Source organism: Tahibacter harae (genome assembly GCF_024437735.1).
Lineage (GTDB): Bacteria > Pseudomonadota > Gammaproteobacteria > Xanthomonadales > Rhodanobacteraceae > Tahibacter > Tahibacter harae.
On sequence record NZ_JANFQO010000018.1, the window covers coordinates 1 to 57,671 of the forward strand.

At 67.9% G+C, this 57,671-nt stretch carries 42 protein-coding genes (1 of these 42 running past the window's edge); 17 read left to right on the top strand and 25 right to left on the bottom strand.

The window, feature by feature from the left end; genetic code table 11:
- Positions 1–188: 188 nt before the first annotated feature.
- Positions 189–2,804: a fibronectin type III domain-containing protein gene (locus tag NM961_RS17470; RefSeq protein ID WP_255915699.1), complete on the bottom strand. Its 2,616-nt coding sequence runs from the start codon at positions 2,802–2,804 to the stop codon at positions 189–191.
- Positions 2,805–3,502: 698 nt separating this feature from the next.
- Here NM961_RS17470 and NM961_RS17475 point away from each other — a divergent pair.
- The 5 genes from NM961_RS17475 (at position 3,503) to NM961_RS17495 (ending at position 10,775) form a co-directional block, all read left to right on the top strand.
- Positions 3,503–5,311: an assimilatory sulfite reductase (NADPH) flavoprotein subunit gene (locus NM961_RS17475; protein WP_439334227.1), complete on the top strand. Its 1,809-nt coding sequence runs from the start codon at positions 3,503–3,505 to the stop codon at positions 5,309–5,311.
- 1 nt (position 5,312) lies between these two features.
- Positions 5,313–7,001, top strand: coding sequence for an assimilatory sulfite reductase (NADPH) hemoprotein subunit (gene cysI, locus NM961_RS17480; RefSeq protein WP_255915701.1), 1,689 nt, complete (start codon positions 5,313–5,315; stop codon positions 6,999–7,001).
- Positions 6,998–7,720 (top strand): phosphoadenylyl-sulfate reductase, encoded by a 723-nt coding sequence (locus NM961_RS17485; RefSeq protein WP_255915702.1) that lies wholly within the window; start codon positions 6,998–7,000, stop codon positions 7,718–7,720. The genes cysI and NM961_RS17485 overlap by 4 nt, the downstream gene beginning before the upstream one ends.
- Before the next feature lie 173 nt (positions 7,721–7,893).
- Positions 7,894–9,648: a bifunctional sulfate adenylyltransferase/adenylylsulfate kinase gene (locus NM961_RS17490; protein ID WP_255915703.1), complete on the top strand. Its 1,755-nt coding sequence runs from the start codon at positions 7,894–7,896 to the stop codon at positions 9,646–9,648.
- Between the two features lie 527 nt (positions 9,649–10,175).
- On the top strand, positions 10,176–10,775 hold the full coding sequence (locus tag NM961_RS17495; RefSeq protein ID WP_255915704.1) for a DUF4124 domain-containing protein: 600 nt from the start codon (positions 10,176–10,178) through the stop codon (positions 10,773–10,775).
- Positions 10,776–10,828: 53 nt separating this feature from the next.
- Here NM961_RS17495 and NM961_RS17500 read toward each other — a convergent pair whose 3' ends face one another.
- Both NM961_RS17500 and NM961_RS17505 read right to left on the bottom strand, forming a co-directional pair.
- Positions 10,829–11,218 carry a hypothetical protein gene (locus tag NM961_RS17500; protein ID WP_255915705.1) on the bottom strand — a complete coding sequence of 130 codons (390 nt, stop codon included), beginning with the start codon at positions 11,216–11,218 and terminating at the stop codon, positions 10,829–10,831.
- Complete coding sequence (locus NM961_RS17505) at positions 11,211–14,549, bottom strand: nSTAND1 domain-containing NTPase (RefSeq protein WP_255915706.1); 3,339 nt, start codon at positions 14,547–14,549, stop codon at positions 11,211–11,213. The genes NM961_RS17500 and NM961_RS17505 overlap by 8 nt, the downstream gene beginning before the upstream one ends.
- 293 nt (positions 14,550–14,842) lie before the next feature.
- Here NM961_RS17505 and NM961_RS17510 point away from each other — a divergent pair, with 293 nt between their 5' ends.
- The 3 genes from NM961_RS17510 (at position 14,843) to NM961_RS17520 (ending at position 16,877) form a co-directional block, all read left to right on the top strand.
- Positions 14,843–15,538 (top strand): hypothetical protein, encoded by a 696-nt coding sequence (locus NM961_RS17510; protein WP_255915707.1) that lies wholly within the window; start codon positions 14,843–14,845, stop codon positions 15,536–15,538.
- A gap of 61 nt (positions 15,539–15,599) precedes the next feature.
- On the top strand, positions 15,600–16,112 hold the full coding sequence (locus NM961_RS17515; protein ID WP_255915708.1) for a hypothetical protein: 513 nt from the start codon (positions 15,600–15,602) through the stop codon (positions 16,110–16,112).
- A gap of 57 nt (positions 16,113–16,169) precedes the next feature.
- The gene (locus NM961_RS17520) at positions 16,170–16,877 is read left to right on the top strand and encodes a hypothetical protein (protein WP_255915709.1); all 708 of its coding nucleotides are present in this window, start codon (positions 16,170–16,172) and stop codon (positions 16,875–16,877) included.
- On the opposite strand, the gene NM961_RS17525 is transcribed toward NM961_RS17520, so the two are convergent.
- Positions 16,817–17,542, bottom strand: coding sequence for a winged helix-turn-helix domain-containing protein (locus NM961_RS17525; protein ID WP_255915710.1), 726 nt, complete (start codon positions 17,540–17,542; stop codon positions 16,817–16,819). The genes NM961_RS17520 and NM961_RS17525 overlap by 61 nt on opposite strands.
- Positions 17,543–17,952: 410 nt before the next feature.
- Here NM961_RS17525 and NM961_RS17530 point away from each other — a divergent pair, with 410 nt between their 5' ends.
- Together NM961_RS17530 and NM961_RS17535 are read left to right on the top strand one after the other, a co-directional pair.
- Positions 17,953–20,445 carry a TonB-dependent receptor plug domain-containing protein gene (locus tag NM961_RS17530; RefSeq protein WP_255915711.1) on the top strand — a complete coding sequence of 831 codons (2,493 nt, stop codon included), beginning with the start codon at positions 17,953–17,955 and terminating at the stop codon, positions 20,443–20,445.
- A 724-nt stretch (positions 20,446–21,169) separates the two neighbouring features.
- Positions 21,170–21,613: a hypothetical protein gene (locus NM961_RS17535; protein ID WP_255915712.1), complete on the top strand. Its 444-nt coding sequence runs from the start codon at positions 21,170–21,172 to the stop codon at positions 21,611–21,613.
- 160 nt (positions 21,614–21,773) lie between these two features.
- Here the strand turns inward: NM961_RS17535 and NM961_RS17540 are convergent, their stop codons facing one another.
- From NM961_RS17540 to NM961_RS17590, 11 genes are all read right to left on the bottom strand, one after another.
- The gene (locus tag NM961_RS17540; RefSeq protein WP_255915713.1) at positions 21,774–22,049 is read right to left on the bottom strand and encodes a hypothetical protein; all 276 of its coding nucleotides are present in this window, start codon (positions 22,047–22,049) and stop codon (positions 21,774–21,776) included.
- A 32-nt stretch (positions 22,050–22,081) separates the two neighbouring features.
- Positions 22,082–22,315 carry a hypothetical protein gene (locus NM961_RS17545; RefSeq protein WP_255915714.1) on the bottom strand — a complete coding sequence of 78 codons (234 nt, stop codon included), beginning with the start codon at positions 22,313–22,315 and terminating at the stop codon, positions 22,082–22,084.
- A gap of 60 nt (positions 22,316–22,375) precedes the next feature.
- Positions 22,376–22,879, bottom strand: a complete 504-nt coding sequence (locus tag NM961_RS17550; RefSeq protein WP_255915715.1) for a hypothetical protein — start codon at positions 22,877–22,879, stop codon at positions 22,376–22,378.
- Between the two features lie 276 nt (positions 22,880–23,155).
- A complete protein-coding gene (locus NM961_RS17555) occupies positions 23,156–23,767 on the bottom strand; it encodes a hypothetical protein (protein WP_255915716.1) in 612 nt (203 codons plus the stop codon).
- A 119-nt stretch (positions 23,768–23,886) separates the two neighbouring features.
- The gene (locus NM961_RS17560; RefSeq protein WP_255915717.1) at positions 23,887–24,450 is read right to left on the bottom strand and encodes a hypothetical protein; all 564 of its coding nucleotides are present in this window, start codon (positions 24,448–24,450) and stop codon (positions 23,887–23,889) included.
- Complete coding sequence (locus NM961_RS17565) at positions 24,441–28,526, bottom strand: RHS repeat-associated core domain-containing protein (protein ID WP_255915718.1); 4,086 nt, start codon at positions 28,524–28,526, stop codon at positions 24,441–24,443. Before NM961_RS17565 ends, NM961_RS17560 begins: the two co-directional genes overlap by 10 nt.
- 111 nt (positions 28,527–28,637) lie before the next feature.
- Entirely contained in the window at positions 28,638–29,378 is a 741-nt protein-coding gene (locus NM961_RS17570) for an ankyrin repeat domain-containing protein (protein ID WP_255915719.1), read from the bottom strand.
- Positions 29,379–29,463: 85 nt separating this feature from the next.
- Positions 29,464–30,759 (bottom strand): Tle-like phospholipase domain-containing protein, encoded by a 1,296-nt coding sequence (locus NM961_RS17575; protein WP_255915720.1) that lies wholly within the window; start codon positions 30,757–30,759, stop codon positions 29,464–29,466.
- Positions 30,752–31,915, bottom strand: a complete 1,164-nt coding sequence (locus tag NM961_RS17580; protein ID WP_255915721.1) for a DUF2169 family type VI secretion system accessory protein — start codon at positions 31,913–31,915, stop codon at positions 30,752–30,754. Before NM961_RS17580 ends, NM961_RS17575 begins: the two co-directional genes overlap by 8 nt.
- A gap of 4 nt (positions 31,916–31,919) precedes the next feature.
- Entirely contained in the window at positions 31,920–34,127 is a 2,208-nt protein-coding gene (locus tag NM961_RS17585; RefSeq protein ID WP_255915722.1) for a type VI secretion system Vgr family protein, read from the bottom strand.
- A 492-nt stretch (positions 34,128–34,619) separates the two neighbouring features.
- Positions 34,620–36,677 (bottom strand): endonuclease, encoded by a 2,058-nt coding sequence (locus tag NM961_RS17590; RefSeq protein WP_255915723.1) that lies wholly within the window; start codon positions 36,675–36,677, stop codon positions 34,620–34,622.
- 472 nt (positions 36,678–37,149) lie between these two features.
- Here NM961_RS17590 and yedA point away from each other — a divergent pair, with 472 nt between their 5' ends.
- A complete protein-coding gene (gene yedA / locus NM961_RS17595) occupies positions 37,150–38,049 on the top strand; it encodes a drug/metabolite exporter YedA (protein ID WP_255915724.1) in 900 nt (299 codons plus the stop codon).
- A 40-nt stretch (positions 38,050–38,089) separates the two neighbouring features.
- On the opposite strand, the gene NM961_RS17600 is transcribed toward yedA, so the two are convergent.
- The 6 genes from NM961_RS17600 to NM961_RS17625 all read right to left on the bottom strand — a co-directional run bounded on the left by NM961_RS17600 (position 38,090) and on the right by NM961_RS17625 (position 43,803).
- Complete coding sequence (locus NM961_RS17600; RefSeq protein ID WP_255915725.1) at positions 38,090–38,605, bottom strand: class I SAM-dependent methyltransferase; 516 nt, start codon at positions 38,603–38,605, stop codon at positions 38,090–38,092.
- 278 nt (positions 38,606–38,883) lie between these two features.
- On the bottom strand, positions 38,884–39,231 hold the full coding sequence (locus NM961_RS17605; protein ID WP_255915726.1) for a hypothetical protein: 348 nt from the start codon (positions 39,229–39,231) through the stop codon (positions 38,884–38,886).
- A gap of 151 nt (positions 39,232–39,382) precedes the next feature.
- Positions 39,383–40,585: an ABC transporter permease gene (locus NM961_RS17610; protein WP_255915727.1), complete on the bottom strand. Its 1,203-nt coding sequence runs from the start codon at positions 40,583–40,585 to the stop codon at positions 39,383–39,385.
- A 12-nt stretch (positions 40,586–40,597) separates the two neighbouring features.
- Complete coding sequence (locus NM961_RS17615; RefSeq protein ID WP_255915728.1) at positions 40,598–41,755, bottom strand: ABC transporter permease; 1,158 nt, start codon at positions 41,753–41,755, stop codon at positions 40,598–40,600.
- A 19-nt stretch (positions 41,756–41,774) separates the two neighbouring features.
- Complete coding sequence (locus NM961_RS17620; protein WP_255915729.1) at positions 41,775–42,461, bottom strand: ABC transporter ATP-binding protein; 687 nt, start codon at positions 42,459–42,461, stop codon at positions 41,775–41,777.
- A 100-nt stretch (positions 42,462–42,561) separates the two neighbouring features.
- Positions 42,562–43,803 (bottom strand): efflux RND transporter periplasmic adaptor subunit, encoded by a 1,242-nt coding sequence (locus NM961_RS17625; protein WP_255915782.1) that lies wholly within the window; start codon positions 43,801–43,803, stop codon positions 42,562–42,564.
- Between the two features lie 132 nt (positions 43,804–43,935).
- On the opposite strand from NM961_RS17625, the gene NM961_RS17630 reads away from it, so the two are divergent.
- A complete protein-coding gene (locus NM961_RS17630; RefSeq protein WP_255915730.1) occupies positions 43,936–44,361 on the top strand; it encodes a DUF3052 domain-containing protein in 426 nt (141 codons plus the stop codon).
- 188 nt (positions 44,362–44,549) lie between these two features.
- Here NM961_RS17630 and rsgA read toward each other — a convergent pair whose 3' ends face one another.
- Both rsgA and NM961_RS17640 read right to left on the bottom strand, forming a co-directional pair.
- Entirely contained in the window at positions 44,550–45,632 is a 1,083-nt protein-coding gene (gene rsgA, locus NM961_RS17635; RefSeq protein ID WP_255915731.1) for a ribosome small subunit-dependent GTPase A, read from the bottom strand.
- Positions 45,633–45,687: 55 nt separating this feature from the next.
- Positions 45,688–46,779, bottom strand: coding sequence for an efflux RND transporter periplasmic adaptor subunit (locus tag NM961_RS17640; protein ID WP_255915732.1), 1,092 nt, complete (start codon positions 46,777–46,779; stop codon positions 45,688–45,690).
- A 303-nt stretch (positions 46,780–47,082) separates the two neighbouring features.
- Between NM961_RS17640 and NM961_RS17645 the strand changes: the two genes are divergently transcribed.
- The 3 genes from NM961_RS17645 (at position 47,083) to NM961_RS17655 (ending at position 49,888) form a co-directional block, all read left to right on the top strand.
- Positions 47,083–48,327, top strand: a complete 1,245-nt coding sequence (locus NM961_RS17645) for an aminotransferase class I/II-fold pyridoxal phosphate-dependent enzyme (RefSeq protein ID WP_255915733.1) — start codon at positions 47,083–47,085, stop codon at positions 48,325–48,327.
- Positions 48,317–48,988: an SGNH/GDSL hydrolase family protein gene (locus NM961_RS17650; RefSeq protein ID WP_255915734.1), complete on the top strand. Its 672-nt coding sequence runs from the start codon at positions 48,317–48,319 to the stop codon at positions 48,986–48,988. Before NM961_RS17645 ends, NM961_RS17650 begins: the two co-directional genes overlap by 11 nt.
- A gap of 69 nt (positions 48,989–49,057) precedes the next feature.
- The gene (locus tag NM961_RS17655) at positions 49,058–49,888 is read left to right on the top strand and encodes a UDP-2,3-diacylglucosamine diphosphatase (protein ID WP_255915735.1); all 831 of its coding nucleotides are present in this window, start codon (positions 49,058–49,060) and stop codon (positions 49,886–49,888) included.
- A 111-nt stretch (positions 49,889–49,999) separates the two neighbouring features.
- Here the strand turns inward: NM961_RS17655 and NM961_RS17660 are convergent, their stop codons facing one another.
- Together NM961_RS17660 and NM961_RS17665 are read right to left on the bottom strand one after the other, a co-directional pair.
- Positions 50,000–53,377, bottom strand: coding sequence for a S8 family serine peptidase (locus tag NM961_RS17660; protein ID WP_255915736.1), 3,378 nt, complete (start codon positions 53,375–53,377; stop codon positions 50,000–50,002).
- Positions 53,378–53,807: 430 nt separating this feature from the next.
- Positions 53,808–56,135: an Ig-like domain-containing protein gene (locus NM961_RS17665; RefSeq protein WP_255915737.1), complete on the bottom strand. Its 2,328-nt coding sequence runs from the start codon at positions 56,133–56,135 to the stop codon at positions 53,808–53,810.
- Between the two features lie 287 nt (positions 56,136–56,422).
- On the opposite strand from NM961_RS17665, the gene grxD reads away from it, so the two are divergent.
- Together grxD and NM961_RS17675 are read left to right on the top strand one after the other, a co-directional pair.
- Complete coding sequence (gene grxD, locus NM961_RS17670; protein WP_255915738.1) at positions 56,423–57,343, top strand: Grx4 family monothiol glutaredoxin; 921 nt, start codon at positions 56,423–56,425, stop codon at positions 57,341–57,343.
- A 271-nt stretch (positions 57,344–57,614) separates the two neighbouring features.
- A protein-coding gene (locus NM961_RS17675) for a hypothetical protein (protein ID WP_255915739.1) crosses the window boundary here: on the top strand, positions 57,615–57,671 show its 5' portion. Its footprint extends 267 nt past the window's final position; the window shows 57 of its 324 coding nt (coding positions 1–57); its start codon is at positions 57,615–57,617; the stop codon falls past the right edge of the window.

Here is a 57,671-nt window from a genome sequence, read left to right on the forward strand (position 1 = left end):
CAGCTGAGTCATACAATCGCCACTGGCCACGGCCGGCCTCGATTTGTTGCCTAGACACCAGCAAGTCTGCCGGGTCGGCCGTGTGCCACCCACTCAGTTGGGCGAAGAACCAAAAAAAAGCCGCCCTGCCATTGCAGGGCGGCCCGGTCAAAGTGCAGGCCCGGCCGCGGAACGGCCGGGCCGCCGCGTCAGCGGACCACGGCCTCGAAGCCGTTCCTGAAGATCTGGTCCGGCAGGCCCGAGGTACAGGCCGTACCGTAGAACAGACGCACGTCATCCAGCCAGAAGCCGGTGCGCGCAAGCGAGGTATCGCTCTTGAAGCGGAAGCGGAACTTGGCGCTGGTGCCCGCGAAGGCGGACAGATCGACGCTGGAGCGGATCCAGGCCGTGTTGAAATCGCCGTGCCAGGCGGTGCGCGCACCGAACGCGCCGTTGGCGTTCATCGCGCCGTTGTAGCCGCCGCTGAGGAAGCGGTTGGCATTGGCCGGGACCGCGCCCTGGGCGTCGAGGATGTCGGTCCAGGTGGTGCCGCCGTCCAGCGAGTACTCCAGCAAGGTGCCGTCGTAGCCGGCCTCGGTGAAGTAGCGGATGTAGAACTCCAGCGTGGTGTCCGGCGCGTTCGGCACGGTGATCGCATTGTTCAAGGTCAGGAAGCGCTCGCTGACATTGTTCGGATCCGGCACGAAGAACGAGCTGGTCGGCGAATTCGCCTGGGTGGTCACCACCGCCCAGTTGGCGCCGACGCTGCCGGTGCCGGTCGCAGTCCAGTTGACCAGGCCGGCTTCGGCGTTGTCGCTGAACACGTTGCTGTCGGGACCGGACGGCGTAGCGCTCTTGCGTTCCGTATTGGCGTCTTCCAGGCCGGCCGCGCACAGGCCCGCGCCGCTGCCGTCGGAGCTTTCCGCGTGCACGATGTACTGGTACGCATTGCCGCCGCCGACCGTCGTGTCGGTGAAGCTGGTGCCTGTGACGCAGCTCTGCACCAGGGTGGCCGCCGACGGGGTGAAGCCCGGCGTGGTCGAGCGGTAGACGTTGTAGCGCACGGTGCCGCCGCCGCCGCAGTTGGGGGTGGCCGCCGACCAGCTCAGGTTGACCGAGCAGGCGGCAGCGCCGGCGTTGGTCGCACTGGCAAGGCCGGCGAACGTCGGCGGCAGCGTGCAGGCGCCGGTGGCGGTCGCGCTGGAACAGGTGCTCTGGGCCGAATCGCAGGGCTGTACGGTGTCGCGCGAGCTGACCTTGTAGCTATAGGTCGTACCGCCGGAAACCGTGCTGTCGACATAGCTGGTGCCCGAGGTCACTTCGGCGATCTGCGTATAGGCCGAGCCCGGGCAGGCGCCGATGGAGCGGAAGACGCGGTAGGTGGTGATGCCCGACACCGCGGTCCAGTTCACCGTGATGGCGTTGGGCGCGGTCGCCGTGGCGGTCACGTTGGTGGGTTCGGCCGGCGCGGTGCATTCGCCGCGGCCGTCGATGAAGTCCGGATTGGCGCCGCCCGGGTCGAGGTAGCTCTTGACCGCGGTCGTCGGCGTGCCCAGGCCGTCCCAGGCATGGGCGAGCTTGCCGTAGAAATCGGACAGGTCGGCACCGGTGGCGCCGCAGGCGGACGGACCGCCCGAGAGCACACCGATCAGGCGCTGGCTGGCGTTGTACAGCGGCGAGCCGGAGGAACCAGGCTCGGTCACGCTGGGCGGAACCGTAGAGCCGGCCGGGAAGTTCGGCAGCAGCGGCGGCGTCGGATCCCAGAACGGATGCCAGTGCACGCCCGCAGCGCCGGAGATATCGCCGGTCTGCATGGTGGCTTCGACGAAGGTGATGCGCTTTTCGTCGACGCCCGGGTGATGGATGGACGCGCACAAGCCTACGGTCGAGGCCGGATCCGACGGATTGGTGCAGACCGGATCGACATTGCGGCGGTCCCAGCCGGCCCAGTACAGATTGAAGGCCGGATTGGCCGGCTGCAGGAACTCCAGCAAGGTGAAGTCGGAACGGTTGCCGGCCGGCGCCGAGCCCGAGAACGGGTTCGCCGTCTGGGCGAGGAAGCGCACGCCGGTGCTGGTGGTGGACGGACGCGGCACGACCTGGCCGCTGGCGCTGGAACCCGGACGGCGGCAGGTGGCCGATTCATAGTTCCAGTACGCCACCAGGGTGGCGCCGATCGAGTCGCTGCTGACGCCGCAATGGGTCGCGGTGGCGAACAGCATGCGCTTGTCGTTGGCGGTGTTGTTCACCAGCGAACCGGTACAGGTATCCGTGCCGCCGACGGTATAGGCCGCGACCGCGCGGCGCGGGTTGTTCCAGGGGTCGCCGGCGCTGAGGCAGGCCACGTCGGTGTTGCAGGCGCCGGACTTGCAGTGCTTGGCGGTGGCGCCGAAACCGCGATAGCCGTGGCCGATGCGCACGATGCCGAACTTCAGCGCAGCCATCTGGGCGGCCGGTACGGTCAGCTTGATGATGGCCGAATCGCCCTTGAGCACCGGGGTCCAGAATGCATCGGCCGGGTTGTTTTCGCTGGCCGTGTACGGTCCCAGCTTGCCCAGCCCTTCCTGCCTGGACAGGATCAGCAGGCTGGCGCCGTCGGGCAGGTGGAAGGGCTGGAAGCCGAAGTTCAGGTGCGCCGCGTCCGGCGTATCCACTTCAAAGGTCCAGGTGTTATTGCCGTCGGCATCGACTTCCCAGGTGCCGTGGGCGGCGGTGTTGATGGATACATCGTGCGGTATGGCAAAACGGTATTTGCCGATGCCTTTCACATCGCCTAACTGGTCTTCCTGAGCGACCCTGTCCATGTCCAGGGCGTCGAAAGTCATCTTGGTTTTGTCCGCCGACAACCCGGCGGCGCCTGCGTGGCCCCACGCAATCGCCAGCACCAGGCCGGCACTCAATACTTTGCGCACAGTCTTTACTCCTTAGCGGTTGACTTGCGTCACCGTCCCCCTGAAGTAACTCGCACGGTGCGTCCAGCGGATGGGTCTGGACTTGCTTGCCGACGCGCTCGGCACCCCTGCAACGAGGCGTTCGGCCCGGGGATTATGGATAGGGAAACGCGCGGAGTATTTCCGGCTGGAGGCGTGTTTTTTCTACGCCCGCCGGCCTATCGCAAAGCACGGAAACTAGTCTTTCGGACGGGCGCAGCGGCCCAACGGGAAAACCACAAGGGGAAAAGTGAGCACAGTTTCACAAATAGGAAACGGCCGTGCCCGTTGCACGCATCCCAATCCCGGATCACCAATCCCGACAATAAAAAAACCCGCCGCAGCGGACTGCGGCGGGTTCCCTCCCGGCAGACTCTTGGGCCTGCGCCCGCGCATTGTCGCCGGCACGGCGCCGCGGTCACGCCGCGCTGCAGCAGGCTGGCGGGCCCGACAGGGTTTGCGGGCCGCCGCGGCGGGCACATATCCCCCCGGCATAACCGAATAACCCCCCATCCTTTCCTGGCCGCCATGGGCGCGCCTAGCATGCCTGATTACAGGGCGTTTAGACGTCCAAACGACTCAGGATGACGCCCATGTCCGCGACCCCCGCCCTGCCCCTGATCCCGCTGCCCGAAAGCAAGGCCGGCGAGCTTTCCCGCCTGGTGGAAGGCCTGGACGCCAGCGCCCTGTGGTGGTTGTCCGGCTATGCCGCCGGCCTCGCCAGCCAGCCCGGCGGCGTGGCCCGGGCCGTGTCCGCGGCGCTGGCCCGGGAACCGGTCAACCTGCCGCGCCTGAGCGTGGTCTACGGCAGCCAGACCGGCAATGCCAAGCGCCTGGCCGAGCAGTTCGCCAGGACGGCCGAGACCGCCGGCCTGCAGGTGCGCCTGCTGCGCGCCGACGCCTACCCCACCCGCGAACTCAAGAACGAGCGCCTGCTGGTCGTGGTCATCAGCACCCAGGGCGACGGCGATCCGCCGGACGACGCCCGCGGCTTCGTCGAATTCGTGCTCGGCAAGCGCGCGCCGCAGCTGGCCGAACTCAAGTTCGGCGTGCTCGGCCTGGGCGACAGCAGCTATCCCAAGTTCTGCGAGATCGGCCGCCTGCTGGACGAACGCCTGGCCGAGCTGGGCGCCAGCCGCCTGCTCGACCGCGCCGAGGCCGACGTGGATTTCGACCGCGTCGCCAGGCCCTGGGCCGAGCGCGCCCTGCAGGTCGCGCGCGAACAGCTCAAGGCGCATGCGCCCCTGGCCACGGTCACGCCGCTGCGCCCGGCCGCGGCCGCCGCCGGCTGGACCCGCGAGAAGCCGTTCAGCGCCGAAGTCATCGCCAACCAGCGCCTGACCGGCCGCGGCAGCGACAAGGACATCCGCCATATCGAGCTGTCGCTGGAAGGCGCCAGCCTGCACTACGAACCCGGCGATGCGCTGGGCCTGTGGCCGCGCAATCCGCCGGCCCTGGTCGACGCGGTGCTGGAGACCCTGCAGCTGGACGGCAATGCGCCGGTCAGCGTGGACGAACTCACCCAGCCGCTGCGCCTGTGGCTGAGCGAACACCGCGAACTGACCCGCCTCTCGCGCCCGCTGCTGGCCCAGCACGCCGCCCTGGCCGGCAGTGCGGATCTGAACCGCCTGCTGTCGCCCGAGCATTCCGCCCAGCTGCAGAAAATCCTCGCCGACTACCAGATCATCGACCTGCTGCGCAGCTGGCCGGCATCCTGGTCGGCCGAGGAACTCGTCGCCGCGCTGCGCCCGCTGACGCCGCGGCTGTATTCCATCGCCTCCAGCCGCAGCGTGGTCGGCGACGAAGCCCACCTCACCGTCGCCCATGTCGCCTACGAGGCTTTCGGCAGCACCCACTGGGGCGCAGCCTCGCACTACCTGGCCAGCCGCGAGGAAGCCGCGCGCGTGCCGGTGTTCATCGAGCACAACGAGCGTTTCCGCCTGCCGCGCGACAGCTCCCGCGACGTGATCATGATTGGCCCCGGCACCGGCGTGGCGCCGTTCCGCGGCTTCGTGCAGGAACGCGCCGCCACCGGCGCGGCCGGCCGCAACTGGCTGCTGTTCGGCAACCCGCATTTCCGCAGCGATTTCCTCTACCAGACCGAATGGCAGGAGGCGCTGAAGAAAGGCAGCCTGAATCGCCTCGATCTCGCCTTCTCGCGCGACCAGGCGGAAAAAATCTACGTGCAGCACCGCCTGGCCGAACACGGCGCTGAGCTGTATCGCTGGCTGGAGAACGGCGCCCACCTCTACGTCTGCGGCGACGCCACGCGCATGGCCAGGGATGTGCACGAAGCCCTGATCGAAGTTGCCGTCAGCCACGGCGGCAAGAGCCGCGAGGACGCGGTCGAGTATGTGAACCAGTTGCAGCAGCAGGGCCGCTACGCCCGGGACGTGTATTGAGATGAGTGCCACCCTTTCCGCCAACGAGAAGCTCAAGGCAGACAGCAATCTGCTGCGCGGCACGCTCAAGCAAAGCCTGGCCGACGCCCACACCGGCAGCCTGCGCGAAAACGACCAGGTACTGCTCAAGTTCCACGGCAGCTACCAGCAGGACGACCGCGACCTGCGCGAGGAACGCCGCCTGCAGAAGCTGGAGCCCGACTACAGTTTCATGATCCGCACGCGCACGCCCGGCGGCGTCGCCACGCCGCAGCAGTGGCTGCAGCTGGACGCCATCGCCACGCGCTACGCCACCGGCGGGCTGCGCCTCACCACGCGCCAGGCCTTCCAGTTCCACGGCGTGATAAAGCGCGAGCTGAAGGCCACGCTGGCAGCGATCAACGCCAGCCTGATCGACACCATCGCCGCCTGCGGCGACGTCAACCGCAACGTGCTGTCGGCGGCCAATCCGCTGCTGTCGCCGGTGCACGGCGTGGTCTACGAACAGGCCAAGGCACTGTCGGCGTATTTCCTGCCCAAGACCCGCGCCTATTACGAAATCTGGCTGGACGAGGAACAGGTCGCCGGCACGCCGGAGGAGGAAACCATCTACGGTGCGACCTACCTGCCGCGCAAGTTCAAGACCGCCTTCGCCGTGCCGCCGCTCAACGACGTGGACGTGTTCGCCAACGATCTGGGCTTCATCGCCATCATCGAGAACGGCGCCGTAGCCGGCTACAACGTCACGGCCGGCGGCGGCCTGGGCGCCACCCACGGCGATGCCAACACCTATCCGCGCCTGGCCGACGTGCTCGGCTTCGTCACGCCAGACGAAGTCATCGCCGTGGCCGAAGCGGTGCTGACCACCCAGCGCGACTGGGGCAACCGCAGCGACCGCAAGCGCTCGCGCCTGAAATACACCATCGACGACCGCGGCCTGGATGCGTTCAAGGCCGAAGTGGAACGCCGCCTGGGCCATGCCCTCGCGCCGGCACGGGAATTCCATTTCGACCACAACGGCGACCGCTTCGGCTGGGTGCAGGGCCAGGACGGCGACTGGCACCTGACTCTGCGCATCGAAGCCGGCCGCGTGCTGGACCGCGGCCCGCGCCGCCTGCTCAGCGGCCTGCGCGAGATCGCGCGCATCCATGTGGGCGATTTCCGCCTGACCGGCAACCAGAACCTCGTCATCGCGCGCGTACCGCCGGCGCTCAAGCCGCGCATCGACGCCCTGGTCGAGGAATACGGCCTGGATCTCTACCGCAGCGCCAGGCCGCTGCACCTGGCCGCGCTGGCCTGCGTCGCGCTGCCGACCTGCGCGCTGGCCATGGCCGAGGCCGAACGCTATCTGCCCGAACTGGTGGAAAAGCTGGAACAGCGCCTGGCCGCGCACGGCCTGCTGGATGCGCCCATCCACCTGCGCATCTCCGGCTGCCCCAACGGCTGCTCGCGGCCCTACCTGGGCGAGATCGCCCTGGTCGGCAAGGCGCCGGGCCGCTACAACCTGATGCTGGGCGCCGACCACCGCGGCCAGCGCCTGAACCGCCTGCACAAAGAAAACATTGCAGAAATGGAAATCCTGGAAACAGTGGACGCGCTGTTCGGCCGCTACGCCGCCGAGCGCGAGGCCGAGGAACGGTTCGGCGATTTCCTGGTGCGCAGCGGCATCGTCGCCGCCAAGCCGGGCATCGCCCTGGAGGTAAGGACATGAGCTTTCCCGATCTGCTGAGCGCCGCCGAAGACGCCCGCGCCCTGGCCGAACTCAATCAGAAACTGGAAGCGCTGCCGGCCGAGGAGCGCGTGGCCTGGGCCCTGGCCACGCTGCCGCAGAGCCGCGCCCTGTCCTCCTCCTTCGGCGCCCAGTCGGCGGCTTCGCTGCACCTCATCACGCGCCAGACGCCGGATATCCCGGTCATCCTGATCGACACCGGCTACCTGTTCCCGGAAACCTACCGCTTTGCGGACGAGCTGGCCCAGCGCCTGCAGCTCAACCTCAAGGTCTACCGCCCGAACATCAGCCGCGCCTGGATGGAGGCGCGCCACGGCAAGCTGTGGGAAAAGGGCGTGGAAGGCATCGACCAGTACAACGCCCTGCGCAAGGTCGAGCCCATGCGCCGCGCGCTGGACGACCTGGCCGTGCGCACCTGGTTCGCCGGCCTGCGCCGCGCCCAGGCGCGCACGCGCAGCGAGGCCCAGGTGCTGGAACTGCGCAACGGCCGCTGGAAGTTCCAGCCGCTGGTGGACTGGAGCGATCGCGATATCTACGTCTACCTGCAGCGCTACGACCTGCCCTACCACCCGCTGTGGGACGAAGGCTATGTCTCCATCGGCGACACCCACACCACCGCGCGCTGGGAAGCCGGCATGAACGAGGAAGACACGCGCTTTTTCGGCCTGAAGCGGGAGTGCGGCATCCATGTCGACATCTGAACGCGCCCGCCAGCTCGCGCTGGCGCGATGTTGCCGCAACGCCTGATTCACGGCGGCGCAACGCGCCGCCGCCCGCAGGTTCCAGCGGCCCCGCGCCGCCCATCTCCCCAGATCAGGCACCGGCCGCCGCCGGCGCCACGGGCGAACCCCGCGCCCGCACAAGGAAAACACCCATGTCCACCAATACCGCCACCGCCCTGGACAGCGTCTACCAGGACAGCCTCAATCCGCCGCACGGCGGCGAGCTGAAGGAACTCTACCTGCCCGCCGAACAGGCCGAGGCGCTCAAGCAGCACAGCGCCACCTTGCCCGGCTGGGACCTGAGCCAGCGCCAGCTGTGCGACCTGGAGCTGCTGCTCAACGGCGCGTTCTCGCCGCTGACCGGCTTCCTCACCCGCCGCGACTACGACCGCGTCGTGCGCGAGCTGCGCCTGGCCGACGGTACGCTGTGGCCCATCCCGATCACGCTGGACGTGAGCGAGGCCTTCGCCGCGTCCATCCAGGTCGGCAGCGACATCGCCCTGCGCGACGTGCAGGGCGTGCCGCTGGCCGTGCTCACGGTGGAAGACATCTACTTCCCGGACAAGCTGGTCGAGGCGCGCGAAGTCTTCGGCACCACCGACGTCACCCATCCCGGCGTGGCCGACCTGCTCCAGCGCAGCAACCCGGTCTACCTCGGCGGCACCCTGCGCGGCATACAGCCGCCGCAGCACTATGACTTCGCCGAGCTGCGCGACACGCCGCGCAGCCTGCGCGAAACCTTCGCGCGCCAGGGCTGGAGCACCATCGTCGCGTTCCAGACGCGCAATCCCATGCACCGCGCCCACCGCGAGCTGACCCTGCGCGCGGCCGAGCAGGTCGGCGCCAAGCTGCTGATCCAGCCGGTGGTCGGCCGCACCAAGCCCGGCGACGTGGATCACTTCACCCGCGTGCGCTGCTACCGCGCCCTGCTCAAGCACTATCCGAAGAACGATGCCGCGCTGTCGCTGCTGCCGCTGGCCATGCGCATGGGCGGCCCGCGCGAAGCCGTGTGGCACGCCATCATCCGCAAGAATTACGGCGCCTCGCATTTCATCATCGGCCGCGACCATGCCGGCCCGGGCAACGATGCCAGCGGCAAGCCGTTCTACGATCCCTTCGCTGCGCAGGAACTGCTCGCGCGCCACCAGCAGGAAATCGGCATCCGCGTAGTGCCGTTCCCGGCCATGGTCTACGTCGCCAACCGCGACACCTACGTACCTTCCACCGAAGTGCGCAAGGATGACGTAGTGCAGGATATCTCCGGCACCGAACTGCGCCGGCGCCTGGTCACCGGCGAGGAAATCCCGGCCTGGTTCACCTTCCCCGAAGTGGTCGACATCCTGCGCGAACGCTATCCGGCCGGCGCGCGCAAGGGCGTGGCCCTGCTGTTCACCGGACTTTCCGGCTCGGGCAAGTCGACCCTGGCCGAAGCGGTGATCGCCAAGCTGCTGGAGCGCTCCAGCCGTTCCATCACCCTGCTCGACGGCGACGAGGTGCGCAAGAACCTTTCCAAGGGCCTGGGCTTCTCGCGCGAGGACCGCATCGCCAATGTCACGCGCATAGGCTGGGTGGCCAGCGAGATCGTGCGCCACGGCGGCATCGCGATCTGCGCGCCGATTGCACCGTACGCGGAGACCCGCGCCGAAATCCGCCGCCTGGTCGAGCAGCACGGCGCCTTCGTGGAAATCCACGTATCCACGCCGATCGAAGTCTGCGAAAGCCGCGACCGCAAGGGCCTCTACGCCCAGGCCCGCGCCGGCAAGATCCCGCAGTTCACCGGCGTCAGCGATCCGTACGAGGCGCCGGTGTCGCCCGAACTCGCCTTCGACACCAGCAGCGCCGACGCGGGGCAGCTGGCGAATCAGGTGCTGGCATTCCTGCGCAATCGGGGACTGCTGGAGAATTGAGGCGTTGGCGGGCAGGCCGCGAGTCGCGGCCTGCGGCTTGAAGAATCGAGGCGCGAAGAGCGCGGATAAGCCGGATGGCTTGTCCGCGCTTTTTTGCTTGGGATGGCCTTGTAGGGCAGGCGCGGCAGCTGCGATTGACCTGGACGTGCGTGTCCCGCAGATCGCGACCTTTGCCTGCGATGCGCTGTGTATTGCATCGCACGGTTTCGCTCATGACAGCGTGTACTCGCCTGCCCAGTGGGCGCAGCTCGCCTGATGCCCGGTAAATCGGCTTGTGCGCGAACAGCGGCTGGCCACTCGCCTATCCGTTTTTCGGGCAGTGTCCGGCCCGTAGCGGGCGAATCCGTTCTGCGCGCCGACCAGGCTGACAACCGGAACACCGTGCTCGCAACCATCTGCTGCAGGCGAGCCTGCGCAAGCGCGCAGCCTCACGCCGGAAGATTCCCAGGCCGATCCCGGCCTGATACGCAGGCGCGGCTGCAGCGCCGGACCTAGCCTGGAGGCAACTCCCCTGCGGAATCGCCGCCATGCTTCGTCTGCTGCTTGTCACCGCCCTTGTCCTCGCCTTCGCTGGCCTCGCCGCGCCGGTCACCGCGGCAACCGTGTACAAATGCACGGATGGCGAAGGGAACATCGCCTACCAGAACACGTTCTGCGCCACCCACGAAAACGCGCGCGTGATGCGCTTCGCGCCTGCGCCCAAACCCGGCAGTGCGGCGCCTGTGGCCGAGAGCCGTACCGGCAAGAGCAAGGCCCGCGGCAAGCCAGCCGGCAACCGCGGCAGGGCCGCATCCCGCGCCTCCCGTTCCCGGGGCCAGCGCGCAACCGCCGCGGCCGCACCGGCCGAAGATCAATCCTGGGAATGCCGCCTGGGCAACGGCGAAGTGTTCTACCAGCACGCGCCCTGCCCCGGCGGCGCCTACGCCAGCCACGACGAAACCCATTCAGCCACCCGCGGCCGCCGCAAGAGCGGCCTGCAACTGACACCTGTCTCATCCAAACCCATCTCCCGCGCCGAAGCCTGCCGCCGCATACACGCCCCCAGCGCCAGCAGCCGTCCAGGGCACGAGCGCGACGAGGACGTCAGCACGTATGAACGGAATCTGGGGAGGGATCCGTGCCGGTAGGGCCGGGGTTGGGAGTCGGGAGTCCGCTCTGGACTTGAATCCCGACTCCCAGCTCAACCCCCGCCACCCGTGGCATGCGGCGGCGGCCTGCAGATCACCTGCGGATCACAGACGATCAGCTCGCCGGTCTTCTCGTCGCGCAGTATCAGTCCCACCTGGATGATGTAGGGCAGGCTGTTGTCCACCACGACTTCCACCGAGCGGGAGAAGTTAGTGATCGTCGGCGTGCCGAGCTGGCCGCGGGCGTCGCTGCTGACCAGGCTCTCGATGATGATTTCCTGCGGCGTGTCCGGCGACAGCGTGATCGTGAGCAGGGTCTTGGCTTCCTGCACCAGGATGGAATCTGTGGAGAAATCGAAGAAGTAGCGTCCGCGGCCGGCGTTGCCGCCGAAATTGACCCGGGCCAGGGTCAGGCTCACGGGCAGGTTGATCAGGTTAGTCATGCAAGTCTCCAGGGAAAGGATGCCGCTCGATGAAGCGCAGATAGTCCGGATGGCGATAGCCGGCCGTCTGCAAGGTCTGGCGCAGGATGAGCGCCGCCGGGGTGTCGCCTTCCAGGCGCGCGGCGCGCAGGCGCAGATCCAGCGCGACGGCATCGCCGGACTGCTGCGCGGCGTCCAGCAGCTGGCGCGCCTGGGCGGCGTAGCCGTCGCTGTCCGATCCCTGCCGCGCCGTGAGTTCGGCCCGCGCCAGCAGTGCCTGCAACAGCACCTGCGCGGCCAGCGCATCGGCCGGCGAGCGGCGCAGCTGCGCGATCATGGCCTCCAGCTGCCGCGCCGCAGTATCCGGCGGCGGCGGCGCCAGCCGCAGCAGGCGCAGCTGCACCAGCTGCTGCAACACGGGCAGGTCGGCCGCACCGGCTTCGTCGGCAAGCAGGGCGGCCAGGCGCGTGCCGGCGCTGCGCACACAGTCGGCAGCCTGTGCGGGATCGATCGATTCCAGCGCCAGTCCGGCCTGCAGCCCCGCCACCACCGTGTCGCGCGCCCATTCGCGGTTGGCCGGATCGGCCTCGGCCAGCCGGCGCAGCGCGTCGCGCGCATGCAGCAGCAGCTGGGTAGCCTGTAACGTTTCGCCGCGCGCCAGCAGCACGCGCGCCAGATGCTGGCGCGCCAGCGCCTCGCGATGCAGCCAGCGGCTGTCCTCGGGGCTGCGCGCGCGCAGTTCGCCCAGGGTCTGCAGCGCGTGCTGATAGTGCTGCTGGGCCGCGGCAAGCTGCAGCGCGGCTTCTTCTACGCGGCCCTGCCAGGTCAGGCTGTCGGCCAGATCGGCGGCAACGCCGTCGTCGGCCGGCTGCGCCGTGCGCACGCGCTGCTTGAGCGCGGCCGATTCGCCGAAGCGGCCGCGTGCGGCCTCCAGGCGCCGTGCGTCGAAATCCAGGGTGGCCAGGTTGTTCAGCGCGTAGGAAAGTTCCAATTGCGCTTTTGCATCGCCCAGGCGCAGTTCCACCAGGCGCTGGGCCGCGGCGTGATAGCGCAGCCAGTAGCGTTCAGCCGCCGCCGCGTCGCCCTGCTGGTAGGCCACCTGACCGCACCAGAACGCGGCATTGCCCAGCTCCAGCCAGGCGTCGGAATTGTCCGGCTCGCGCAGCAGCAGGCGTTCGGCCAGCTCCAGCGCATGGGCGAAGGCATCCAGCGCGGCGGCTTCACCGCGGGCGAAGCGGATCTCGCCAATCTGGCGCGAAGCGCGTATGCGCAGCAGTTGAGTCGAGGCGCTGCCGCTGTCCTCGGGCAGCTCCACCAGATAGCGCAGGGCCTCGTTGCCGACCGAATCGAGCACGTCCAGCTTGCCCAGTGCGCGCAGGCGCTCGGCCAAGTCGCCGAGCATGTAGCCGACCAGGCCCTCGGCCTGCACCCGGCGCCGGTCCGCCTCGACCTGGGCCAGCCTCGCCAGCACGCCCAGGATGCTGGCCGCGGCGGCAAGCAGCAGCACCATGGCCAGGCCGAACAGGTTGCGCCGGCGCTGGCGCCGCCAGCGCTGCGCGGATTCCTCGACAAACTGGTGCGTGGTCGCATCCAGCGGCGGCCGGGCCTGGGCCGACAGCTCGCGCGCGTCGTCGAGCTGGCTGCCGGCCGGCAGCAGGAAATCGCGCCGGCGGCCTTCCTCGTTCCAGCGCCGGCAGGCGTAGTCCAGCCGTGCGCGGGTCAGGAACAGGCGCCGGTTGCCGGCGATCCAGTCGCGCGCCCGCGGCCAGTTGCGGAACAGCGATTCATGCGCCGCAGCGATGCCCGCTACACCGGCCGCGCGCGCGGCGACGAACAGGCGCTGCTCGACGAAGGCCTGGGCCAGCTGGCGCAGCGGCGCCTCCTGCAGCTCGCTCCAGGCAACATGGCGCCCGACCGGCGCCAGATCGTCCCCGGCCAGCACCACCATGGCGCGCAGCAGTGCCGGCAGCTGTTGCTGCGCGGCCGCGGGCAGCGCGGCGAAGGTCTGCTCGGCGCGCTGCGCCAGCGCGCCTTCCAGCCCGCCGATGGCGCGGTAGGCGGCGAAGGTCAGCGTGCCGCCGCTGCGCTGCTGGTAGATCTCCTGCAGCGCGTGCTGCAGCAGCGGCAGCGGCTGCGGCTGGCGCACCGCGTCGTCGCGCAGCACATCGTCCAGGCGCGCCGACGTGGTCAGGTCTATGTCGAAGCGCAGTCCCGCCGCCAGCGCCGGCGCACGGATGATCTGCGCGATCTCGCCGGCATTGAGCAGGGGCAGGTCCAGGCTGCCGCCGTCGTCCTTGAGCGCGACCAGGGCCGGTACGGCGACCAGACGCGGATAGAAGTCGTCGCGGCAGGCCGCCACGGCCACGATGTGTCCGCCGCGCAGCAGGCCGGCCAGGGCCTGGAACAGACGCTGCGGCTGGGGCGAATCCGGCCCGGCGGCGAGCAGGAACTGCTCCAGCTGATCCAGCAGCAGCAGCGCCGCATGGCGCAGGCCGGCGGCGCGACGGCGCGACAGGCGTTCGCCCAGGCGCGCGGCCAGCGCGGCCGGGTCCTGCGCCAGCGCGGCCAGCACGTAGTCGCGTTCGCCGGGCAGGAACAGCGCCTCGTCGCCGTCCTGCCAGGCCAGCAGCGCATCGGCCAGGGCGACATGGGCGTCCAGCGCCGCACGCACGCCGTCCACTTCTGCACAAGCCAGCACACGACAGCCGTCGAAGCCGCCGGGCTGGCACAGCAGCGGCAGCACGCCGGCGCGCAGCAGCGAACTCTTGCCGCCGCCGCTGGGGCCCAGCACCAGCAGGAAGGCGCGTTCCTCGTTGAGGCGGCGGCGCAGCGCATGCAGCACCTCGGCCTGGGCGCGCGCGCGGCCGAAGAACACGTCGCGATGGCTGGCCTCGTAGGCGCCCAGGCCGACATAGGGGGAGCCCTGGGTCCAGCGCGCAGTCGCCGCGCCGGCGCGGCGGGGAAAATCCTGCGGGAACGTGACATCGGCGACCAGGCGGTAGCCGCGCTTGCGCACCGTGGCGATGTAGCGCGGCTCGGTCGCGCTGTCGCCCAGCGCGCGGCGCAGCTGGGCGATGCTCTTGTGCACCGGATTATCGCCGTAGAACGTGCCGCGCCAGCATTCGATCAGCAGCTGCTCGGTGCTGACCACTTCGCCGCCGTATTCGCTGAGCACCACCAGCACTTCCATCAGGCGCGGCTCGACCGCGCTGCGGCGGCCGTCGCGCTCCAGCGCGCAGGCGGCGGGATCGACCAGCCAGTCGCCGACGCGGAAACGCAGGCCGGCGGCCGTGCCGGCGGCGTTCATCGCCGTGGCGCGCGCGGCGGCGACAGAACCCGTGGATCGCAGCACAGTTTCACCAGACTTCTCCGCACGGAACTCCCGGAGCCAGGCCGGGCAGGCCGCTGTTCGAGCTTTCAGGCCCGGCGCCGCGCCACTTATGTAACCGTAGCCAATGCGGCAAGCGCGCCAACCGCACTATGTTACATGCTGCAACCGTTCCTTGTAGACAAGGGTAATTGGCGCAACAGCAGCTGCGTATCGTTGCTCCTGCGCCACGGCAGCGGCAGCAACGCCCTGCGGCGGCGCATCCGTCAAGCCGCGGCCGTCCCGTCCGGCCCATTCCTACCCTGAGGAGCAAGACCATGCCCGACTATCGCCTGCAACTGCTGATCGACCCCGCCGATCTCAACGTCATCCGCGCCGCCGGTCAGCGCATCACCCTGGCCAAGCCGGTGAATTCCGATTCCTCGCCCAACGTGGTGTGGCTGTCGATCGATCCGTTCCAGAGCACCGAAGTGCAGTGGGCCGAGGAATACGGCATCTACGCCTCGACCACGGCGGTGCAGCAGGGCGCGTCCATCACCAAGCTGTCGGAGACCGGCGTGCCGGCCCAGGATGGCGCGACCTATTCCTTCACCGCGGGCGCCACGTTCAACGGCCCGTTCGGCGGCGGCGTGCCGCGCGGCACTTACGGCGCGCAGAACGACATGCCCAACAGCAACTATCCGATGCTGACCTTCGGCCTGACCCAGTCGGCGCTGATCAACCAGAAGCCGGTCGAGCGCAAGCCCATCTCCGCCACGCCGGTGCTGGCCACGCAGTTCGCCAGCATGACGCCGTTCACCTCGGTCTATATCTGGCTGCAGTCGCAGTTCGCCAGCGAGACCATCATCACCAAGATCGTCGGCCGCACCTCCAAGGCGCGCTTCGGCGGCGGCGTCACCGACCTGTCGCTGAAGTACGACGCCGGCCTCGGCGTGTTCGTGCCGGTCAGCGCCGCCGGCAAGGCGGTCAAGGCCGATCACGACAGCGTCGAGATCTCCGCGCCGCAGTTCTGAGCCCGCGCGGCGCGCCGCCCCGGCGGCGGCGCGCCGTTCCATCGCCAGCGAGGAATCCATCATGCTGAAGAATCTCCGCTTCCGCCGCGCCGCACTGCCGGCGCTGCTGCTGACCGCCGGCGCCGCCAGCGCCCAGGTGCCCGTCTGCGACGCGCTGACCCTGTACGGCAATGCCGCCAACAGCGGCCTGTGCACGTCGCTGAGTCCGACTACGCAGAATCTCTGGGTCTGCGCCATGACCACCGGCGTCACCGACGTGCACACCACGTTCAACGCCGCCACGGCCTTCCACATCACGGTGCGCATCAATCCGGCGCCGCCGAACTGCGAAGGCAATTCCTACCTCACCGGCAACTGGCCCGGCGGCCTGGCGAGACAGGCGGGACAGCCGGCCGTCGTCTGCGGCGTGAACATCGACAACTACGTCGCCCGTCTCAATGCTGTTCCGCAGGTGCCGCCGGGCGGTACGACGAACTGCCGCGCAGGCTTCCTCGCCGCGGGCGCGGCGGGACGCATCTCGCAGGCGACCATGCAGTCGTACCTCAACACCTGCGCTGCGCAGGCCTGTCCGTAAACCAGGTCCGTGCCCGGGCCGCAGGGCCCGGGTGCGGCGCCGTGCCCGGGCCACGCCATGACCGACTACACGCTCACCCTGCAGATCAGCAGCGCCGACCTGCCCACGCTGCAGGCCGCCGGCCAGCAGATCGTGCTGGTGCGCAAGCTGGCGGATGCAGGCCAGACCGTGGCCTGGGCGGTGCTGCCGCTGGCGCTGAACCGGCGCGTGGGCTGGAACGACAGCTACACGCTGTACGCCTCGAACACACCGAACCTGATCGGCAACATCATCGTCGTCGCGGCGCAGGCCGGCGCGACGTTCCAGTGCGACTACAGCCTGTCGGTCAGCGGCTTCCAGGGTCCCGTGCCGGATCCGGCGCTGGGCCCGGCCACGGTGCAGATCGTCAACACGGTGCCGGCCGGCAGCAGCGCTTCGATGCTGCTGGGCCTGGCCCAGTGCTACGGCCTGGACGGCGGCGCCAGCGGCAGTGTCCAGCCGCTCAACGCGCAGACCGTGCCGGCGCAGCAGATCGCCCGCTTCAGTGCGGCGCAGCAGGTATGGGTCTACCTCGCCAGCGGCTGCGCCACCGGCATGATCGTGCCGCCGCCGCTCAGCACCACGACCGCGAGCGCCAAGCAGGTCTTCAGCACCGCCCTGCTACTGAGCTTCAGCGCTGCCGCGGCCAGCCAGACGGCGCTGTACAGCGCCACCCTGGGCCGCTTCTACGTGCCCGGCGCCACGCCGGCTGCCGAGTCGGACGCCACATCGCAGTCCAGGCGATAGCCCAGGCCGCGCTCCGCCGCGATCACGCTGCGCGCGGGCCCCAGCTTGCGCCGCAGCCGCGCGACCACGACGTCGATGCTGCGCGCGGTGGCCTGCTCCGCATCCGCATGCACCGCAGTAAGCAGGCGCGACCGGCTCAGCAGCTTGCGCGGCGCTGCCGCCAGCGCGCGCAGCAGGGCGCATTCGCCGCGGGTCAGGCGCTGCTCGCCGCTGTCGGGCGCTATCAGCCGGTGTTGCGCCGGCAGGAAGCGCCAGCCGGCGAAACGATAGCCCAGGCCGCCCTCGTGCCGCCGCGCCGCGGCGACGCGGCGCTGGAAGCCGCGGATGCGCGCCAGCAGCTCGCGCGGCTGCAGCGGCAGGGCGAGTACGTCGTCGGCGCCCATTTCCAGCGCGAGGATGCGGTCCAGCGTCTCGCCGCCGGCATCGGCCACGATCAGCGCCGCCGCGGTCTGCTGGCGCAGCAGGCGCAATTCCTCCAGCGGATCGGCGCCGCAGGCGCGCAGGTCCAGCACAATGACGTCGGCGCTGGCGCGCTCCAGGCGCCGGCGCAGGTCGCCCAGCCCGGCAGCGGTGCTGACCCGGTAGCCGCGCGCGACCAGATAGCTGGCGACGCTGCGGCGGGAGTGGGTATCGGCATCCAGGGTGAGTACGTGCCAGGTGTCCATGCGCCTGCTCCGGTCGGTTGCAGGCCGGCGGGCTGCCGGCCGTTGCGTCTGGCCTGCAAACTAGCCCGCGGCACCGCCGCCGCGCCTTACCGCAGCCTTACCCTGCGGCGGCGGCAATAAATCCATAAATACAAAGATTTGCGCAAAGCTTACGGAAACCCTACGGAGCCCGCGGCGCGGCGCGGGAGAAGTCGCCGGGACGGCCGCCGGACATATCCGTCCGCCTTCCGGACTGTGACCTTATAGCCAAAAGCATCTATCCACGACTGTACACAGGCCCGCCGAATCCGCGACACTCGCGCCGCGTCTACACGCACCCGCGGGGGCGGGGGGAATTTTTCGCATAGCCACACATCGGTGCGCCGCACCGGTGCGCGGTGCCGTGCCAAATTTGCACTGGGAGTCCTGCAATGAACGTATCCGTCAAAGGCCGCGCGCTGCGCCGCGCCGCGCTGTATCTAGCCCTGACCGCCGGCCTGACGGCCCTGCCGGTCCATGCCCAGAAAAACACCGCTGATGCCGACAAGCTGGAGACGGTCAACGTCGTCTCCACCGGCACCCGCGCCGGCAACCGCTCCGACACCGACACCGCCGCGCCGGTGGACGTGATCGGCCGCGAGGCGATCGAGGCCACCGGCGCGATCGAGACCGGCAAGCTGCTGCAGAAGCTGGCGCCGTCGTTCAACTTTCCGACCAGCTTCGTCAGCGACGGCACCGACCTGATCTGGCCGGCCACGCTGCGCGGGCTGGGCCCGGACCAGGTGCTGGTGCTGGTCAACGGCAAGCGCCGCCACCAGCAGGCCCTGGTCAACGTGCAGCAGTCGATAGGCCGCGGCTCGGCCGGTACCGACATCAACTCCATTCCCATCGCCGCGATCGAGCGCATCGAAGTGCTGCGCGACGGCGCCTCGGCCCAGTACGGCTCCGATGCGATCGCCGGCGTAATCAACATCATCCTGAAGGACCAGACCGATCACACCGACCTGAGCCTGGAGATCGGCGAGACCTACGCCGGCGACGGCGACCAGTACCGCGGCGCGATCAACACCGGCTTCAAATTCGGCGACGAGGGCTTCCTCAACCTGACCGTGGACTACATGAAGCGCCTGGAAACCAACCGCGCCGGCCCCGACAGCCTGCGCGTGGATCCGCCGCGGGTGACCCAGCGCCTGGGCGAAGCCGACATGGAAGGCGCGCAGCTGTGGATCAATGCGGGAGTTCCGCTGGGCGGCGGCGAGCTCTACGCCTTCGGCGGCGTGTCCCGACGCGAAGGCAATTCCTCCGGCTTCTTCCGCCCGGCCGGCGACGGCCGCACCATCCCGCAGCTGTATCCCAATGGCTTCCTGCCCACCCTGATCACCGAAACCGACGACCGCTCCCTGGCCGTGGGCTACCGCCACGACATCAGCGACGCCTGGAAGCTGGATTTCAGCGTCAACCGCGGCTGGAACCAGTTCGAGTTCAAGTCCGAGAACAGCGCCAACGTCAGCTATTACTACGAGCCCAAGCCCGGCGGCGGCATCTACGGCGAGACGCCGACCTCGGCCAAGGACGGCACGCTGCGCTTCAAGCAGACCACGGCCAATATCGACCTCCGCGGCGACGTGGACTGGGGCATAGGCGCCGAGCCGCTGTACCTCGCCTTCGGTGCGGAATGGCGCCGCGACGGCTACCAGATCATCGCCGGCGACCCGGTCTCCTATCAGTACGGCCGCACCAACGACGGCGGCATCGAGATCATCAACGGCGCTGGCGGCATCGCCGCGGCCGGCATCCAGGGCTTCCCCGGCTTCACCCCGGGCACCGAGATCGACGCCAGCCGCCGCAGCATCGGCGTCTATGTCGACGCCGAATCCTATGTGACGCAGAACTTCCTCGTCGGTGCCGCGGCGCGCTTCGAGGACTACAGCGACTTCGGCACCAATACCACCGGCAAGCTCAGCCTGCGCTACAACTTCACCGACACCTTCAGCCTGCGCGGCACGGTGTCCAAAGGCTTCCGCGCACCCAGCGTGCAGCAGCAGTTCTTCAGCCAGGTTTCCACCAACCTCAACGCCGACGGCGTGCTGACCGACACCATTACCGCGCGCCAGGGCAGTCCGGTGGCGCGCGCGTTCGGCATCAAGCCGCTGCAGGAAGAGTCCTCGGACAACTACTCGCTGGGCTTCGTGTGGAAACCGAGCACCGAGTTCTCGCTGACCGCCGACCTGTACCAGATCAACATTGACGACCGCATCGTGTTCTCCAGCGCGATCGGCCCCGAACCCGGCAGCGAGGACTGCACCGACGCAGCCGTCTGCCCCATCGCCCTGCTGCTGCGGCCGCTCAACGTCGGCCAGGCGACGTTCTTCACCAACGCCATCGACACCAAGACCCGCGGCATCGACATCGTCGGCGAATACTCCACCGAACTGGCCAGCGGCGCACGCCTGGGCTTCTCCGCCGCGCTGGACTTCAACAAGACCGAGGTGCTGCGCATCAACTCGCCGTCCTCGTTCCTGCCGTCCTCGACCCTGTTCGCGCGCGAGCAGATCACCCTGATCGAGGAAGGCCAGCCGCGCCAGCGCGCCACCCTGGGCACCAACTACCACAGCGGCCCCTGGCATACCGACCTCGCCTTCAATTACTACGGCTCCGTCGCCGGCGAAGGCTTCACTCCGGGGCTGAAGCAGAAATGGGGCGGCAAGTGGCTGACCGATCTCTCGGTCAGCTACAACTTCACCGACGACCTGCGCCTGACCGTCGGCGGCAACAACATCTTCGACGTGTATCCGGACCGCTGGAAATCCAATGGCCCGGGCGAGAACCCGTTCCCCTACCTCGGCTTCAAATACGGCTGGGAAACGCTGCCGTTCGGACTCAACGGTGGTTATTACTACGCGCGGATGAATTACCGGTTCTGAGGTCGGGATTCGGGATTCGGGATTCGCAGGGAATGTGCGGCGGAATCCGGAGTTTCCGGCAAGTGAAATTTGTCGGATTTCTTCGAGAAAAAGCGGAAAGCTCCCTCTCCCCCAAGCTCGCTTGGGGGAGAGGGCCGGGGTGAGGGGGCAACGATCAACGCGCCTCGCCGTTTGGATTTTCACCAAAACCTTCAACACGCAAAGAACACCGCGAAAACCGAAGTTCTTCGCAAACCGAAGCGCCGCCCCCTCACCCACCCCTCTTCCCCAAGCGCATAAACGCGCTTGGGGAAGAGGGCTTTCCGGCGCTGCATACTCGCCACGCCAACCCGGCCGTTCCTCTCCAGGCCGCACAGCCTGCCTACCGTCGAGCCGCTTCAAACCGTACCGCTCACATACGCCAGGGCCGACCTTTCCAAGCCCTCTCAGCCCGCTGCCTCACCACCTCACGGCCCTCCCCCAACTCCCCGCGCATTCCCGGCCGCCCGCGTTCCCTCCGCCAACCCCCTGCATCCCGCGCCCATCCGCCCCCGTACCCGATCCGCCGCCGCTCGCGCCCGTTCATCTTGCGGCAACGTAATCCCCGTTCAGCTGCGCTAGAGTGCGCCCCGTGCCGTGTCTGAGCACGGTCCTGCGGCGGATGGGGATGTTCGCTGGACGGCCGCCGCAACGTTGTTGCTTCATCGCCGGTGTCCGGCGATGCCATCGTACTGAGGAGATATCGATGATCCGTATTGCTCGCCCGCTGCTCGTCGCCTGCGCCGTTCTCGCCCTGGCCGCCTGCGAAAAGCAGGCTGAACCGGCCAAGCCGGCTGCACCGGCCGCTCCGGCAACGGCCCCGGCCGCTGCGCCGGCCACCACCACCCCGCCGCCGGCCGCCCCGGCTGCTCCGGCCACCGAAACCCCGGCCGCCGCCGCGCCCGTCACCGCCGACAGCATCGGCGTGCCGGAATGCGACAACTACATCAGCAAGTACCTGGCCTGCGTTTCCGGCAAGGTTCCCGAAGCCTCGCGCGCCCAGCTCCAGGCCAGCCTGGACCAGATGCGCACCGCGTGGAAGCAGGCCGCCGCGACCGACGCCGGCAAGGCCAGCCTGGCCCAGGCCTGCAGCGCGGCGAACGACGCTGCCAAGCAGTCCATGACCGCGTTCGGCTGCACCGACTTCTGATAGTCGGCGCCCTCCGCAGAACAAAAACCCCGGCTCAGGCCGGGGTTTTTGTTTGCGCAACCTGCTCCGCCTCCATCGCTGTCCGCTACCGCCCGATGGCCGCGAGCGTGCCGGACCGTCTTCGGCCTGGCACCGATGCCGGCGGCGCCGGACGGCGGCCTCAGTCCAGCGCACGCCCCTTGAGCATCACCTGGCCGTGCTTCCAGGCCGCGTCCCACTGCGCTTCCGGCGCCTCGAAGAACATCAGGTGCAGACTGTCGGCGTTGTCGTCGGCGATGAGGAAATAGTGCACCAGGGCCGGATTGCCGTCCGCCAGCCTGATGCGCATGCCCAGGCCGTTGACGCCTTCGGCCAGCGGCCTGGCGAAGGAATCCAGCACCTCGTGCCGGTCCGCCGCCGCGGCGAGGAAATTCCTCGCATACTCGGTACTCGACACCTGGGCTTTGCCGCGAATGCCGGTCACGTAGTTCAGCGACAGGCCCGTGAGAATTTCCCGCCGGGCCCTATCGGCTCCTGGGTGATGAACAACGCCTGGGTACCGTTGCGCGATTCCGTTTTCACATGCCAGCCGTCGGGCTTGAGCAGGGCGATCTTGCCGGGCTTGAACTCCTGCCAGGAGTAGCCGGCCGGGGCATCCAGCGCCGCAGCCGCGGCGGACAACAGCAGCAGGAGCAGGAACAGGGCACAGCGCGACAGATTCATGGCAGGCTCCTCTACGGCGTCGCGGGATCGGGAACGCACAGCACCGGCAGGCACCGGCGGTCAGAACCAATCCGGCATTTCCGCCGCCGTCAACGCCGGAATATTGCCGATGGCCGCGACGTTACGGCGTACGTCGACCAGTTCGGGATCGGTGGCGAAGGCGAAGCAGTCGCGGCCGGCCAGCACCTTGTTCGCATCGCGGCAGCCGGCATTGATCGCCACGCGCACCTGGCTGAAGCGCCCGCCTTCGGCCAGATGCGCCTGCACCGCGTCGCATACGGCCGCGTCGAGGCGCAGCAGCAGCTCGGGCGTGGCGTAATGGGGAAATTCCTCGGGATTCCACAGTAACTGGAAATCCGAATCCGAACGCCGCCCGGCGCGGTATTTCTTCTCCACCGCGCGCGGCAGCACGCCGACGGCCAGCGGGAACAGCGTGCTGCTGCCCTCGTCATACACGAACACGATGCGGGCCGGATCCTGCGCCGCATGATGCTCGGCGCACTGCAGCGCGAAGGCGCCGACGGCTTCGCGGATCGCAGCGGACAAGGTGATCCATTCAGACATGAAAAGCACTCGCTGGGCATGGTCGCCGACGGGCGGAATCGTACACGCGAGTCGGGGCAAGGCGGGAGCGGGAAGCGCGGCGAATGCTGAATTCAGTCGGGCCCCGCCAGGTGCGGGCCGGTACCTGAAAGCTTCCCGGGCGGCGAGACCGTTCAATCCTGTTTCGGGCGGCGGCTGCGGCGTTGAGTTCGCGATGCGACGTATAGGCCGACGGCACGCGGGATTCTTCCACCGCCCGTCGCAGCGCGTGGGAAAACCAGGCGCAGCCCGCCGAAGTCAGGCAGAAAACCAGGGAATCTGCTGATAGCTCTCGATGGGTCTGAACTGCAGGCCGATCAGCCCGGCCTGTTCACAGTCGGCGCGGAATTTCTCCGTACAGACCAAATCGAAATCCAGGTCTATGCACTTGAACACCTGGCGGCCGTCCAGCTTGGCCGGGTCGACGACAAAGCGCCGTATCGCCTCGCAGCGCGGCACGGACGGAAATTGGCGGTGATGGATGAGCGCGCCGGTTTCCAGCTCCCGGTCCAGCGTGATGTCGGAAGCGTCGAAATCCAGGATGGACAACCAATCCGCCCACAGCAGATAGCAATAGTCCTTTTCCGTGCGCTTCTTGTTGCTCTGGATGATTTCCAGCGGCACCGTGCGTGTGCGCGCATCGTGCCGCCGGCCTATCTCGACGAAATGGCTGGAGGCGATGGATTTCTCGTTCCGGAAGTCGAAGTCGATCAGCGCATGCTTGACGCGGTAGACATAGTCATAAGTGATCGCAAACTGGAACGGATCCGGGTCGTAGGTATCCCATTCCCAGTCATGATTGAGGTCGCCGCGCAGCACCAGCGGACAACCGCGCTGCTCGGGGCCGTACTCGATGACGTATAAACTCATTCGCGCGCAGTCGTGTCCGAAGCGACAAAAGGAACCGGCAGGTTCATGCGCAGCGCGTCCGCCGCCAAACGCTGCGGCTGCAAACGAATGACCGTGTGGCCGGGCAGCGGGCTGGTTGCCTACGCGACCAGCGCCGCTTCGAAACCGATGCCGAGCTTGTGCTGTTCGACCATGGCCTTGAAGCGCTCGCTGGCGATGAACACGTAACACTTGAGTTCGTGCTGTTCCCGGGCCAGGAAGAAATCCGGCTCCAGGTCGCCGCGCAGATAGTTGGCCTGGAAACGAGGACCGCCCTCGACCATGCCCGAGGCGGGATAATCCAGCAGCTGCATACGCCGCAGCAATCTTGCAACGAAGAATTCGTACGGCGCCTGTTCACAGATCACGGTACAGGGATGGAACTCGACCTCGTCCTTGAGCACTTCGCCCAGGGTTCGCACGAAAGCCGCTGAAAACAGCGGCACGCCGCCGAAGGACGGCAGATAGTCGAGCTTGGGCAATGCCGAGGCCTTCACGCCCTCCTGCAGCTGCCCGACCAGCGGCGGCACGAACGGCGTTCCCGGAGGATCGCTGCCGACGACGAAGAACTCCTCAATGCGATCGAAGACCTTGCCCGCCTTGAACACGACGTTGTGCGCGGAACTCTTGGTCTTGGCGCGGAGGTAATACCCGGTCACGGCCAAGTGCGCCTCCCGGCGTTGAGTTCGCGACGCGAGGTCTTGGCGATGTCCATAAGCTCCTTCTGCACCCGCGACGTGTCCCACTTGTTCGCTTTGGCCTGGCGCTGCACATCGTCGAGCAGATTCTGCATGTAATCGTCGTACTTGCTGTGGTGGCAATCACCCAGGCGGAAATGCGAATGCCGGGTCTTGGTGCCGGCACCGCCGTCCTTGCGCGGCAGGTACATCATGTTGTGGGCCGCATTGATGTTCAGCCCGGACGCCTGGAAGACCGGGTGGTCTTTCAGATGGTAAGGGATGATGTGATGCCGCTCCATGCCTTTCTTGGACTTCATCCAGGCCGGGTAGGACGTCTTGGGGCAGCGTGCGAGGCCCCAGGGGTCGATCCAAGCCTGCGCATTCGGCGCGTACTGGTAGGAGTTGGCGCCGCCCCAGAGTCCGATCGGGTCCTGGGTGACGAAACGGCCTATGTCCGGATCGTAGTAGCGGAAACGGTTGTAGTGCAGGCCGGTTTCCGCATCGAAATATTGCCCTTCGAAGCGCATCGGCTGATGCACGGACTCGGCAGCCGATGCCACGCCCAGCGCCGCTTCCGGATATTCCACCGTCAGCGTATTGCCCCAGGCGCGATAGTTCGCGCGCCAGACCAGGCGGCCTTCGGCATCGCTCATTTCGCGCGGCAGTCCGATCTGGTCGGCATGGAAGTAGTGGATTTTTGCTCCCGCCGCGGTTGAGCCGGCAGCCGGTGCGAGATTGCTTTCCAGTTGCGCCAGCGGCACCGAGTTATCGGCTTCGTACAGATAGGTCAGGCAGCGCTCGCCGCGAACCTCCTGCAACAGCTGGTTGCCATCCCAGCAGAAATACGTGATCCCGAACGCATCGCGCTTCCAGCTGCGGCGGCCGAAGGCGTCGTAGCCGTAGCTCACCCGCTGCTCGACACCATTGCGCGTGATATGCGCCAGCTCCAGCTGATGCTCCGGATCGTAGTCGAAGCGCAGCACACTATGGCTGCCCACGCGTTTCTCCACCAGGTTGCCGTGGGTATCGTAGGTGAAGCGCTTGTCCTCGTAGGTCGCGATGCGGTTGCCGCGGACAGCGCCGCCACCGGCATCGATCAGGTTGTGCGCCGGATCGAACGCGAAGCGCTCGGCATTGGCGCGGGTGATGCGTCCCAGCGGATCGTAGCCGTAGGCGGTCTGGCCGAAGCGCTGGTCGACCATTGCGTCGAGGTTGCCGGCGCGATCATAGACATAGCGGCGATCCACTTTGGTCCGCGCATCGACTGAGTTCTTGCGCGCGCGCTGGCCGACCAGGCGGCCCATGACGTCATAGTCGAAATAGCTGCGCAGCGCGCCCTGGCTGCGCACGGTCTCGCGCTGCATGACGTCGCGCTCGATTTCGCTCACCAGCGCGCCGTCGATCTCGATGCGATGCAGATAGCCTGGACCGTAATAGGAACGGCTGACACGGCGGCCATCCGGAAGCACGGTCTCGATGCGGTTGTCGAGGGCGTCGTAGCTGTGCGTTACGGTCTGGCTACGCCCCTGGCTCTGCGTTGTTTCGGAGACCAACCGGCCCAGCTCGTCGTAGGCCACCTCGACGCGGCCGCCGCCGTTCACGGCCGACACCATGCGACCCATCGAATCGTAGCTGTAGCGGCTGTGCGACACACGCTTGTCGCGCGCGCGGCCGGTGATCTTCTCGATCAGGTTGCCGACGGTGTCGCGGATGTACTGCGTGCGCAACACTTCCGGCAGCACGCCGGCCGCCAGGTCCACACCCGGTCCTTGCTGGATACCCAGGTCCCGCCGCTCGGCCAGGTTTCCCGCGGCGTCGTAGCGGTAGAGGGTCACGCGGCCATCGAAGCCTTGTTCGCCGATCAGGTTGTCGACGGCGTCATAGGCGAAGCGGAAATGAGCGCCGTTCCCGTCGGTCAGCACGGTCAGTCGCCGCGCGCTGTCGTATTGGTAGCGCAGGCGCTGGCCCAGCGCATCGATGCGCGACAGCGGCAGGCCGTCGGGAGCCAGTTCCCAGCGCGTGACCTGGCCGCTGCGGTCGGTATGGGCAATCAGCCGGCCTGCGTCATCGTAGGCATAGGACTCGTGCGTGCCGTCGGCGTAAGTCGCCTGCTGCAACCGGCCGCTGGCATCGTAGCGATACTCGGTGCGACTGCCATCAGGTTCCTCCACATACTGGGGATTGCCATAGGCATCCCAGCCGTAACGGGTGGTGTTGCCGAGGCAGTCAGTACGCGACAAGGGCAGACCGCGCCAGTCGTAGTCAATGTGCTGCCTGCCGCCGTGCGCGTCGGTGATGCGCACCAGCAGGCCGCGTGCATCGTGGTTGTAGTGGGTCGCGTGGCCCAGCGCGTTGGTTTCGCGGATGAGGTTGCCGGCTGCGTCGTAGTCGTAGCGGGTGACCGCGCCGTTGGCATCGGTGATCGCCGTCGGCAATGCCCAGCGCTCGTCATACTGGTACAGCGTGCGCGCGCCAGAAGCATCGACGATGGCGGTTACGTTGCCCTGGGCATCGTAGTCGTAGCGCGTCTTGCGGCCCATGGGATCGGTGACGAGGGTGGGCCGGCTCCATGTATTCACTTCGACCTGGGTATGGCCGCCGGCGGCATCGACGATGCCGATCAGATCTTCGTCGGCATTGAAGCGATAGCGCGTCTGCCGGCCGCTGTCGTCCGTAAGCACGGTTTCCTGCGGCAGATAGGTGATCTGCCACGCGTCGCCGAGATTGGAGGTATGCCGCAACACCTTGCCGGCCGGGTCGTAGCGGTCGTATTCATAGCGCGCGATCACGCCACCGGGGACGCGGTGCTCGATCAGGATGTGGTTGTTGTAGGCGTATTCGCGCCGCACTTGGCCGCCGGGCCCGCGTACACACACGAGGTCGCCTTGCGCGTCGTAGTCGTATTGCACCAGCGGCTCGATCTGGTTGGCCGCCCAGGCTCCGGCGGCATTGGGTTCGCCGTGCAGCAGCGCCACCTGGCGCAGCCGTGCTCCAGCCGCACCGGCGGCGGATTCACCGCCTGCGAAACCCAGCGCCAGCCAGCGACCGGCAGCGTCGACCAGCATCGTCGGCAGGCCGTCTTCGTCGTACAGGATACGGATGCGGTTGCCGTTGCGGTCTTCGATCGCGACCAGCGGAAAATAGCCGGCGCGCTCGCCCCGGGGATCGAGGCCATCCAGCTCCAGCGGAGCGAAAATCTGATGCGTGGCACCGTCGGCGGAGCTGATGCGGAACCGCCCATTGACGTCGTTGTTTACGAAGATGCCTTCGTAGTAATCGAACTCCACAATACCTTCGGAAGGCTCGGGCAATTCGATCTCGCGGCCCTGCTCGTCGATCAGCAGCAGGCCGTCAGACAGACGCCGCAGCCGGATCGACAGCGGCAGCGACCAGCCCTGGCCCAGCCAGCCGTTGCCCACCTGGTCGGAAAAATAGCTGCGCTGCCACCGCAGCGCGAGCGGCGCCGGCAGTTCGAAATCCAGATCGTCCAGGCCGTCGAGAAACTTGATGCCGAGAATAGGGTTGATCGGCCGCAGCTTGCAGGTCTTGGACTTGCAGGTCTTGGCCTTCTTGCCCTTGCCCTTGGCCCCGCCGCCGGCCTCGCTGCCCGCCTTCTTCGCCGCCTTCTGGCCGACTTCCTCCGCCCCTTCCTTGGCGACTTTCTCCGCGCCTTCCTTGAGGACTTTCTCGGCACCTTCCTTGACGACCTTTTCGGCGCCTTCCTTGACTGCGGTCTTGGCCACCTGCTTGCCGACCGCGACGGCGGCCTTGCCGGCCTTCATCGCCGCACCGCCGCCCGGGATCAGGTTGGCCGCGGCGGAGGCGCCGGAGATGGCTGCGTTGACGTAGTCGCCCTCGGCCGCGTAGATCGCGGCGTTGGCGCCGTCGGCGACGATGCCGATGACGGGCACGGCGCCGAGTATGTCCAGGCCGGTGTGGACGGCATCGCCCCACTTGCTCCACCAGCTTTTCTTCTCAGGAGGATTGCCGCTGCCGGCCGGCGTGGTCTTCGGCAGCATCGGCTCGGCGGTGAGTTTCCCTATCGTATTCCCTACGGCCATGATCGCTTCCGCATAGAAGATTGCATTTCCGTATCGTGTCTGTGCCCCCCGGCCGCCCGCTTGCGCGAGCCACGAACACTCCCCTGTACTAGTTCACCTGGATGGTCCTGCTCATTGCAGTCGCAGCGGCTTGCCGGGCTCCTGGCCGCGCGCGCGCATGCGTTCGCGCTCGGCCTCGCGCGAGAGCGGTGGCCAGGCCACGCCCTGGGCGACGATGCGATCTCGGATCTCCAGCATCTTGCGTTGCGCCGGCGAACCCTGTTGCTGGCGGCCGAGCTGGAATTCCAGCTGGCCAGCGAAGGACACGCCGTTGATGTTGACCACGTCGGCGCGGGCGCCGTGCTGCAGCAGGTATTCGACCTGGTCCAGCTGCATCGCGGTCAGGGCTTCCATCGCCGCGGTGGCGCCCAGCGTATCCTGCTGGTTCGGATCGGCACCGCGCTGCAGCAGCAGCTTGAGCGTGTCGAAGGTGTGCTCGGTGGCGGCGTCGAACAGGATGGGCGTGCCTTCCTTGCGCGTGTCCGGGCTGACGCCGCCGTCCAGCAGCGCCTGCACATAGAGCGGGCTCTTCGCCTTCAGCGATACGCCGAGCACGCTGCCCAGGTCGGGCACCTGCTGCAGCGGGTCGGCGCCCGCCTTGACGAGATGGCTGAGGATTTCCAGCTGCTTCGGCTTCTCGCCGAACGCGCTGTGCAGCGCAAAGAACAGCAGGGTCATGTCCTCGGCACCGGGCTTGTTGAGGTCGACCGTGCCGGCAAGGGCGTCGACTTCGGCCACGTCGCCCTGTTCTATCGCCTGGGCCAGGGTCAGCGTGGGACCGCTGAAGAATTTTTCCGCCGGTGGTGTTTTCATGCCTGCACTTTCCAATGTCCAGGACGACAGGATCGTCGCCACAACTACGCAACAACGCCGCAACCAGGTGGACCAGCCGCGCATGCTAGCCGCCACCCGCGCCGCGGATGATCGCCTGGTCTTCGTCCTTCTGCTTTTCTATGCCGTCGATGACCTGGTCCATGCCGTGGCGCGCGACCGGGTTGCCGTGGCCGTCCAGCGGGAATTTGTTGCCGACCGCATCGGGCATCGCCGCGCTGAGTCCCAGCTTGGCCAGGCCGCCGGCGAGGAAGCCTACGGCCGCGCCGAACGGCCCGCCGAATGCGCCTATCGCCGCGCCGGCCGCGGCCGTGCCCAGCGTGCCCTTCCAGCCCTGCTGCTGCAGACCGGTCAGCACTTCGTTGGCGACCTGGTAGGCGTTGATGTTCTCGCTGGCCGGAATGTGATTGGTGCCGCCGTAGCGCGTGACCGTGTTCGGGTTGAGGCCGGCGGAGTTGAAGGTCCAGCCCGGCGCACCGCTGGCACGCGAGGCCGCCGAAGCCATGCCGCCGCCCAGCGAATGGCCGACGATATCGGCCGAAGCCCCCGAGGCGCCGACCTTGTTGCCGATACTGACGGCCTGGTTGTAGTAGGGCGAGTTCATGTTCAGGCCCTGGGCGAAATTGTTCTTCCAGTCCGTCATGCTGGAAGGATTGGTGCCCTGGAACACCACCGAAGGCTTCATGCTGTTGCCGAAGACGGCCGGATCCGGCTCGTAGACGCCGGCGCGGAAGCTGGGCGTGCCTTCGATCTTCAGATCACTGGGCTTGAGACCATACTTGGCCAGCGCCTCGGGATCGTTGCTGATGTTCTTCCAGCCTTCCGGCGGCCCCTTGTCGGGGTTATAGATGTCCTGGGCCAGCTTGGCCTTTTCCACGCCGACATTGTTGCGCTCCAGGCGTTCGGCCGCTGCGCGCACTTTCGGATCGGAACTCTGCTTGCCCTGCTCGATCAGGCGCCGGCGTTCTTCCCAGCGCTCCTTCTTGGTGAGGTTCCCGCCCGGCGGCTTGTTGAAATTGCCGTTCATGTGGAACAGCTCGCCGTTGCGCACCACATATTTGTGGCCTATGCGCGTATCCGGCGAATGCATGATCGGCCAGCAGTCCTTACCGACAGTGCGGCTGACCACGCCCTTGTTGACGCCGGCTTGGTCGCCCAGGGTCAGCGGCGATTTGCTCGCGTCGAACACGAAGGCCGGCTTCTTGTTGATGCGCACCGACTTGATCACGTTCTTGGAATTGCCCAGGTCGGACGTGACCGGATAGGGCACCGGCGAGGGCACGCCGGGGGTGAAGCAGAAATCCGGCGCCAGGAATACGATGCGCCATTTTGCATCTTTTCTTGCGGCGAGCTTGCTAGCCATGGCGGGCCTGTCCGGCAGGTTGCGTCATCAGGCTGGGCGGCAGCGGCACGAATTCGCGCACGGCCGGGTCGGGGTTCATGCGCGCGGCCAGGGCGCGCTGGTGGTCGCGGTCGTGCGCGGCGATGTAGCGCAGCTGCACTTCGGTGATCTCCAGCTCCTCGGCCAGGGCCAGGCGGTAGGTGCAGTACACCTTGCGCTCGTCCATCTCGACGCGGATGGTGTCCAGGATCAGGTCGCGGGTCAGGCCTATGCCGCTCTGCAGGCCGACCAGGGCGAAGATCGTCTCCACCGGCACTTCAAAGTACACGCCCTGCCCCGGCACGTCGCGCGCGGCGACCAGGTTCTGTGCGGCGATGGGTACGCTGCTCAGCGGCCTGGGATGCGGAAACTGCAGCGCGGGCGGCGCGCCGTTCCAGTATTCCATGCGGAAATCGCGCGGCAGCAGCGGGTGGCGCTGCTCCTGCCAGGCCGCATCGGCGGTGCCGCCGAATTCCAGCCGGCCGCGCCAGCCGCGGCCGATGAAGCCGAAGCCGGCTGCGGGCACGAGATCGCTGATGCCGCGCAGGCGGTGTTCCGGCGCCTCGATCTGCGGCGCCGGCAGCTGCTCGCCCTTGAACTGGCGCAGGTATTCCGGCGGATACCAGCCCATGCCCACGGTATTGGTCGGCGCGGCGACATGATCGCCGTCGATCTCGTACAGGCCGCCGCTGGCGTATTCGTAGCGCAGGTCCAGCCGGGCGATGGGCGCGGGCTCGCTCAGGCTCCAGCCCAGCACGCTGCGCTTCCACCAGCGCGGGCCGCAGACCAGCAGGCTGCTGGCACGGTCGTAGACGCGCACGGCCACGCCGAAGGCCGGCGTGGGCTGGTCGCCGGGCGCGTGGGCGCTGCCGTTGAAGACCACGTCCAGCCTGGGCTTGTAGGTGGACAGGTCGCTCTCGACTTTCACCCCGGTGCGCACCGGATCGGCGTAATGCTCGTCGCCGAAGCACAGCGGCTTCTGCTCGGCGCTGAACTGCAGGGTGGCGACGCCGTCTTCGGGACGGATCAGCAGGTCGTAGCTGACGTGCGCGGCCAGGATGCTGTAGCCGGCGTCGTCCTGGTCGAGCGCATCGAACAGCAAGGCCGGAAAGGCGCTGTGATTGATCAGTTCGGCCATGGCTTCAGTTCAGATCGATCAGCTTGCCGTTCACATCCACATGTTTTTCGCCGATGACCTTGATCTTGTTGCCGCTGATCGTGATGGTCCCGTTCTTTTCCAGCACGATCATGGAATCGCCGCAGATCAGCGAGAGCTTGTCGCCGGCTTCGTAGGTAGCCGAGTTGCCGGCGCTGACGCTGATGGTCTTGCCCGCGGTGATGGCCAGCTTCACGCCGACATTGTGCATGTGCATCAGGCCGACGTTGCTCATCCAGCCGGCGCCGACGTTGAGCGCATACGCGCCGCCGATATTCGTCATCTGCGCCAGGCCGACGTTGAGTATCGAGCCCATGCCTATGGTCTCGGACTTGTTCTTGCCGATGTTGACCGTGCGGTTCTTGCCGATGCTGACCTTCTCGTTCTGGCCCACGTCCTCGGTGCGGTTCTGGCCGATCGTGATGGTCTCGTTCTTGTCGACGGTCTCGGTGCGGTTCTTGTGGATGGTGATGGTTTCGTGGCCATCCACCGTCTCGGTGCGATCCTTGTGGATGGTGATGGTCTCGAAGCCGTCCACGGTCTCGGTGCGGTCGTTGTGCACCGTGATGGTTTCGTTGTGATCGACGGTTTCCGTGCGGTCGTGCTTCACATGCACGGTTTCATCGTGGTCGATGGTCTTGGTGCGGTCATGACCGACCCAGTGGGTCTCGTCGTTCTCGACTTCGATGTCCTGGTTCTTCTCAGCGTGCAGCCAGACCTGTTCCTCGCCCTTCTTGTCCTCGAAGCGCAGCGCATTGGCGTTCTGCCAGGTCGCGCCCATGGAGCTGCGGGTGAGGAAGCCCGACTGCGTCGCGTTGGCCGGCAGGCCCCACGGATGCGGGTTGTTCGTGTTGTAGACGCGGCCGACGATGATGGGCTGGTCCGGGTCGCCGTTCAGGTGATCGACCAGCACTTCCTGGCCGATGCGCGGGATATGCACGCCGCCGAAGCCGGTGCCGGCCCAGGGATGCGATACGCGGATCCAGCAGGACGAATTCTCATCCTTCTTGCCGTAGCGGTCCCAGTGGAACTGCACCTTCACCTGGCCGTGTTCGTTGGTGTAGATCTCCTGGCCGGCGGGGCCGGTGACCACCGCGGATTCCGGGCCCATGGTGTGCGGCTTGGGCGTACGGCGCTCCGGCCGGTACGGCTGGTCGGTCGGATGCACTTCCGCCGCAATCGTCAGGCGGTGCTCGCCGCTGTCCTCGGTCGCCTCGTAGTCGTTGTCGCTGAAATCGTATTCGGCACCGACGACCAGGTATTCCTTGTTGTAGTCGCCGACGGCGTGCTTCTCCAGCGTGAACAGCCGCCCCGGCGCGACGCCGCGCGCGCGGCCCTGGGAGAAGCTGCGCAGATGGCTGGATTGCAGTTCCTCCAGACGCACGCGGGCGTACGGATCGCCTTCGCCCAGCGTGGGATAGCTGCCGGGATAGTCGAAGATGTCGTAGCTCGCGTGCGGATGGCCGGCGGGCTGTGCGCGCTGGGTGGTCAGGTCCGCACTCGGCATCACGAAGTTGTAGTCGCGCGCGGCGTACTTGCCGCTCTGCACATTGCCGCCGGCGGCCCAGCCGTTGAAATGATCCTTGTCGGGGACCGACACATCCTGCGGATAGAACGGGATCGTGGCATAGCCCGGATACGGCGTGGCCAGGCCGATGTCGTCCGTCATCACCAGCGTGTGCTCGCCGGCCGAATGCTCGAACCAGTACCAGATGCCTTCGTGTTCCAGCAGGCGCTGCACGAAATTCGCATCGGTCTCGCGGTACTGCACGCAGTAGTTCCACTTGCGGTAGCTGCGCGACAGCAGCCACTTGGTCTGGAACGGGTACATCGCCAGCACCTGCTTGACGATGTCGGGTGTCGTCATCTGCTGGAAGATGCGGTAGTCGCTGCGCCGTGTCGCATACCACAGCCACGGCTTGAGCTGCGCCACGTACAGATGCCGCCGCCCGGCTCTGCCGGCCGAGCGGAAATGCACGCACTGGCCGTTGAGATAGCGCCGCGCGCCGCCTTCCAGCTCGAAATCCACCGTGATCGGCTGGCCCAGCAGCGCGGGCGCCGCCAGGCCCTTTTCCTCGCTCGTCAGCGTGAGCTGGAAATCGAACAGCTGCGACAGCGATTCCCGTCCCTGCAGGCTGTCGAAGCGCAATACTTCGGGGCCCAGGGGCGTGGTGACGTTCAGGGTACGGTTCATCGTTCAGTCCTTGCGCGAGTCCGAGCGGTGACACGCCGCCGGCCATGCAGGCCGACAGCCTTGCCGACTGCTGAGGTCGGCGGCATTCCCAACTGCCAGGTTTGGCGCGCGAAACAATCGCGCGTCAACAACGGACCAAGGGGTGCGAGCGCCCTGGTCCTGCTGCGCTACCGCGCCACGCGGTGGCTTGAACCCAGGCTGTACCTTAGCGTTTGCGACGGCCAAGTAAACAGCAACTGCGTCACATTGACGCAAGGCAACAATACTTGTCCAGCGGACAGCGCGGAAATCCTTACAGATTTGCACTCTGCAATTCCTTGCCTGCCCGGCGGCACGGTTAAGGAAATGTCGAGACCGCTTTGCGCGGCCGGCCACGCGCAAAAAAAAACGGGCCGCAGAGCGGCCCGTCCGGTAACACAGCGGTCATGGCGCGGACGGAACGTGCCGCCCCGCTGCCCGGCCCGGGCCGGCAGCGGGGCGTTCCGCGGCGGCTTACTGCTCGAAGCCGCTGGCGAAGATCGCGTCGACGACGACCGGGCAATTGGTGTTCTCGAACACGCAGCGCGCCCATTCCGGATGGTCGATGAAGGGATTGCGGTTGCCCTGGAAGCTGTAGACGGCATCGTTGCGCAGGCGCTCCTGGGCGTCCGGCGGATCCTGGTCGTTCCAGTTCAGCAACACCGATTTCAGGCCCATGTAGCCGATACAGCCATTGGTGCAGCCCTGGGCATTGATGGCGACGATCTGGCTGGCGTTGTCGGTCAGCTCCAGGCGCGGTTCACGCACGCCGTTGGCATTGATGCCGCCCTGGTAGCGCGGAACCATGTACATCACGGCGCGGGCCATGTCGCCCTTGCGGTGGTTCCACACCTCGAACACGCTGCCGTTGAAGTAGTTGTTGTCGTCCCCGCCGCCGCCGCCGACGTTGTGGTTGGCGATGGTCGGACGCGGTGTGCAGCCGCTGTTGCATTCGCCGTAGGGCTTGTTGCCGCGGTCGGAGTTGTAGCCCACGTGCGAGGCATACAGCATGTGGCCGTCGGTATGCGGCGGCACCGGCTTGCCGCCGTCGGTCTCGTTGGGGAAGCCCAGCGACTTGGGCCAGGTGTGCTCGCGGTTGTAGTTGGCCGCGCCGCTGGTCTGCTTGGGATAGGACGCATTCATGTAGACGTCCCAGACCTTGCTGGTGTCGCTGGGATCCTCGTCGGCCTTGTTCATGACAATGTAGGTCTGGCTGTAGAAGACCGAGGTGTGGTCCTTGATGCGGTTGTGCAGCCAGGCCTTGAGCGCGGGGCCGCTGGAGGTGTCCACGCCGGCGTAGTAGTCGGACACGTCGGCGCCCGTCTCGAAGTTGACGACGTAGTTGGCGCCCATGTCGTGCACGGTGCCGTCCTGGTCATGGACGTGATCGCCCAGGATGGTCAGGGTGCAGTCTTCCAGCGCGGTGAAGTTGGCCGTGGGGTCCAGCGTGTAGGTGTTGCCGTTGGCGCCGACCTGGGCCACGTGCCCGCCGCTGTTGCTGCAGTTCAGGGTGTACCAGCCGTTGTCCAGGGTCACCGCTTCGCTGAAGGTGACGCTGAGATTGGCGCCCAGCGGGAAGCCGGTGGCGTTGTTGGCCGGGGTGGTTGCACTGACCGACGGCGGCAGGTCGCCGGCGGTGGTGAAAGTCATGCTGAAATCGTCGGCCATCGGGTCGGCCGGCAGATCCAGGTCGGTGACCTCGTCGGCGTAGACGGTCAGGGTGCAGCTTTCGCCGCTGGCGAAGTCCGTACCCGGGTTCAGCGTACGGCTGGCGCCGCTGCCGCTGACGGTAGCCGTAACCGGGCCGCTGACGCCGCAGCTCAGGCTGTACCAGGCGTCGCCGACGGTGACGGCTTCGCTGAAATTGACCGTGATATCGGTGCTGACGGCGTGGCCGCCAGTGCCGTTGGCCGGCGTGGTGGACAGCACGCTGGGCGCCACGTCCTGGGCCGGACCGAAGCTCTGGTTGTTGTTGCAGTTGCCGAAGGTCTGGGTGGCGCTGGCCTGCCAGCTGAACTCGCCGTATTCGCTGCCGGTGCCGCTGAGCTGCAGCGAGGTGCCGGCGGTGGTGGTGCCCGGCTCGCTCACGCCGATGTCGACGCTGGTCATGCCCACGGCCGGGCCGTTGCTGGCGGTGGCCGTGCCTTCATAGCTCAGGAACTGCACCACGGCGCCGCCGGCATCGACCAGGGCAATGGCGTCGGCCGTGCCGTTCTGCACGCCGTCCTGGGGATACTGCAGCACCTTGATCTGCTTGCTGCCGCAGCTGCCGCTGACGGCGGCCTGGGACAGGGGACGGTCGCTGTAGGTCGTCGCCGCGCCGCTGTTGCTGCCGTTGTAAAGCACGACGCGCCAGTTGCTCAGATCGGTGCCGCTGGGTCCGACGACTTCGATCGCCTCGCCGATGTCGGCGCCGTCGTTGTCGTAATGCACTTCGTTGATGAATACCGCGGTATCGGCGAGCGCCACGGCGCTGGCGCCGCACAGCAGCACGGACACGACGCTGCTGAGCGTCCTGGAGCGAAACGACATCGGAAGATCCCCTGAGACTGAAGACGGACCCGCGCATCCGGCGCAAGCCCGACAAGCAACGACCGGAACGCTTCCGGTCAAACGGTGTGGTTCGGGATGAACCTGCTGTGCGCAGCCGCCGCGGCTGCGCCTCCGGCACTGCGTGTCCACAGCGGCGCCGGCGTTCCCGGGCGGCCATGGCCCGGGCATCAGCGGAATATAACCAGCTTGCATGACGACTGCATGGCGCAGCGCGGAAAAGTTGGCGGGCTGGCGCAAGCTGAACAGCCCCGGCAGGCACGGCGAGGGGGCAGCGGCCGGTGGCCCGCCCAAGTCTCCGCACAACCGGGGCGCGGGCGGGGTTGCAGCCTCCCGGCAGCGCCCCGCGGCGCAAGTGGCTCCGCGGTCCAAATGAACAGTGGTCCTGTGTGCGGCCGCGGCGCGCGCGTAGCATGGCGGCGCGGGACGGGGGGCCGTTTACCTGCGACAAGCCATGAGCGAGCAACCTAGCGTGACCGCCGCGCTGCGTTTTTCACCGCGCCTGCTGGTGCCCCTGGCGCTGATCGCGCTGTATCTCGTATGGGGTTCGACCTACCTCGCCATTCGCATAGGACTGGAAAGCTATCCGCCGTTCTCGATGGCGGCGCTGCGCTTCCTCGCCGCCGGCGCGGGGCTGTACGCCTTCCTGCGCTGGCGCGGGGCTGCAAATCCCACATTGCTACAATGGCGCAATTGCGCCATTACCGGCACCCTGCTGCTGGGCTTCGGCAACGGCCTGGTGTGCTGGGCGCAGCAAAGCGTTTCCTCGGGCCTGGCCGCGGTCGCGGTGTCGAGCATGCCGCTGTTCGCGGCGGTGTTCGGCACCTTCTTCGGGCAATGGCCGCGGCGGCTGGAACTGATCGGGCTGCTGGTGGGCTTCGTCGGCGTGATCCTGCTCAACCTCGGCGGCGACCTGGCCGGTTCGCGCCTGGGCGCGCTGGCACTGCTCGCGGCCGCGGCGAGCTGGGCCTTCGGCTCGCTCTGGTCCAAGCGCCAGGATATGCCCGAGCCCATGATGAACACCGCCGCGCAGATGCTCACCGGCGGCGTCGCCCTGACCGTGCTGGCCCTGCTCAACGGCCAGGGCTTGCCGGCCGAACCCAGCCTGCGCGCCACCCTGGCCCTGGTCTATCTCGGCGTGTTCGGCTCCATCGTCGGTTTCAGCGCCTACCTGTACCTGCTGCGCACGGTGCGGCCGGCACTGGCGACCAGCTATGCCTACGTCAACCCGCCGGTGGCCGTGCTGTTCGGCGCCGCGCTCGCCGGCGAGCGCGTGCATGCGCTGGACGTGATCGGCATGGCGGTGATCCTGGCCGGCGTGGCGGTGATTACCCTGGCGCGGGACAAATCCTGAGCCGGCCGAAAAGCGCCGTTGATTTTCAACGCAGCCGCGCCTAGCGCCGGATCAGGGTAGTGTGCAGCTCCAGTACCGCATTGAGGTTGTGGTTCTTGGCGAAGGCCTGTTCCTGCGGCGGGCGCTGGGCGACATCGGGCATCAGGCGGCCGGCGTATTCGATATCGAAGTCGCAGTGGATGCCGTAGTGCTGCACGCCCATGCCCTCGCGCTGCGCGGCATTGAAATACAGGTAGGACTGCTCGGCGATCGGTGGCCATTTGTGCGTGGGATCCTGGATCGCGCCCACCCAGGTCCAGTACGGCGTGATGATCAGCGCGCGCGCGCCGGGCTTCATCACGCGGTACAGCTCGTTCATGAAGACGATGCGCTCGGCGCCGTCGAGGTGTTCCAGGAAATGCGAGCAGTTGACCTCGTCCACGCTGGCGTCCTCGAACGGCCAGGGAATCACGTTGAGGTCGTGTACCACATCGGCGCCGCAGTCGGGCGAGGAATCCACGCCGAGAAAGCCCTCGCGCTTGTGCCGGCCGCAGCCCAGATCCAGTTTCAGCGTCATCGTTCGTCTTGCCTCGTTCATGCCAGCGCGCGACTTTAGTGCAAATCGGCCGGGCGCGCCGCGGCAGTGGTGCGCAACGGCGCACCGCGGCATGGGCGGGATCGCGTCGGCGTCGATCGAAACGTCCGTGCGGGCCTGGCCTTGTGCGGTGTCCGGTCCGGCGTGGCGACCAAAGACCGCCGCTGCGGAAGCTCAGGCCGCCGGCAGCAGGCGCTCGCCCTGCTTCGCCGCGTGCCGCCACAGCGCCGGCCAGTGCTCGCGCAGGTCGGTCATGGCATTCAGCTCGCCGGCCAGCAGGCGGGCGCATCCGGCCTCGTCGGTCTCCGGCGCCCAGTCCGCCAGCGGCGCCTGTCGGCGGGCAGCGCCCTGGCCTGTACCTGCACCATCGCGCGCGCATCGGCTTCCCAGCGCAGCGGCGCGGCGGCACTCGCCTGCGAATACGCTTCGGGCACGACGGAGAGATCCAGGTGCATCACGGCGATATCGCCCGCAGGCCCGTCGCCCAGCCCGGCGGCGGCGCTGACCTCGTGCCCGGCCTCGATCCAGTGCCGCGCCACGGTGCCGAGCAGGAATTTGCGACGGCGGAAATCGTCGCAGGTATGCGTGATCAGGACGATGCGGGACATGCCTCCCGCTCGGCGGCAGCGCGCGTGCGGGCAACCGCGCGAACAGCCATGGCACACAGGAAGCGGGCTCGTCGTAACGCCGGCCTGCCGCGCAAAAAGAAAACGCCCGCCGCGGCGTAACAGCCGGCGGCGGGCGTCGCAGGGCGCCGGCTCAGAGTTCGCGCAGCGCCGTGGTGATCGGCATGCGCGCGGCGCGGGCCGCCGGCAGCAGGCCGCCGAACAGGCCTATCACCAGCGAGATAATCACGCCGTAGAGCACCAGGGCCGGCGTCACCTTGAAGGCGAACACAACCTGGGTGAAGTTCGCGCCCAGCGTGGACAAGGACACATTGTTGAACAGCACATAGGCGATGGCCGCGCCGATCAGGCCGCCGACCAGCGACAGCAGCAGGGCTTCGGCCATCACCGACACCAGCACCGGCAGCGAGCCGAAGCCGATCGCACGCAGCGTGGCGATCTCGCGGGCGCGGGCGGCGACGGCGGCGTACATGGTGTTGAGCGCGGCGAAGATCGCGCCCAGGCCCATGACGATGACGAGGAACACGCCCAGGGTCTGGATCATCGCGCGGAATTGCTTGGTCTGCGCGCCGAGGTATTCACGCTGCGTGGTCACGTCGCTGGCCAGGCGCGGATCGGCGGCCAGTGCGGCCTTGATCTTGTCCAGCGCATCGGGCCCGTCGAGCTGGGCCAGCACCGAGCTGAAGCCGTTGCGGCCGAAGGAGGTCTGCGCCGTGCCCACGTCCACCCACAGTTCGCTCTCGTAGGCGTCGCCAGACTCGAAGATCCCGACCACGGTCCATTCCGAACCGCGCATGCGCACCACATTGCCTATGGCCGCGCCTTCGAACGAATTGACCACGCCGCGGCCGACCAGGATCTCGCGCAGGCCGGCCTGGAACTTGCGTCCCTCGACGATGCGCAGGTGCGGCCGCAGGGCGAACGAGGCTTCTTCCACGCCGCGCAGGGACACGTTCACGCCAGTCTGGCGCTTGCCCTTGGCCGCGGGCGGCTCGCCTTTCTTGGGCAGTTCGGAAATGATGACCAGTTCCGCCGCTGCTTCGGGCTTGCCGTCGGCGCCGCGGCGTATGCCTGGCACCTGGGTGGTCAGGGTGACGGCGTCGCGGCTCAGCGCCGAGTTGAGTTCCGAATTGCTGGAACCGCCGCGCAGGATCAGGGCGAGGTCGTCGCGACCGCGGTCGGCCAGCGTGCTGGCAAAGCCCTGGGCCATGGCAAACAGCGCGGTGAACACGGCCACCACGCCGGCCAGGCCGACCACGATGACCAGGGAAGGGCCCCAGCGTTCGGGGATGCTCTTGATGTTGATGCCGGTGATGGCGATGAGTTGGCTCAGCATGAGTGCGCTCCGTTAGCGGCCGGCAAGGGCATCGACGATCTTCAGGCGCTGCGCGCGCAGCGCCGGCAACAGGCCAACGGCCAGGCTCAGCACCACGATCGCGACCAGGCCGGCGACCCAGACCGAACCGTCCACGCTGATCGGCAGGAAGGCGCCGGCGACTTTCTGGATCACGATGCCGAGCAGGGTCGCCAGCGTCAGCCCGATCAGGCCGCCGATCGCGCACAGGGCGATGGCTTCGGCCATGACGAAGCCGAGCACGCTGGTATCGGAAAAGCCCAGCGTCTTGAGCACCGCCAGTTCCGGCACGCGCTCGCGCACGCTCTGCGCCATGGTGTTGCCGACTACCAGCAGCAGGGTGAAGAACACGGCGAACAGGATCCAGCGCACCAGCAGGCCGATGTCGCCGATCTGCTTGACGAAGCCGGCCTGCCAGTCCTTCTCGGTCTGGCTCTTGGTTTCATCCGGCGAGTTCTCGTACTTGCTGTCGATGGCTTCGGTCACGCTCTGCGCCACGTCGCCGTTGGCCAGGCGCAGCATGTAGATGCCGGCCGCGCCCTGGCCGAACTGGTTGGCTTCGTTGAAATAGTCGTAGTTGATGAAGACGGTGTTGGTCTGGCGCTGCCACTGCTCGTCCTTGCCGTCGAAGATGCCGACGATGTCGAAGGCCCAGTCCTTGCTGCCGTTCTTTTGCGGAAAGATGCTGGATTTCAACGGCAGCTTGTCGCCGACCTTCCATTTGAACTGGTCCGCCAGCACGCGACCGACGATGGCGCCGGTGCGGGTCTGGCCGAACGCGGTCCACTGCTGCTCGGGCATCACGTATTCGGGATAGACCGCGTGCAGCCGGGCCGGGTCGACGGCGAAGGTGAATACCTGCTGATTCTCGCCGACCACGCCGCCGAACCACTGCTGGTACATCACCTTCTCCACGCCGGGCACGGCTTCGAGTTCCGGCAGGATGCGCAGCGGCAGCGACTGGGTGAAGGAGACGCGCGCCTGCACCACGACGCGGGTGGCGCCGACGAAATCCGCGCCGGCATTGAACATGACGTTGACGGCCTGCAGCAGGCCGAACAACAGGAAGGCCATGATCACCGAAAGCAGGGTGAGCGTGGTGCGGGTCTTCTTGCGAAACAGGTTCGCAATGACGAATCCGGTCTTGGTCATGGGATTGGCTCCGGGCGCTTCAGTGCGCGGCCTGTTCGGCGAGCTGGCCCTTGTCCAGATGCAGGGTGCGCTTGGCGTATTCGGCGGCGCGCGGATCGTGGGTGACCATGACGATGGTCTTGCCGTGCTCGCGGTTGAGCGTCTGCAGCAGGGTCAGGACTTCATCGGCGGTCTTGCGGTCCAGGTCGCCCGTGGGCTCGTCGCAGACCAGCAGGTTGGGATCGGACACGATGGCGCGGGCGATGGCCACGCGCTGCTCCTGGCCGCCGGAGAGTTCGCGCGGCTTGTGCTTGCCGCGCTCGCCCAGGCCGACCACCTGCAGCGCGATGGCGACGTTCTTCCTGCGCTGGGCGGCGCTGAGGTTGGTCAGCAGCAGCGGCAGTTCCACATTGGCTTCGGCGGTGAGCACCGGCATCAGGTTGTAGAACTGGAACACGAAGCCGACATTGCTCGCGCGCCACTTGGTCAGCTCGCCGGCGCTGTATTTGTCAATGCGCTTGCCGTCGATGGAGATTTCGCCGGAGGTGGGCTGGTCCAGTCCGCCGATCAGGTTGAGCAGGGTGGTCTTGCCCGAGCCCGAAGGCCCCATCAGCGCGACGAAGTCGCCCTTGGGGATGTCGAGGGTGAGGCCGTGCAGCACCTCGACTTTCTGCTTGCCGCGCACATAGCTCTTGGTCAGGTCGCGGATGCTGATGAGATTGCTCATGGGTGACTCCGTAGGCGAATGACGGGCCGAAAGGAAACGAGGAAACAGGGAATGCAGGACGGATCCCGCCCGGTTTGCGGGCAGGTTCCTGATGCGACGATCAACGGGTCCGGGTTTCGACCTTGTCGCCGGATTTCACGCCGTCGGGCGGCGCCAGCGCGACGCGGTCGCCGGCACTGAGGCCGCTGAGCACCTGGCGCGAGGAGGACATGGTCTGGCCCAGGGTGAGCTTGCGTTCTTCCAGGCGGCCGTCCTTGACCACATAGGCCAGGCTGGCGTCGCCGACGTTCTTGATCGCCTCGGCAGGCACCAGCACGCCGGGAATGGGCTTGGCATCGGTGGCCGGAGCCGGCCGGGCCTCGCCGAGGAAGGCGACGCGCGCGCCCATGTCGGGCACGATGCGGCCGTCCTTGATATCCAGGCCTATGCGCACTTTCACCGTGGCCTTGCTGCGGTCGGCGGTGGGAATGATGGCAATGACCTTGCCGGGGATCTTCCAGTCCGGATAGGCGTTGAGCGTGCTTTCCACCGGCTGGCCGGGCTGCACGCGGCCGATGTAGGACTCGTTCACGTCGACTTCGATCTCCAGCGAGTTCATGTCGACGATGGTGCCTATGCCGGTGCGGGTGAAGCCGCCGCCGGCGGACATCGGCGAGACGATCTCGCCGGGCTGGGCTGCCTTGACCGTGACCACGCCGGAGAACGGCGCCTTGACCACCGTGTTGTCCAGCTGCACCTGGGCCATGTCCAGGCCGCTCTGGGCGACGGCGACCTGGCGCTCCTGCGCGGCGATGCGCGCACGCAGCGCGGCCACTTCGGTGACGGCGTCCTCGCTGGCCTGCTGGCTGGTCAGCTTGCGTGCGACCAGGTCCTGCTGGCGCTTCTGATCGCGCTCGGCCCGGGCCAGCTGCACGCGCTGCTCGACCAGCAGGGCGCGCGCGGCGTCAAGCTGGGTACGCGCCTGTTCGAGCGCGGCCTGCGCATCGACCGGATCCAGCCGCGCCAGCACTTCGCCTTCCTCGACGCGCTGACCTTCCTCGATACGCACTTCGGCGACGCGGCCGGTGACCTTGGCCGATACCGTGGCCTGGCGCCGCGCGGTGACATAGCCGCTGGCATCCAGCACCGAGGAGCTGGCGGCCGCGGCCGGCGTGATCGGCTGCGCCACCGCGGTGGCGACGACCCAGGTGGTGCCGCGGCCGAAGGCCAGCCAGCCGCCGATGCCGGCCACGGCCAGCACGGCCAGGCCCAGGCCTATCCAGCGTCCCTTGTGCGCAGCCGGTTCCGGCGGCGCGCTGCGGTCGATGCGCAGCTGTTTGAGCATTTCCGTGTTGTCCACGATTCCACCATGTCCTGCGGGAGGTTTGCGCGGCGGTGTGCGGGCTGCGGGTCGCCGCAATCGCCAAGTGTGCCATAGACTGCCGGCGCGGCCGGGCGGCCGGAAGAGCCGTCGATCAGCATTTGGAGATGACAGGTGTCAGACGTCACGCCGGCCGGCTATTCCGGCAAACCGCTGTCGCAAAAATTGGGATTGAAACCCGGCCAGCGCATCGTGCTGCGCAACGCGCCGGCGGACTATGCCGCGTTGACCGGTTTCGATCTCGCCCAGGCGCAGCTGCTCAGGCGCGCCGGCGCCTTCGATTTCGGCCACGCATTCGCCGCTTCGCGCGCGCAGTTGCAGCAGGCGCTGGATGCGCTGGAACCTCACTTGGCCGACAGCGGCATGCTGTGGATTTCCTGGCCCAAGAAAGCCGCAAAGAGGGCAACCGATCTGAACGAGGACGGCGTGCGCGAACTCGCCCTGCCGCGCGGGCTGGTGGATGTGAAGGTCTGTGCGGTCGATGCGACCTGGAGCGGGCTGAAGCTGGTGCGGCGGGTGAGCGAGCGCAAGCCGCGCTAGCCGCAGATTTTGCGTGGTGCCGATGCGGGATGCGGACGCAAGAATGACGCCCATCCAGGCAGTGACGGCCATACGCGCGGCCGCCCGTGCACGGCGACTGTCCGCTGTTTCCCGGCCGGGTACCGGCCTTGCACCCTTTCGGCGACTTTGGCTTCGCGCCTGCGCTTCGGATCTATGACAGATCGATTTCAGCGCTGACCGTACTTCTCGTTCAGCCGCTTGCCCAGCGCCTTGTTGGCGACCTTGGCCTCGCCCTTGCGCTTGAGCTGCGCTTCCAGGCTGCTGGCCTGGGCTTGCAGTTCATCGCGCAGTTTCTGGTAGCTGGCCCAGCGCTCCGGATCAAGCTCGCCGCTTTCCAGCGCCGCGCGCACGGCGCAGCCGGGTTCGGTCTGGTGGGCGCAGTCGCCGAAGCGGCATTGCATGGCCAGGGCGTCGATATCGGCGAACTGGCCGGCTTCGAGGTCTTCCTCGCCGGTGAGCTTGAGTTCGCGCATGCCGGGCGTGTCGATCAGGCAGCCGCCCTGGGGCAGCGCGATCAGCGCGCGGAAAGTGGTGGTATGGCGGCCGCGGCTGTCGTGCTCGCGCACGGCCTTGGTGGCCTGGCGTTCCACCCCGAGCAGGGTATTGGTCAAGGTCGACTTGCCTACGCCGGAGGAACCGACCACCACCGCGGTGCGGCCCGGCCCCAGATAGGGATGCAGCACGGCGACGCTGGCCGGATCCTTGGCATTGACCGCATGCACGACGATGTCCGGCGGCAGCACGTCGAGCACGTCTTCGAGCAGGGCGTCCAGATCTTCGTGCTGGTCGGCCTTGGTCAGCACCACCACGCACTGCGCGCCGGAGGACTGGATCAGGGCAAGGTAGCGTTCCAGCCGGCGCGGATTGAAGTCGCCGTCCAGGCCCATCAGCACCAGCACGCTGTCCACGTTGGTCGCGATCAGCTGACGCTGGTAGCGCTCGCCCGCGGCGGCGCGCGAGAGCGTGGCATGGCGCGGCAGCACGATCTCGATGGTGGCGGGCTTGCCCGGCTTGAGCAGGACGAAATCGCCGACGGCGGGGCGTTCCACCGGGTCCAGGCTGCGGCGCAGGAAGCGCGCGGCCGGCTGCACGGTGAATTCCTGGGCGCCGTCGTGCACCACGTAGCCGTTGCGGTGCTGGATGATGACCCGCGCCGGCACATGCTCGGCGCGGGCGTCCTCGGGCAGGGTGATCGCGTCGCTCCAGCCTACGGTGGCCAGGCGCGCGAGGGTCTCGGGAGGCAGTTGCATGGCGCGGATTGTAGCTGCGCCGGTGCCGGGCCCGGCAGACGGTGCGGGCGGGTTTTCAGCGCTTGGCCAGGGTATCCGCGGCCGGCTTGTCGGCGGCGCGCAGGGCCTGCACTTCGCTGCCCTCGTGCAGGGCGCTGTGGCCGGCGACGACGACATCCGCGCCCGGGCTCAGGCCCTGCAGCACCTGCACATTGTTGCCGGACTCGTAGCCGAGCTTGACCGCCACGCGCTGGGCCTTGCCGTCGCGCACCACGAACACGCTGCTGTCGCGATCGCCGCTGAGCAGGGCGGACTTGGGCACCAGTATGGCCGCGGCGACATTGTCATAGGCCACATCCAGGCGCGAGAACAGACCAGGGCGCAGCTTGCCGTCGGTATTGTCCACCGCGACCGTGATTTCCACCGTGCCGCTGGCCGCGTCCACCACCGGGCTGACCCGCTCCACTTCGGCACGGAAGGCCTGCTGCGGCAGCGCATCGGCGCGGTAGTCGACCAGCTGGCCGGGCTTGAGCGCGGTGCTGGCACGTTCCGGTACGCGCAGGCGGGCCTTGAGTTCGCGGAAATCGGCCATCTCGAAGGCGACTTCATTCATCTTCAGCAGCTGGCCCTGCTTGATCCAGCGCCGCGTGACCACGCCGTCGAACGGGGCGATCACGGCGCACTTGGACAGGCTCAGGCGGGCCAGGTCGACCTCCGCCTTGCGCGTGGCCAGATCGGACTTGTTCTGTTCATAGGCGTTGCGCGCAATCAGCTGGCGCCGGAACAGGTTCTCGTTGCGCACGTCCTGGTGCTTGAGGCGTTCCAGCTCGGCCTCGGCCTGGCGCAGCAGCACGCTGTGGCGCTCGGCGTCCAGCTTGGCCAGCACCTGCCCCTTGCGCACGAACTGGCCTTCCTCGGCGTTGAGCGCCAGCACGATGCCGCCGATCTCGCTGACCACCTTGGCCTCACGCTCGGCTTCCAGAGTGGCGGTACCGGCATAGGTGGCCGTGATGTCGCCCTGGGACACGGCGGCGACCTCGACAGGAATGACCTCGGCCTTGGGCTTCTCCGCGGTGGCGGCGGACTTGGCATCGCCGGCACATCCCGTCAGCAGCGGCGCACCGGTCACCGCAAGCAGGATCAGGGAGGCAAACAGGGAGGTCTTCATGGCGATCTCTATTGAGATAGTGTTGTAGCGAACTATAACACCAGTACTGGACCGGTCAAGCGGAATCTTACGCAGCCCCTGTTACCGCCCACATCTGCCGGTGGAGACAGTGACTTTCGACTAGACACGGCGCTTTCTGATGCAGCAGAGGCGGCAAAGGTTGCGCAGGAGCCGGCGATCCGGGCCGCTGTCCGGCACAACGCAGCAAAATGCCCGCGATTTGCCACAAATCCGGCCAAGGGTTGGTTGGACATTCGCCCGTCTGCCGCTAGGATTCGGCGGACCCGACCAGGACTCACCGCAATGCCGCAGCGCACAGTACCCGTCAGTTCCCGTCTCGGTGATGTTCGTTACGAGATCCGCGGGGCCCTGTCGCGCCGAGCCCGCGAGCTGGAAGCCGAAGGCCGCGACATCGTCCGCCTCAATATCGGCAACCCGGGCCTGTTCGGCTTCAGCGTGCCGGAGCACCTGCGCCGCACGGTCGAGACCCAGCTGCCGCGCAGCGAGGCCTACTGCCACCAGCAGGGCCTGCAGGGCGCGCGCGAAGCCATCGCGGCGCGCGAAGCGGCCCGCGGCGCGGTCGGCGCGCATGCGGACAATGTATTCATCGGCAACGGCGTGTCGGAACTGATTGATCTGACCCTTCGCGCCCTGCTCAACAGCGGCGAGGAAGTGCTGCTGCCCAGCCCGGACTACCCGCTGTGGAGCGCCGCCACCGTACTCAACGGCGGCCGGGCGCGCTACTACCCCTGTCCGGCCGGCCGCGGCCATCTGCCCGACCCGGACGAGATCGAAGCCCTGATCACCCCGCGCACCCGCGCCCTGGTGCTCATCAACCCGAACAACCCCACCGGCGCGGTCTATCCGCGCGAACTGCTGCAGGCGCTGGTGCGCGTGGCCGAGCGCCACCGCCTGCTGCTGCTGTCCGACGAGATCTACGACGGCATCCTCTACGACGGCGCCGAATTTCATCCGCTGGCGCCGCTGGCCGGCGAAACGCCGTGCATCACTTACAGCGGCCTGTCCAAGATGCACCGCGCCTGCGGCTACCGCGTGGGCTGGATCAGCCTTTCCGGCACGCCGGCGCGCTTCGGCGAATTCCGCGCCGCGCTGGATCTGCTCTCGGCCCTGCGCCTGTGCGCCAACGTGCCCACGCAGTGGGCGGTGGAACCGGCCCTGACCGGCCCGGACACCATGGCCGAACTGGTCGGCAGCGGCGGCCGCCTGCACGCCGCGCGGCGCGCGGTGCTCGACGGCGTGGCGCGCAGCGAGTTCCTCGACGTGGTCGCGCCGCAGGGCGCGCTGTACGCCTTCCCCAGCGTGCGCACCCAGCAGTTCGGCAGCTTCGACGACGAGGATTTCGCCCTCAACCTGCTCGAAACCGAAAACGTGCTGGTCGTGCCCGGCACCGGCTTCAATATCCGCGAGCGCAACCATTTCCGCCTGACCCTGCTGCCGCAGCCGGAAGAGATCGGCGACGTATTCAGCCGCATCGAGCGTTGCCTGGGCCGCCTGGCCCGCTCGGCGCCGGCGCGCCATGTGGCCTGAGCTGCTGCTGACCGGCGTGCTGGCCGGCCAGACCGTGGCGCAGGCCGGCAGCCTGCGCTTCCTGGCCCTGGGCGATTCCTACACCATCGGCGAAGGCGTGGCGGAAGCCCAGCGCTGGCCGCGCCAGCTGGCCCAGCGCCTGCGCGCCGACGGCGTGGACCTGGCCGATCCGCAGATCATCGCCACCACCGGCTGGACCACCGACGAACTCTCCGCCGGCATGGATGCAGCCACCCTGGTGCCGCCGTATGACTTCGTCACCTTGTCGATCGGCGTGAACAACCAGTACCGCGGCCGCGATCTCGACAATTACCGGCGCGAATTCGCCGCCCTGCTGCAGCGGGCCATCGCCCTGGCCGGGCTGCGGCCGCAGCGCGTGCTGGTGGTGTCGATACCGGACTGGGGCGTGACTGCCTTCGGCCAGGGCAGCGGCCGCGATCCGGCCGTGATCGCGCGCGAGCTGGATCAGTTCAACGCCATCAACCGCGAAGAAGCACGGCGTGCCAACGTGGCCTGGGCCGATGTCTGCGCCATCTCGCGCCGCGCCGGCGCCACGCCGGCACAGCTGGCCGAGGACGGCCTGCACCCCTCCGGCGCCCAGTACACGGCTTGGCTGAGCCAGATACTGCCGCCCGCGCGCATCGCCCTGTCATCGCCCTGACCCCGGCCGGCAACGCAACGGATACCTTGCGCGGCTAGCCTTTTCCCGGCTTGGCTACCGGGGCGTCCCATGGACCGCCTGCGTTTCCGCAGCATCTTCATTTCCGACGTACACCTGGGCACCCGCGACTGCCGCGCGGACTTTCTGCTGGATTTCCTGCGCGCGACCCGCTGCGAACGGCTGTACCTGGTCGGCGACATCATCGACATCGAAGCCATGGAGCGCTCGCCCTACTGGCCGGCGCGGCATGGCGAGGTGCTGGCGGAATTTCTCCACATCGCCGCCAACGGCACCGCGGTCATTTACCTCCCGGGCAATCACGACGCGCCGCTGCGCGGCCTGGCCGGGCAGCGCGTAGGCCAGATCGAGGTGGCGCTGGACGCGATCCACACCACTGCCGACGGCCGCCGCTTCCGCGTCAGCCACGGCGACGAGTTCGACCCGGAACACCAGGGCAAGACCTGGCTGACCTGGTTTGGCGATTACGCCTACCGCCTGATCTGCTGGGCCAACCGCAGCGTCAACACCTTGCGCCGGCGCCTGCGCCTGCCCTACTTCGCCCTGTCCATCCTGGCCAAGTCGCGCATCGGCAAGGCGCTGGCCTATATCCGCCGCTACGAGGGCCTGGCCACGCAGCGCGCACGCGAACTGGGCCTGGACGGGCAGATCTGCGGCCATATCCATTTCGGCGCCATGCGCGCGCACGACGGCGTGCTGTACCTCAACGACGGCGACTGGGTGGAACACTGCACGGCGCTGGTCGAGCACGCCGACGGCACGCTGGAACTGCTGCACTGGAGCGAACGCCGCGCCGCGCTGATGCGCGCGGCCGCGGGCGAACGCGCGCCGCAGCCGCAGCCCGTGCCGGCCTGGGCGCAGGTGCTGAACGCGCGCGCCTGAGCGGGCCTGCCGATGCGGCGCGGCGCGGCGTCGCTGTGGCAGGCCGAAAAAGAAAAAAGCCGCAGGAATCGCTTCCCGCGGCTGTTCCTTGCGCCGACCGCAATGCCCGCGCTACGGCGCCGGCTCGAAACCGCTGGCGAAGATCGAATCCGGCGACTGCGCCGCGCAGCTCTGCACGCGGATGTTGTCGACGTACCAGCCGTGCGGCAGGCGGCCCTGGGTGGTGTCGCTGGTCATGCGGAAGCGGATCTTCACCGCCTGGCCGGCGTAGGCGCTCAGATCGACCACCGACTTCATGTACGGCTGCGGATCGCCGCACCAGGCCGGCTTGTTGATCGCGGGGCCGGCCTCCAGCGGGCCGTCGAAGGGATCGGTCAGCATGGCCGTACCCGGCAGCGCGGTAAACGTGGTGCCGCCGTCGCTGGAAACCTCGATAAAGCCGCCGTCCCAGCAACCGGTGGAGCCGCGCGGCTCCAGGGTCTGGTCGTTCTGGAACTGCAGGGTCAGCGGGTTCTCGCCGCCGGGCAGCGTGATGCTCGGCGAAGTCAGGCGCTGGTCGCTGCTGCTATCGATGTCCTGGGCCAGCCAGGAGCTGCCGCTGCCGCCGTAGGGCCGCGCGGTGCTGATCGCCCAGGTGGTGCTGCCGCTGCCGGCCGAGGCGACCCAGCCGTTTGCGCCGTTTTCCACGTTTTCACTCAGCAGCACACGCGCCGCCGAACCCACGCCGCAATCGCCGGGCAGGGCCACGGTGCTGAACGGCCGGCCGGCCGAGGCCGCGCCGGTGCCGCAGATATTGTCCGAGCGCACGCGCCAGTACAGCGGGGTGTTGCTGGGCAGGTCGATATCCGGCGTGGCGCTGGTCAGCCGGGTGGTGGCGCTGAACAGGATGCTGCCGAAGGCCGCGTCGCTGGCCACTTCGAGTACGTAATCGCGGCCCTGCGCCGCGGCGGCCCAGCTGAAGGTCGGCCGCAGCGGGACATTGGTGGCGCCGGCCGCCGGCGCGGCCAGGACCGGCGCCGCCGGCGCGGCATTGGCCACGGCCAGTTCCAGCGCGCGGCTGCGGTTGGCCGAGGTCGAGGCGGCCTGCAGCTGGAAGCTGTAGTTGCCCGGCGCGACCGCGTCCAGGGTGCTGAGGTCCACGCTGGCGCTGTTGCCCGGCGCCAGGCTGGGCGGCGTGACCACGCCGGTAGCGCCGGCCGGCAGGCCGGCCAGGCTCAGGTTCACCGGCGTGACATAGCTCATCACCGAACCGACCGCGACCGCGTAGCTGGTCGTGCTGGCCGAGGTGGTGCACACCTCCTGCGAGGTATCGGGGATGCTCAGCGTGTAATCGGGCTGGGAGACGCAATTGACGCAGACCAGGGCGAAATCCTGGTCGGTGGTGTCGCCGCTGTTGGGCAGCGCGTCGGAGCTGATGTTGGCCGCCGCCACGCGCACTTCCAGCGCGCCGCCGGCCAGTGCGGCCGGCGTGAGCACCACCGATTCCACATTGTTGCGGTTGTCCGCGCTGCCGCCGGTGGCGCTGTTGCCGTCGGCGCCGAACACATTGCCAAGGTAGACGCTGGCACCGACGCCGACGCTGAGATCCAGGTCGTTGTTCCAGGCCGGCGTGGTGCCGCCCAGGCCATGGCCCGGCGCATCGGTATAGGCCAGCACGATCTGCACCGGCTTGGCCGGATCGGGCGGGGCGACATTGAGGGTCCAGCTCTCGCCGGTGTTGTCGAATACGCGGGTGTCCTGGTCGTAGTACAGCACCGGCGTGGCCGGGCCGATCAGCCAGTCGGCGCGCACGCGGCCCCAGCCCTGCCGGGAATCCGGGCGGTGGCCCATAGCCACGCCGTCGGCGTCGAAATGGCCGTTGAGATCCATGGCCGCGGCGATCAGCGCGGCCTTGATCAGCGCCGTGCTGGGCGAGGCGCCGGCGTGGGCCGTGCGGTATTTCTCGATGAACAGCGCGGACAGGCCGCTGACCTGGGGCGAGGCCATGCTGGTGCCGCATTTGTAGCCGTAGCCGGTGGCGCTGACCGGCGAATCCACCGAGCAACCTGGCGCGACCAGGTGGGGGATGCGGCGGCCGTCCAGGGCCGGGCCATGGCCGCTGTTGTCGGAAAGATCGTTGAACTGGGGAATGGCGGCGCCGGTGTTGGTCTGCGCCTTGGTCGAGCCGACGGTGATGACGTTCTTGGCCTCGTCGGGCGAGCCCTGCGAGCTGGTGCCGCCGTAGCCGTTCATGATCGACAGCACATAGGTCAGCGGCTGGTCGCCGGCGATGTCAGGCTTGGTGTCGCGGGTGCCCACGTCGACCTGGCGCGTGTCCGCGTCGTAGCCGCGCGGCGAGCCTGCCGGCCCCCAGCTGTTGCCGGAAATGTCGGCACCGTTGTCCTGCGACTGGCGCATCAGCTTGAGCATGCCGCCGGCCTGGGTGAACGTCGGGTCGTAGACCTGTTCGATCAGCTTGGCGCCCGGCGCCATGCCCAGACCGCGGCGGAAACCGTTGGCATCGTTGCTGCCTGAGCTGCCGTCGCCGGCCATGATGCCGGCGGTGTGGGTGCCGTGATCGTCGGTGGCCGTGCCGCCGCAGGTGTCGCCGGTACACGGCAGCATGCGGCCGACCAGGTCGGGATGGGTGTCGAAGATGCCGCCGTCCACGTTGGCGATCTTCACGCCGTTGCCGGTGACGCCGGCCGTGCCCAGCCAGGCCAGGTAGCCCGGCACCGGCAGATTGGTGGCGCCGAGGTTGTTGGCGGTGATCTGGTTGGCCAGCTCGGCGCGCTTGCCGCCATCGCGCGGCACCGGATCCAGTGCGTATACGCCGGGCATCTGCGCCAGCTGTTGCAGCGCCTGGGCGTTGGCGCCTTCGAGTTCGACGATCTCGAATTCGCGGTCGATCACGCTGCGCTTGCCCACGCTGACGCCGCTGGCGCGCAGCGCCGCGTCGGCGATGCCGGCGCCGCGATACAGCATGGCGCGCCATTGCTGCTCGCCGCGCAGCAGGCCGTCGTTGACATTGGCAGTCTTGTACTTTGCAAGAAAGTCGCCACTCCAGCGCAACGCGCCGCTGCGCTGGCGCGCCTGCGCCAGGGCCGCGCTGTCGGCCCAGACCACGTAGCTGAACGGCGCGATGTACTGCAGCGGCCGCACGCCGGCGGCGGTGAGGGAATCCAGCCACTCCTGCTTGACCGGGCCGTCGAACTGGACCAGGCGCAGCGCCTTGCCGTCGCCATATTCCTTGGTGTTGGCCGCGCTGTCCTGGCGCGGATCGAAGCTGCGGTAGCCCAGGTCCAGGCTGAAGGTTTCCGCCTCGCCGGCACCGCTGCCGCTGCCGCGCACCCAGGCGAAGCTGCCGTAATCGTGCACCACGCTGGCGCCGCGGGCGACGGCGCGCGGCACCTGGTCGCGGGGAATGCGGGCGTAGTCCGCGGCCAGGGCGGATCCGGAAACCAGCGCGGCAATGGCCAGCGCCAGCGCTGAACGATGCGGTAGTGACATGTCTTGACCTCGATTCGGGAAAAGCGCGGCTTGCCCCTGGTTCGCGCCGTGTTCTGTTGCGGTCGTCAGCACCGCGCGGCGGTGCTGAATTGTCGATATTGCAAGATTTCAGGGCCGGCCGACTGCACGGAGCCTGCAATCCGTACAGGTCTGAACGAAGCGTGGCTGCGCTCCGCTCCGGCGCGCGCCGGAGGCGGATCGCGCCCTGCAGAAATGGCCATGCGCCGCCGGCAGGCGCCGGACCTGAAGACCCAGAAAAGATGCATCCCGCGAATGAGTTTTTGCCGGCAACACCTGGGCCGGCGGACCCATGTCTGGTTTTTCCGCCCGCAGAAACGCAAACACCGGATGACGGGCATCCGGTGCGGCGGGGTCAGGCGCGGGAAGGCAGAAGGCCGCACCGGTGGCCGGTGCGGCCTTCCCGCGCGGATCAGAACGGGATTTCGGTAATCCGGATCACCACTTCGGCCGAGGCTTCGTGGCCGTGGTCGTCGGTGATGGTGTAGCGCAGCTTGCCGCGGCCGTTGGTGCCGTGCTGGTGCTCGAAGCGGATGGTGCCGTCCGGGTTGATGCTCACGGTGCCGCGGTGCGGGCCGAGGTTTTCCACCGCGATCACGCGCAGGGTGTCGCCGTCGGGATCCGAGTCGTTGGCCAGCACGGCGAGGTTGGCCCCGACGCCCTTGAGCATGCCGAACTCGTCCGGCATAGCGACCGGGGGCCGGTTGCCGCCGCTGCCGCCCACGGTGACGCTGACGCGCGCGGTCGCCGTCTGGCCGCGCGAATCGCCGGCCACGTAGGTGAAGCTGTCGGTGCCCTCGAAGCCGGCGGCCGGCGTATAGGTCACGCTGGCATCCCGGTTGATGACGACCTGGCCATGCGCCGGCGTGCCGACCGAGGCCACCGTGAGCGGATCGTTTTCCGGATCGCTGTCGTTGTCCAGCACGCGGATATTCACCGGCGTGCCCACCGCGGTGCTGGCGCTGTCATCGGCGGCGACCGGCGGCCGGTTGACGCCGTCGCCGCCGACGGTGACGCCGACGAAGGCGGTGTCGGTGCCGCCGTGGCCGTCGCTGATGGTATAGGTGAACACCTGGATGCCGACATGGACCGGCGACGGCGTGAACGTGACGCCGGTGGCGGTGTAAGTGACCGAGCCGTGCGCCGGCTGGGTCACGCCGGTCACCGTCAGCGTATCGTTTTCAGGATCGGTGTCGTTGCCCAGCACGTCGATGGTTACGGCCGGCGAACCGAACGGGATTGCGATGGCATCGTCGACCGCGTCCGGCGCGGTGTTGGCGTAGGTGCGCGGCCCCAGCGTGGTGGTGGTCGTGGCGCGCTCGAAGCGGTAGACGTCGACGGTGCGCTTGTGCTGGGCCGGATTGCGCAGCGCGCGCTCGATCCAGGCCGCCGGCGCGGCGACCGGCTCGCGCTTCCATTCCACCGAGTCCTTGCCCGGCTGGGCGGCCGGCGCCGGGGTCGAGGTTTCCTCGACACTGAGGAATTCGATATCGACGCGGCGGTTCTTCTGCCGGTTGGCTGCGGTGTCGTTGGGGAAGCTCGGATTCAGCTCGCCGGCGCCGCGGGTGTCGATCTGCTCCGCCGGCACGCCGCGCGAAACCAGGTAGGCCTTGGCGCTGGCGGCGCGGCGCTCGGACAGCGCCTGGTTGTAGGCCTCGCTGCCGACGCTGTCGGTATGGCCGGTGATGGTGATGCGGCTGACGCGGGTGTTGCCGTTGAGCTTGGCCAGCAGCGCATCCAGCGCCGCGATCGCGTCGGGGCGCAGGTCCGCATGGTCGAAATTGAAGAAGGCATCGCCGTCCAGGCGCACGTCGTTGCGCACCAGGGTGGGCTCGGCCGCCGCCTGCGCGACCTGCGGCGCCGGCGTGACCACCTCGACCATGCGGTAGGGCTCGCGCGGGCGGTAGCTCTGGCCGAATTCGTAGCGCAGGCTGAGCCAGCCGCGGGTGTCGTTCTCGTCAAACTCGAAATCGCCGGACTTCTTCAGCTGCTCGCCGTCCAGCGACAGGCTCCAGCCGGTGTTGCGGATGTACTTGTCCACACCGAGCGAAAGCGTCAACTGGTCGGAATTGTACTTGCCGCGCTCGTAATCCAGGCCGCCGCGGATGCGCCACAGGGAATCGTCGAAATAGCGGCCCAGGCGCAGGCCTATGCCATGGTCGTAGGGATGCTCGAACGCGTCGGTGATGAGCGTCGTGGTCTGCAGCTGGGTATAGGCGTGGCCGTTCTCCACGCCGCTCAGCGTCGCAGTGGTGACATCGGTGGTGCTGCCGATGAAACGCTTGCCGCTGATCGCGCCGGACAGATAGCCGTCGACGAAGAAATCGTTCTTCTGGTAGCCCACGCCGACCGTCGCCTTGCGGTCATTCCACACGTTCTGGTCCACCGCGACGAAGGCCTTGGCCACGCGCACGCTGTCGGGATTGTCGATGGTGTCCTGGCGGGTCTTGCCGCCGAGTAGCCAGTGGTAGTCGAACTGTACGCCGCCGGCGCCGCCCTGGGCCAGCCAGAGCTGGCCTATCCAGGCGGAATCGCCGTCGAAGCCGAAGATGCCCAGGGCCTCGCCGTTGACGTCGCCGTCCTCGTTCACCCCCAGGCTGACGCGGGCGTTGGCGCCCACATAGGTCAGCGGAATGCTGGGATCGTTGGCCGCCGGCCTGTCCGGGGCGGCGGTGTTCTGCGCGGCGGCGGCGGAGCACAGGGCGAAGGAAATGCTCAGGGCGAGCAGCGAACGGCGCATAGAAATTCTCCAGAATCCATGGAACAGGGGCCAGGCGCGGCGATTATTACCGAAGCGTTGCGGGGCCAGAATCCGGGAAGTTCACCGCTGAACGTGAAATTTCTCTGGATTGCGACGCGCTTCGCGCCACCTCTGCGGCCCGCGTGGCGTTTTCGCCCCGCGGCCGGCCCGGCGTGTAGACGCGCGAGCGGCGCCTTCCCCCCAAGCCGGCCTTGCGCCGGCGCCGGCCCGCCCGCATCTGGCCAGGCGTTATCATGCCCCTCTGTCCGCCAGGCCTAGCCAAACTCATGAATCTCGATCCCGCCGTCCGTACCCGAATCGACCAGCTGCTGCAGGGCAATCGCATCGTCCTGTTCATGAAAGGCACGCGCCACGCGCCGCGCTGCGGCTTCTCCGCCGGCACGGCGGGCATTCTCAACGGCCTGCTGGACGACTATGTCAGCGTCGACGTGCTGGCCGACCCGGAGATCCGCGAGGGCATCAAGGTCTACGGCAACTGGCCGACCATCCCGCAGCTGTACGTGGACGGCGAACTCGTCGGCGGCGCCGACATCGTCGCCGGCATGGCCAATTCCGGCGAGCTGCACGAACTCCTGGGCCTGCCCAAGCCCGACCGCACGCCGCCAGACATCACCATCACCGACGCCGCCGCAGAAGCCATGCGCGCCGGCCTGGCCGAGGCAGAAGGCGCCCTGCATCTGTCCATGGATGCGCGTTTCCAGGCCAACTTCTTCCTGCGCGAAGCCGAGGGCAACGAGATCCGCGCCCAGTCCAACGGCATCGAAGTGCTGATGGACATAGCCACCGCCCAGCGCGCCCGCGGCATCGTGATCGACTGGGTGGACACCGTGCAGGGCAGCGGCCTGTCCATCACCAACCCGAACGCGCCGCCGGCGGTGCAGCCGCTGGACGTGCAGACGCTGAAGACGCGCCTGGAGCGCGGCGATATCCGCGTGATCGACGTGCGCCCGGCGCAGGACCGTGCGCTGGCGCCCTTCCCCGCCGCGCAGGTGCTCGACGAGGACAGCGTGGCCCAGCTCGCCGCCCTGCCCAAGGAGCAGCCGCTGGCCTTCCTTTGCCACCACGGCAATTCCAGCCGCGGCGCCGCGGAGCATTTCCGCGGCCTGGGCTTCCGCCAGGTGTTCAATGTGGAGGGCGGCATCGATGCGTGGTCGCGGCTGGTCGACCCGTCGGTGCCGCGTTACTGAAGGCCGGGATTCGCTATTCGGGGTGTGGGACTGGAGACGCTGGCGGGCGTGATGCGGCGCAACTCGGGGCGTCTTTCACATCCGCTTAGCGTCTTGCACGCCAGGCGGCGCGGCATGTTGCAGGTGCACGCAATCTCTGCGCCGGACTTAATGAAAATGGCACAGCGGATGCAAAAGCCGCTGCTATACTTGGGCGAGAACTGACTATTCCAGGTAGCGCGCACGAACGCGCTGCGTACCGCAACAGGGGGGACAGTCGATGCGCTCAGCCATGACAGCAATCGCCATGGCGGTATTGCTCACAGCCTGCGGCGGCGGCCGCGAGCAG

Coding starts and splice junctions, on each gene's coding strand:
- NM961_RS17490 (WP_255915703.1), top strand. CDS start 7,894: ATGTCCACCAATACCGCCACCGCCCTGGACAGCGTCTACCAGGACAGC.
- NM961_RS17500 (WP_255915705.1), bottom strand. CDS start 11,218: ATGACTAACCTGATCAACCTGCCCGTGAGCCTGACCCTGGCCCGGGTC.
- NM961_RS17665 (WP_255915737.1), bottom strand. CDS start 56,135: ATGCGCCGTTCGCTGCTCGCCCTGAGCATTTCCTTCGCCCTGTGCTCC.
- NM961_RS17655 (WP_255915735.1), top strand. CDS start 49,058: ATGGACCGCCTGCGTTTCCGCAGCATCTTCATTTCCGACGTACACCTG.
- NM961_RS17525 (WP_255915710.1), bottom strand. CDS start 17,542: ATGGACACCTGGCACGTACTCACCCTGGATGCCGATACCCACTCCCGC.
- NM961_RS17475 (WP_439334227.1), top strand. CDS start 3,503: ATGTCCGCGACCCCCGCCCTGCCCCTGATCCCGCTGCCCGAAAGCAAG.
- NM961_RS17605 (WP_255915726.1), bottom strand. CDS start 39,231: ATGTCCCGCATCGTCCTGATCACGCATACCTGCGACGATTTCCGCCGT.
- cysI (WP_255915701.1), top strand. CDS start 5,313: ATGAGTGCCACCCTTTCCGCCAACGAGAAGCTCAAGGCAGACAGCAAT.
- NM961_RS17620 (WP_255915729.1), bottom strand. CDS start 42,461: ATGAGCAATCTCATCAGCATCCGCGACCTGACCAAGAGCTATGTGCGC.
- NM961_RS17535 (WP_255915712.1), top strand. CDS start 21,170: ATGATCCGTATTGCTCGCCCGCTGCTCGTCGCCTGCGCCGTTCTCGCC.
- NM961_RS17555 (WP_255915716.1), bottom strand. CDS start 23,767: ATGAGTTTATACGTCATCGAGTACGGCCCCGAGCAGCGCGGTTGTCCG.
- NM961_RS17580 (WP_255915721.1), bottom strand. CDS start 31,915: ATGGCCGAACTGATCAATCACAGCGCCTTTCCGGCCTTGCTGTTCGAT.
- NM961_RS17515 (WP_255915708.1), top strand. CDS start 15,600: ATGCTGAAGAATCTCCGCTTCCGCCGCGCCGCACTGCCGGCGCTGCTG.
- NM961_RS17650 (WP_255915734.1), top strand. CDS start 48,317: ATGTGGCCTGAGCTGCTGCTGACCGGCGTGCTGGCCGGCCAGACCGTG.
- NM961_RS17585 (WP_255915722.1), bottom strand. CDS start 34,127: ATGAACCGTACCCTGAACGTCACCACGCCCCTGGGCCCCGAAGTATTG.
- NM961_RS17545 (WP_255915714.1), bottom strand. CDS start 22,315: ATGAATCTGTCGCGCTGTGCCCTGTTCCTGCTCCTGCTGCTGTTGTCC.
- NM961_RS17640 (WP_255915732.1), bottom strand. CDS start 46,779: ATGAAGACCTCCCTGTTTGCCTCCCTGATCCTGCTTGCGGTGACCGGT.
- NM961_RS17570 (WP_255915719.1), bottom strand. CDS start 29,378: ATGAAAACACCACCGGCGGAAAAATTCTTCAGCGGTCCCACGCTGACC.
- NM961_RS17470 (WP_255915699.1), bottom strand. CDS start 2,804: ATGACTTTCGACGCCCTGGACATGGACAGGGTCGCTCAGGAAGACCAG.
- NM961_RS17660 (WP_255915736.1), bottom strand. CDS start 53,377: ATGTCACTACCGCATCGTTCAGCGCTGGCGCTGGCCATTGCCGCGCTG.
- NM961_RS17575 (WP_255915720.1), bottom strand. CDS start 30,759: ATGGCTAGCAAGCTCGCCGCAAGAAAAGATGCAAAATGGCGCATCGTA.
- yedA (WP_255915724.1), top strand. CDS start 37,150: ATGAGCGAGCAACCTAGCGTGACCGCCGCGCTGCGTTTTTCACCGCGC.
- grxD (WP_255915738.1), top strand. CDS start 56,423: ATGAATCTCGATCCCGCCGTCCGTACCCGAATCGACCAGCTGCTGCAG.
- rsgA (WP_255915731.1), bottom strand. CDS start 45,632: ATGCAACTGCCTCCCGAGACCCTCGCGCGCCTGGCCACCGTAGGCTGG.
- NM961_RS17485 (WP_255915702.1), top strand. CDS start 6,998: ATGAGCTTTCCCGATCTGCTGAGCGCCGCCGAAGACGCCCGCGCCCTG.
- NM961_RS17615 (WP_255915728.1), bottom strand. CDS start 41,755: ATGACCAAGACCGGATTCGTCATTGCGAACCTGTTTCGCAAGAAGACC.
- NM961_RS17610 (WP_255915727.1), bottom strand. CDS start 40,585: ATGCTGAGCCAACTCATCGCCATCACCGGCATCAACATCAAGAGCATC.
- NM961_RS17520 (WP_255915709.1), top strand. CDS start 16,170: ATGACCGACTACACGCTCACCCTGCAGATCAGCAGCGCCGACCTGCCC.
- NM961_RS17550 (WP_255915715.1), bottom strand. CDS start 22,879: ATGTCTGAATGGATCACCTTGTCCGCTGCGATCCGCGAAGCCGTCGGC.
- NM961_RS17495 (WP_255915704.1), top strand. CDS start 10,176: ATGCTTCGTCTGCTGCTTGTCACCGCCCTTGTCCTCGCCTTCGCTGGC.
- NM961_RS17645 (WP_255915733.1), top strand. CDS start 47,083: ATGCCGCAGCGCACAGTACCCGTCAGTTCCCGTCTCGGTGATGTTCGT.
- NM961_RS17600 (WP_255915725.1), bottom strand. CDS start 38,605: ATGACGCTGAAACTGGATCTGGGCTGCGGCCGGCACAAGCGCGAGGGC.
- NM961_RS17590 (WP_255915723.1), bottom strand. CDS start 36,677: ATGTCGTTTCGCTCCAGGACGCTCAGCAGCGTCGTGTCCGTGCTGCTG.
- NM961_RS17530 (WP_255915711.1), top strand. CDS start 17,953: ATGAACGTATCCGTCAAAGGCCGCGCGCTGCGCCGCGCCGCGCTGTAT.
- NM961_RS17510 (WP_255915707.1), top strand. CDS start 14,843: ATGCCCGACTATCGCCTGCAACTGCTGATCGACCCCGCCGATCTCAAC.
- NM961_RS17565 (WP_255915718.1), bottom strand. CDS start 28,526: ATGGCCGTAGGGAATACGATAGGGAAACTCACCGCCGAGCCGATGCTG.